Source organism: Nocardia niwae NBRC 108934 = DSM 45340 (assembly GCF_001613465.1).
Lineage (GTDB): Bacteria > Actinomycetota > Actinomycetes > Mycobacteriales > Mycobacteriaceae > Nocardia > Nocardia niwae.
The window spans coordinates 1-54,075 of sequence record NZ_BDCK01000034.1; the positions used below are offsets into that span (position 1 = coordinate 1).

Sequence of the window (54,075 nt, forward strand, 5' to 3'; positions counted from 1 at the left end):
CCTTTAGCGAGACAGTCCCCCGGGGTGCGACCTCGTGACGCCAGTCTCTGATGGAACCTGTTGTGCGGCAGTCGCGTCCGCGAACAGTGATGGAAATATCTGCGACGAAGGGGGACGACATGCGAACCATTTCGGCTGGGCGGCGAGTTGTGACTGCGATCGTGCTGAGTGCCGCGTGCATCGCAGGCGGATCAGTAGCTGGGGTCGGCATCGCACAGGCGCAGACACCGACAATTGCGGCCGAACCCGTCGACGCGGCGCACCCGCACTGGCAGTTCGAGTTCACCGCCAAGTGGACCGTGACATTGTCCTGCTACTTCGAGAATCTGGACCGGACCGACGCCACCGGCCCGGAGAAGTTCACCGGGACGGGAAAGACGAAGGACGCCGCCGAGAAGGACGCTTGGAACAAGGCGCAAGCGGCCGCGCCCAAGGGGCGGAAGGTCAAGCACTGCCGCGTCGAGAGCTCATCGAAGAAATAGCAGAAAGGTTGTACGTGGACGACGACGAACGCCAAGTGTGGGAGTTCGCGGTAGGACTCGGGTTGCCGGACGCGACCGGGCCCGGCGCCCTCGACGGCGAGGGAATCCACCCGGTTGCGCTGGCGCTCGAGGAGAGCACCCACCGGATCCGCGGGGTGAACCGTATCCCGTGCTTTACCAGCTTCGGACCGGTCACCGCGGTCGATGAGTTCGCTCAGCGCGCATGGGGCGACGCATACGACCCGGCGCGCGTCCCGGTTGAATGCCGTCTCGCCGTTTATGTGACCGATGACGAACTGGACGAACTGGTGCCAGCGATCGTCGAGGACCTCGGCATCGATGAGGACGGAACCTCGACGGTAGTCGGCCGGAAGGTCACCATCGGTCTGCGGGCCATCTCGCTGGAGTCGCCAGAGAACAGCTTCTACCAGCACCTCGTGAACCAATACCGGGATCAACCCACCACGGATTGACTCCGTTCCGGAGGCGCACAAGTGATGAGGACTACGAACCGGTCCAGATCTACAACTCGCGGATGATCAAGCCATTCGCGTAGCACAGCCGCGGCTGTGCCCGAGCCCCGTCGCTCCGCGTGGAGCGGCGGCCTTCGGACCATCCCCGGGCCCGATCTCGCTTCCCTCCGCGGCTCGACACACTTCTTGGACAAAAGGCGATGCGCTGGAAGCCGTGCCTTCCGTGCCGGTTGTCGGTGTCCCACTGCATTTGAGACAGGATTCCGCGACCGCCGACGCCAGGTCCGACCATCGCCGGTGAGAGAGGTCTCCGAACCTTGGAACCACCGGCGGTCAGTCGCGGGTCTTATACGTGATGAGGTTGCCGTCACTGCCGCGATCCATCATGCACAGGTCGTAGATGTTCGGATCGGCCCTAGCTGGTTGAGGGCAAGCGTGGTGTGACAAAGCTCGGGTTCGTCGCGGGGCACTCGGGCCGCGGTGGTCTTTCCGGCGCGGCCCAGGTCGTGCCAGAGCCGGAACATCTCCCAGTGCCGCAGCGGCGGGCGGATCTCGTGCTCGATCACCGTCGCGGGAACCACGCTGTGGAACTCGTGCACCGTGCCCGCGGGCGCCGTCACCGTGTCGCCGGGACCGGCGAGGATCTCGGCGCCGTCGATCCGGAATCGCCGCTGTCCCTCCCGGACGGTCCACCGCTCGGCGAGCACCGAATGTCAGTGCGGGCCCCCGCCTTACGCGCTCAGGCTGTCGGCGCGCGGTGAGCGGAGCGGCGCACGACACTCGTCGCACAGGCGGTTGTGCGGCCGACCTGTCCGCCCGGCTCTCCTGACTGCGGAGCCGGCGCTCCCCGGACGATTCGAGGATCGCCCGTGGGGCGCGCTCGCGGCGGCCGCGGCAGGACCCGTGATCGGCGACGATGCACCGCGCGGAGGCCGGGCGTGCGCGTCAGTCCGCGGGTATGAGCGATCGCCGCCAGGTTTGTCCGACCAGGTCGTGGCCCCAGCTGTGATGCGGGCTCTGGTCGACGAGCTCGAACCCTGCCCGTTGGTAGACGCGCCGTGCCCCAGTGAGCACGTCGTTGGTCCACAGCACGATCTCGTGGTACCCCGCCGAGGCGGCGAAGCGCAGGCATTCCGCGACGAGCGCCGTGCCGACGCCGAGGCCGCGGGCGGTGGGCTCGACCAGCAGCAGCCGCAGGCGCGCGGTGGCGTCGTTCTCCCGGACGCAGAAGACACTGCCCACCGGGCGGCCGTCGAATTCCGCGATCCAGGCGCGCTCGCGCTGCTCGTCGCGGGAAGCCAGGTAGTCGGCCACGATGCGCACGATCAGTTCCTCGTAGGTCGCGTCCCAGCCGTATTCGTTCGCGTAGAGCTCCGCGTGGCGCTGGATCACCCAGCCGTAGTCGCCGGAGCGTGGGGCGCGCAGCGTGCACGAGGGGGCGTCGGCGGGCCGGTCGAGAATCTGCTGGATGGTGCGCATGGCGGTGATCAGCCGGGCGCGGGCCGCCGGGTGCCGCGCGTCGAGCAACGCGCCCACCTCATGGCTGGAGCGCTGATCGAGCGTCGCGAACACCTTCCTGCCCCGATCGGTCAGCCGGACTTCCTGACGTCGGCCGTCGCTGCCGGAGCGGTTGCGCCGCACCAAATCGGCCTGTTCGAAGCGGGCCAGGATGCGGCTGAGGTAGCCCGCGTCGAGGTCGAGGGCATGCGCAGCGCGACCACTTCGGTCGTGTCGGATGCGGCCAGTTCGAACAGTATCCGGGCTTCGGTGAGCGAGTACCGGCTGTCGTGCAGTCCTTCCCGCAGGACGCCGATCACCCGGGTGTAGTGGCGGTTGAACTCGCGGACGGCGGCGATGTCGGCGGGCGCGGCAGCGGTCACGTCGGCTCCAATCTTTGACTTGGTCAAAGAATATTCCGCGGTGCTGCCGCCGAGTGGGGAAACGGCGGAACTTCGCCCACCCTTGCGAACGCGCCCAGCTCGGGTGCTAACTTGAACGGTGTTCAAGCCGCCCCGGACGGCCGGGGCCGTGACCCGAGGATTCCTGTGGCACTGACCCCCGACCAGATCACCGCACTCGACGCCGAGCACGTCTGGCATCCCTACGGCGGCTTCCCCGCGACGACCGAACCGCTGGTGGTGGCCGCCGCTGAGGGGGTGAGGCTGACCCTGGCCGACGGGCGTGAACTGGTCGACGGCATGAGTTCCTGGTGGGCCGCGATCCACGGCTACCGGCATCCGGTGCTGGACGCCGCGCTGCTCGCCCAGTCGCGGCGGATGAGTCACGTGATGTTCGGCGGGCTCACCCACGAGCCCGCGGCCCGGCTGGCCGAGCTGCTGGTCGAAGCAACGCCGGCGGGGCTGGACAAGGTGTTCCTGTGCGACTCCGGCTCGGTGTCGGTCGAAGTCGCGGTGAAGATGTGCCTGCAATACTGGCGGTCGCTGGGCAAGCCGGAGAAGCGCCGCCTGCTGACCTGGCGCGGTGGATATCACGGCGACACCTTCACTCCGATGAGCGTGTGCGACCCGGAAGGCGGCATGCACTCGCTGTGGACCGATGTCCTGGTCGATCAGGTGTTCGCGCCGGTGCCGCCGCGCGATTACCGGCCGGAGTACGTGGCGGAACTGGAGCGCCTGGTCGCCGCGCACGCGGGCGAACTCGCGGCCGTCATCGTGGAGCCGGTGGTCCAGGGTGCGGGCGGGATGCGCTGGCACCACCCCCGTTACCTCACCGACCTGCGCAGGCTGTGCGACGAACACGGCGTGCTGCTGGTCTTCGACGAGATCGCGACCGGGTTCGGCCGCACGGGAACACTTTTCGCGGCCGATCAGGCGGGGGTGAGCCCCGATGTGATGTGTGTCGGCAAAGCGCTGACCGGCGGCTATCTCACCCTCGCCGCCGCGCTGTGCACCGCGCGGATCGCCGAGACGATCAGCGCGGCGCACGGCGGGCTGATGCACGGACCCACCTTCATGGGCAACCCGCTGGCCTGCGCGGTGGCCGTCGCGTCGATCGAGCTGCTGCGCTCGCGCGACTGGCGCGGCGAGGTGGCCCGGATCGAGGCGGAGTTGACGGCGGGCCTGGCTCCGGTGCGCGACCTGCCGGGCGTGGCGGAGGCGCGGGTGCTCGGCGCGATCGGAGTGATCGAGCTGGAGCGCCCGGTCGACATGCGCGCCGCGACCGACGCTGCGGTGGCGGCCGGGGTGTGGCTGCGCCCGTTCCGCAACCTGGTGTACGCCATGCCGCCGTTCATCAGCACATCCGACGACATCGCCACGATCACCGCCGGGATGCGCGCCGCGGTGGCCGCGCAGCCCGATCGGTGACCGGTCAGGCGATCCACGGCGGGACGATGGTGCCGTCGCCGTCCGGCGTGCCTGCCCGTGCGCCCGCCGGTGCGGTGACGATTGCGGTGAAGCCGTCCGCGGTGCGCACCTGCCGCAGCACGTTCGGCGGGAGGATCACCGTATCGCCCTCGCCCGCACCGAGTTCCGTGCCGTCGATCGTGACATCGATCCGTCCGGCCAGGACGGTCCAGATCTGCTCGGCGTCGATGAAGTGCAGCGGACCGGCGGTGTTCGCGGGTACCTCGACCCGCCACAGCGCGAGTTGCGAGCCGCCCTGGGTGGGGGAGGCGAGCGTGGTCATGACGCCGCTCGCGGTCTCGGTGCGGCGGGTGTCGGAGTGTCGAATGACGGTCATGGGGTTACCACCTAAAATAGACAACATGGTTGTCCATATAGTCAACGAGGTTGTCCATCATGTCAAGTGACGCGGGTGGTTACGAGTTGCCCCTGCGCATGCTGCTCGGCTTCCGTGCCGTGATCGACGAGGTGCATGCCGACCTGGCCGAGCACGGGCACGCCGAGTTGCGGCCGATGCACGGGTTCATCTTCCAGGCGGTCGGCCGCGCGGGCGGGCCCTACGGGTGCACCGCCGCGGACCTCGGGCGCGCGCTCGGCGTTTCGAAACAGGCCGCGGGCAAGCACATCGAGGCGTTGGAGCGGCTGGGCTACCTACGGCGCGGGCACGATCCGACCGACGCGCGGCGCAAGGTCTACACCCTGACCGCACGCGCCCGGGACGTGCTGACCCGATCGGCGCGCACCTTCGACCGGATCCACGACCGCTGGGCCGAGCGGCTCGGTTCGCAGCGGCTGGCCGAGCTGGAACGCGATCTGCGCGAATTGACGCCCGGCGAGGTGTTCCGGCTCGACACCCCGAACTGGTTCACCGGTCCGTGAACCCGTCGTGCGTGCCGCGAGGGTCCTCGGCGATCCCGGGACGATCGCTGTCCGACAACATCTCCCAGACCCGGAAGATGCAGTGGTAGTCGTCCGACCAGCCGCGCACCATCAGCAGATAGGTGTCGCCGTCGCGCAGGACGATGCGGCGGCCGCGCAGTTTGGGATGCTCGGGGGTGTAGGTGGGGAGTACGCCGGCGAGCTTGGCCAGCGCCTGTGCGCGCGTGCCGACCACTTCCGTGAGAATCCGGGGTGACCAGCGCTTGTGCTCGCCCGAGCCCGTAGTTTCCTCGACGACTATCGCCCACCGCGACATCCGGCCGTGTTCCTCCCCAGGGAAACTGCGTCACCGCGGGCCGGTGACCACCACCAACGACTGTTCCACGGTACCAGCGGGCGTCCTGAACGGTGTTCAAGTATGCTGCTCAGCTGTGACTACCGATCCGCTGAGCTGGCTGGACGAACGCGCGGCCGCGCGCGTGGCCGCGGGACTGCGCCGGGAACTGCGCCCGCGCGCTCCGCAGGCGTCGTCGATCGACCTCGCCTCCAACGACTACCTCGGCCTGGTCCACCATCCCGAGGTGATCGCGGGCGCGATCGAGGCGGTGCGCCGCTGGGGCGCGGGGGCGACCGGATCGCGCCTGGTCACCGGCACCACCACCGAGCACGAACTGCTGGAAACCGAGCTGGCCGAATTCGTCGGCGCCGAAGCGGGACTGGTGTTCGCCTCCGGGTACGCGGCCAACCTGGGCGCGGTCACCGCGCTCGCCGGGCGCGGCTCGCTCGTGGTCTCCGACGAGGGCAGCCACGCGTCGCTGGTGGACGCCTGCCGGTTATCCCGCGCCAGGGTGGAGATCGCGCCGCACGGCGACGTCGCGGCGGTGGACCGGCTGCTGTCGGAGCGGACCGAGGACCGTGCGCTGGTGCTCACCGATTCGGTGTTCAGCGCCGACGGCGACCTCGCGCCGCTGGCCGAACTGCACCGGGTGACCCGGGCCAACGCGGCGGTGCTGGTGGTGGACGAGGCGCACGGCCTGGGCGTGCGCGGCGCGGGCGGGCGCGGGTTGGTGCACGAGTCGGGCCTGGCCGGGGCGCCGGACCTGGTGATCACCGCTACTCTGTCGAAATCCTTTGCCGCGCAAGGTGGTGTGGTGCTGGCCGGTGCGCGGGTGCGTGCCCACCTCGTCGACGCCGCGCGCACGTTCATCTTCGACACCGGTCTCGCGCCCGCCGCCGTCGGTGCCGCGCGAGCCGCCCTGCGCGTGCTGCGCGCCGAACCGGAGCTGGCCGGGCGGGTGCTCGATCGCGCCGCGGACATCGCCCGGATCGCCGGTGTGCCCACGCCGCCCTCGGCGGTGGTGCCGGTGGTGCTCGGCCCGGCGCAGGTGGCCTTCGACGCCGCCCAGGCGTGCCGGGCGCGCGGGCTGGACGTGGGCTGCTTCCGTCCGCCCACGGTTCCGGAGGGCACGTCGCGACTGCGGCTGACCGCGCGAGCGAATCTCACCGCGGCCGAACTCGACGCCATCGCGACAGTGCTCGGTGAGGTGCTGGCCGAGGCGCGCGAGGCGGTGCCCGCATGACCGTCCTGCTGATCACCGGAACCTCCACCGACGTCGGCAAGACCGTGGTCACCGCGGCGGTCGCCGCCATGGTGCGGGCCAACGGTCGTACGGTCGCGGTGTGCAAGCCGGGCCAGACCGGTGTCGCGGAAGGCGAACCCGGTGACCTCGCCGAGATCCAGCGGCTGTCCGGCGTCACCCGGACGGTCGAACTCGCCCGCTACCCGGACCCGCTGGCGCCCGACACCGCCGCCCGCCGCGCCGGGCTGCCGGAGTTGACGCTCGCCGACACCGCCGCCGCCGTCGATTCCCTGTCCGACGCCGACCTCGTCCTGGTCGAGGGCGCGGGCGGATTGCTGGTGCGCCTGGGCGATTTCACCCTGCTCGACCTCGCGCAGAAACTCGGCGCACCGGTCCTGCTGGTCACCGCCGCCGGGCTGGGCACGCTCAACCACACCGAACTGACCACCCGCGCATTGCACTCGGCGGGCGTGCGATGCGCGGGCCTGGTGATCGGCTCCTGGCCCGCCGAGCCGGACCTCGCAGCGGAATGCAACCGCACCGATCTGCCCCGCGTCACCGGCGTCGACCTGGTGGGCTCGGTGCCGGAGGGCGCGGGCGGCTGGCAGCGCGCCCGATTCACCGCCGCCGCCCCGGGCTGGTTCGATCCCGCTTGGTCGCCGTTGCGCTGACGAGTCACGCACGCGGGCGAACGTGGGACGAACTCGCCGGGTTGTTCGGTAGCCGGGATGCCGAGTTCATCGGAATTCCTGACGCCGCTACTGTGCTCGGGGCGCCGCCGCGACGACAGTGGGGTCCGGGTTCTGCGCCGGGCCGGATGACCGGGCCCCGCCGGGCCGTTCCGGTGGAAAGCGCTGTCGGAATCTGTCGGTGCCGCTGCCTAGAGTGAGACGCATGACCGCGACATGGATCCGGTGGCACGTGCGCGCGCCCCGCGCGACCGTCTACCGCCTGCTGCTGGACGCGGAATCCGTGCGGCAGTGGGTGGGTCCCGACGGAAAGACCGGCCGCGTGCACGAATTCGATCCCACCGAAGGCGGCGTGTTCCGTATCACGCTCATCGATGACGAGTCCGACGACACCGGCAAGACCACCGCGAACGGCGATACCTACCACGGTCGTTTCACTCGGCTGATCCCGGACGAGCAGGTGGTGGGGATCATCGAGTTCGAGACCGACGATCCCACAGCGATCGGCAAGCAAACCATCACCTACGTCCTCGGCGATGCCGGGGGCGGTACCGATATCGTGGCGATGCACGAGGGTCTTCCGGATGCCATCACTCCCGAGGACAACGAACTGGGCTGGCGAATATCGCTCGGCAAACTCGCGGCGAGGGCCGAGGCAGCACGCTGAGCGGTAGCGGGTTCGTGGCGACCGTCCGCACCCGTGCCTACAGTGGGATGGATGTCGCCGATGGACGCCCGGCACCCGTCCACCGTCTCCGACTGGGACGACGCGCGACGCCGAACTCGGCTGCGGGACACGAGCCTGGGGCACGGGTGGAAGACGTTGCGCCGCACCAGGGTGACGCTGCTTCGGGTGGCCGCACTGCTGCTGACCGGACTCGTGGTGTTCGCGCAGTACTGGAAGTACGACGTCGCGCCGGAACAGGCGCGACTGGCGCGCACCGAGCCGGCCATCCTGCCCGTCGCCCCGCCGGTGGACCCGCAGAACTGGGACACCGTCGTGGTGGACCTGGTCGGGCTCGGCGGGCTCGATGCCAGCGACACCGCCGCCGCACTGCCCGCGCTGCGCAGGATGGGCATGGTGTGGGCGATCCGCTACGACAACGAAGGCATCGACACCAAGGTGATCGCCGACCTCGTCGTGCGCGCCGCCGAACTGTCCGGCCTGCGTAACATCGTGCTCGTCGGCCACAGCATGGGCGGCGTTATCGCGCTGGAGGTCGCCGAGCACATCCACCGCGACAGCGACCGCAGGCTGGTCGGGGTGGTCCTGGACTGCACGCCGGTGGACCTGAACGCCGTGCGGCCGGAGAGCCGCGGACGCGGTGAGGACATGCTGCGCTGGATGGGCTGGCTGCCCGGCGCCCGGGAGAGCCGCGCACTGCGGCTGGCCGTGGAGACCTATGCCCGCCGCGACCGTTTCCTCGATCGTCGCGACGGGCCGGCCGGGCTGAAGTTCGGCAAGCTCGGCGAGGTGCTGGCGGAAGTGCTGCGGGAGAAGATCGTCTCGCGCGACGCCGCGAGCAACGGATTGATCGAATCGCAGTTCACCGCCATCGTGGCCGGTGGCGCGGCCGACGATCTGCGCACTCTGGCCCAGCCCGTGGCGGACAAGCCGCGGCCCGCCATCGTCTTCATCCGGCCGCGCGACGCGAGCGCCGACCGGGTGGTCGACGTCGAGTACTCCCACCGGGTCCTGATCGAGCGGTCCGGCGGCGTGGACGGCACGCTGCTGGTGGTGCTCGCCCGGAACATCGGGCATGCCAACCCGATGCAGCGCCCGCGGGAGTACAACACGGTGATCGAGCAGCAGATCCTGCCGTTCGTGCAGCGCTACCAGCAGCAGATCCGATCGACCACGGTGGCCGCGCCGCCCCGCTGAGGGTTCGAACCAGGCTGAGACAAACCGTTTTCGCGCCGGTTTCGTCTTGTTCTAATTCGCCTTATGTTCCGACCAAGTACGTTCCGGTCCGGCCTCCGCGGCCGCACGACCGCCGCATTGCTCGCCGTGGCGACCGTTGCGACTCTCGGACTCACCGGCTGCGCCAAGGACGACGAGCCGGTCGGTCCCACCGCCGACGGACCACTGCCGACCGAGGTTCCCCCAGGCACCACCCTCGTGGTCGCCGACCAGTCCGAGCGCCTGCAATCCGTACTGCGCCTGTCCGGCGAGCTCGACAAGCTTCCGTTCAAGGTGGAGTTCGCCAACTTCATCGGCGGTCCCGCCATCCTGGAGGCGTTCCGCGCGGGGGCGGCCGACGTCGCGCAGGTCGGTGACGTCCCGCCGATCCACGCCTTGGTGGCCGGGCAGGACGTGCCGATCATCGCGTCTTACCAGACCAGCGCCACCGCCTTGAAACTGGCTGTGGCGCCGGGGAAGCCGGTGTCGAAGCTGGCGGATCTGAAGGGCAAGAAGATCGCCTACGCCGAGGGCACCGCCCAGCAGGCCGCCGTGCTGCGCGCCATCGACAACGCCGGTCTCACCACCTCCGACGTGCAGTTGATCCGGCTGCAATTGGCCGAGTTCCCCGATGCCGTGCGCACCGGGCAGGTCGACGTCGCGCCGCTGATCGAACCGAACGTCACTCGCTTCCTGCGCACGCCCGGCGCCTCGCTGGTGCCGGACTCCGAGACCGCGGGCATCTACGGCGGCCTCGCCTACCTCTACGCCCGTCGCGCCGTCGTGCGGGACCCGGCGAAGGCAGCCGCCGCCCGCGCGTTGGTCGGCGCGTTCGTCCGCGCCTACCAGTGGGCCAACACCCATCCCGAGGACTGGGCGCGCCGGTACTACGTGGAGAACCAGAAGGTGAGCGCCGACGACGCCAAGCGCATCGTGGAGTCGCTGGCCACCTACGTCTTCCCGCATCTGGACCAGCGGCTCGTCGACCGGCAGCAGGCCACCATCGACGCCATCGCCAAGGCGGGCGAACTGCCCAAGAAGGTGCAGGCGGCCAACGGTTTCGACCTGCGCTTCGACGCCGCGATCACGCAGGCGGTCACCGAGAGCGGCGCCGCGTTCGAACCGAAGGCACGCTGATGGCCACTCTCGACGCCGGCGTGCTGCGCCGCATCGGCCGCGGCCGCCCCGTAGCGGAACCGGTACTGGCGAAGCGCAAACCGGCCCGGCGGCGCCTGGGCCCCGGCCGCCCCATCCCGTTCGGCATCGCGGTGGGGCCCGCGTTGCTGATCGCCGCGTGGGTGGCGGGTTCCGCGACGGGCGCGTTGGATCCGGAGACCTTGCCCGCCCCGTGGACGGTCGCCGAGACCGCCGGTGACCTGCTCGCCGACGGCCGTCTGCAGAGCAATCTGCTGACCTCCGTGCAGCGGGCGGCGATCGGGCTCGGACTCGGCGTCGTGATCGGCCTGGTGCTGGCGTTGCTGGCCGGGCTGAGCCGGATCGGGGAAGCGTTGGTGGACGGGCCGATCCAGATCAAACGCGCCATTCCCACGCTCGCGCTGATTCCGCTGTTCATCGTGTGGTTCGGCATCGGCGAGGAGATGAAGCTCGTGGTGATCACCACCAGCGTGGCGATCCCGATCTATCTGAATACGCATGCGCACCTTCGCAGCGTCGACGCCAGATATGTGGAACTCGCCCAGACGGTGGGGCTGTCGCGCGGGGGGTTCATCCGCCGGATCGCGCTGCCGGGCTCGCTGCCCGGCTTCTTCACCGGCCTGCGGCTGGCCGTCACCATCTCGTGGCTGGCGCTGGTGGTGGTGGAACAGGTCAACGCCACCAGCGGCATCGGCTACCTCATGACCCAGGCCCGCACCTACGGCCAGATCGACATCATCGTGGTCGGCCTGGTGATCTATGGCCTGCTCGGGCTGTTCGGCGACATCCTGGTGCGCGCGGCGGAAAGGAAGGCGCTGTCATGGCGGCAGACACTCGGGGACTGAACGTCGTCCGCGCCCGGCGGCTGCGCCGCGGCTTCGGCGACCGGGTCGTGCTGCGCGACCTCGACATCGACATCGCCGAGGGTGAGTTCGTCGCGCTGCTCGGCCGCAGTGGATCCGGCAAGAGCACACTGCTGCGGGCGCTGGCCGAATTGGACTACGACGTACCGGGTTCCGGCGAGCTGAGCGTGCCGACCGAGCGCTCCGTGGTGTTCCAGGACTCCCGCCTGCTGCCCTGGGCGCGGGTGCTCGACAACGTCACCCTCGGCCTCGGCGGCTCGGACGCGGCCGGTCGCGGTCGCGCGGCGCTGGCCGAGGTCGGGCTCGCGGGACGCGAGAATGCCTGGCCCAAGGAGCTTTCCGGCGGCGAACAACAGCGCGTCGCCCTGGCTCGTTCGCTGGTCCGCGAACCCGAACTGCTGCTGGCGGACGAGCCGTTCGGCGCGCTGGACGCGCTCACCCGAATCAAGATGCACGCACTGCTGCAGGATCTGTGCGCCGAGCATCGGCCCGCTGTCCTGCTGGTCACCCACGATGTGGACGAGGCGGTGCTGCTCGCCGACCGCGTCCTGGTGCTCGACGACGGGCGCATCGCGGTGGATCAGCGCATCGACCTGGAACGTCCCCGCCGCCACGGCGATCCCGCGTTCCTGCGGCACCGCTCCCTGCTGCTGGCCAGCCTGGGTGTCGATGTCGCGGACCCGCCCACCGACGAGAAGAAAGCCTCATGACCGCACCGCGTCAACTCAGCCTCAACGCCTTCATCTACCCCTCCGGCCATCACGAGGCCGCCTGGCGGCATCCGTGGAGCAGCCCCGAGCGGATCTACGACGTCGCCTACTACCAGGAGATCGGACGCACCGCCGAAGCGGCGAAACTGGACGCGGTGTTCTTCGCCGACGGTCCCGCCCTGCGCACCGACGTCAAGCACAACGCGGCCTCCGGGCTGGAACCGATCACCCTGCTCACCGCGATCGCCACGGCCACGACACATCTCGGCCTCATCGCCACCGCGTCGACCACGTACTACGAGCCCTACAACCTGGCCAGGCTGTTCTCCACGCTGGACCACATCTCCGGCGGACGCGCGGGCTGGAACATCGTGACCACCGGCACCGATCTCGCCGCGGCCAACTTCGGCCTGGACCAGCATCCCGTGCACGCCGAACGGTACGCGCGGGCACGGGAATTCGTCGACGCCGTAGTCGCGCTGTGGGACAGCTGGGAGGACGACGCCATCGTCCTGGACCGGGCCGCGGGCGTGTACGCCGACCCGGAGAAGATCCACCGGATCGACTTCGCCGGCGAACATCTGCGGGTGCGCGGCCCGTTCACCGCGCCGCGCACCCCGCAGGGCCACCCGGTGCTGGTGCAAGCGGGCGCGTCGAACGACGGCCGGGCGTTCGCGGGAAAGTACGCCGAGGCGATCTTCACCGCGCACCAGCGGCTCAGCGACGCGCAGGCGTTCTATTCCGACATCAAGGCGCGCGCCCGCGGCTTCGGCCGCGACCCCGAGCACGTCAAGATCCTGCCCGGCATCAGCCCGTTCATCGCCGACACCGAGGCGGCGGCCAAGAAATTGGAACGCGAGTTCAACGAACTCACCGTGCCCGAATACGGCTTGGCCCAGCTGGAGGGCATCGTCGGGATCAGCCTGCGGCACCTGCCGCTGGACGAGCCGATCCCGGTCGAATTGTTCGACGCGGCAGGCGATGTCACCGACAACGGGCAGAGCCGGTTGCAGGTCGTGGCGGGCATCGTGCAGCGCGAGCGGCCGACCGTGCGCGGACTGCTGCACCGTCTCGCCGGTGCGCGCGGGCACCGGGTGTTCGCCGGAACCCCCGAGCAGGTCGCCGACACGATCGAGGAATGGTTCCGCAACGGCGCCGCCGACGGATTCAACGTGATGCCGCCCTACTACCCGGGCGGACTGGAGATCTTCGCGAAGGCGGTCGTGCCGATCCTGCAGGAGCGCGGCCTGTTCCGCACCGAGTACACCGGCGCCACCCTGCGCGACCACTTCGGCCTGCCCCGCCCCGACAGCCGCTTCGCCCGGCAGCCCGCGCTGGCCCGGTGAGCGGCGCCGACGGAACCGACTGTCCCACCGGGCCCCCGGCCAACGGCGCTGTCCGCCGCAGGGCTGCCTTCGTGCCCGCGATGAGCCGGATCCCGAAGTGATCGGCGTACGTCGTGCGGCGGATGTGTCCCGACCGGACACCGATTTCGGGTGGTGTGCGATCAAGTGGGGCTCGGCGGGCGGCCTCGATCGGCGGCGCGATGAGTGAGCGACACGCGGTGGCCGGCGAGGTCGCCGACCGGGTGCGGTTGCGCTCGCTGATCTGGACGGTGTTCGTGCCGATGGTGGTGTACGGCATCGGGTCCGGCGCGGCGGCGCCGATGTACGCGCTGCGCGCGCTGGACCTGGGCGCGTCGGCCGGACTGGCCGGGATCATCGTCGCGCTGTCCGGGTTGGGGATGGTGCTCACCGACCTGCCCGCGGGGCGGGTCGTCGCGACCATCGGCGAACGCGGCGCGCTGGCGGTCGGCTCGGTGCTCGGTGCGGCCGGGGTGCTCGCGGCGATCGTCGCGCCGAACGTCGGGATCCTCGCGCTGGGGATGCTGCTCAACGGCGCGGCGGGCGCGGTGTGGGGGCTGGCTCGCCAGTCCTATCTCGTGGCGGTGGTGCCCGCGCACGACCTCGGTCGCGCGATGTCGACGCTGGCGGGTTCGATGCGCTTGGGTTTCTTCTGCGGACCGTTCCTCGGTGCGGCCGTGGTGCACTCGCTCGGCCCGAACGGCGCGCTGTGGTTGCAGTTGATCACCACGGTGATCTCCGGCGCGGCCATGGCGGCGATCCGCTCACCCGGGGGATCGAGCGGGGAAGGCGCGCGCCGCGCACTGAGCGCGGTCGTGGTCGAACACCGGCGAGTCCTCGGCACGCTCGGACTGGCCGCGTTGCTGGTCGGCGCGGCACGGGCGGCGCGGCTGGCCCTGCTGCCGCTGTGGGCGGCGCACATCGGGCTGAGCGCGTCGACCACCAGTCTGGTGTTCGGCGTGGCGGGCGCGGTGGACGTGCTCATGTCCTACCCGGCCGGGGTGTGGCTGGATCGCTACGGCAGGCGGGCGACCGGCGTGCCGTCGATGATCCTGTTCGCCGCCGGTTTCGGCGTGCTGCCGTGCACCTCGTCGGTGCTCGGTCTGGGCTGTGCCGCCGTCCTGCTCGGGCTGGCCAACGGGACGAGCAACGGGCTGATCATGACGGTCGGCGCGGACGTCGCGCCGGACGGGCAACGCGCGGAATTCCTCGGCGCGTGGCGGCTCACCCACGACATCGGCATGTTCGCCGGGCCGGTGGCGGTCGGCGCGATCAGCGCCCTCACCGTACTCGGCGGCGCGGCCATCGCCCTCGCGCTGACCGCCGCGGCGGGCGCGTACACCATGCACCGCTGGTTTCCCGGCGTGGTGGTGCCGTCCGCGCGGCGACAGCGGTCCGCCGAGACCGGATAGACGCCTGGCCGCAGCGGGATACCGGATCGCCACTGTTGGCACGTGTCGCTGGGGAGTGATCACCGGCGGCCGTCGGTAGGGTGCTGCGGCATGTCCCTCTCGTTGCTTCGGCGATCCGGTCTCGTCGCCGCCTCGATCAGCCTGTGCTTCGCGGTCACGCTCGGGATGGCGCCGGCGACGGCGCAAAGCCCGGCGGCCGGGCGACTGAGCGCGATCGAACTGCTCGATCCCGCGTGGACGTTCGGCAAGGCCGCGGTGTCGCTCGGGATCGTCTACACCACGACCGATCAGCACGGCGCGCCCGCGCAGGCGTCCGGTGCGCTGTATCTGCCCCCGGGCCTGCCGCCGCAGGGCGGATGGCCACTGGTGGTGTGGGCGCACGGAACCGCGGGTATCGGGGACGGCTGCGCGCCGTCGCGCCGCCCGCAGTCGGAGCGGAATTCCACCTATTTCGATCGGATTCTGGAGAACGGGTACGCGGTGCTGGCTCCCGATTATCAGGGGCTCGGCACCGGTGGGCAGTTCAGCTACTACAACGCGAACGTCGAGGGGATGTCGATCTTGGACGCGGTCGCGGCGCTGCGTACGACTCCGGTGCCGCTGTCGCGCGAATGGGTTGTGGTCGGCCAGTCGGAAGGGGCGCACGCGGCGATGAGCGCGGCCGGTTTGTACACCGAGAAAGGCAGTTCCGCCGAGGGGTTGAGCGGAGTGGTAGCCACCGGTTTGCGCACCGATCCGAGCAAGAGCTTGCCCCAGATGATCCGGCCGGACTCGACCGGTTCCAAGAACCAGATCGCGTATACGGCCTACTATTTGGCCTCCCTGGAGGAGCTGAAGCCAGGAAGCGTGCTCCCTTACCTCTCCGACTTCGGCAAGGAGTATGTGGAAAAGGCCGCGACCGAGTGCCTTTCGAATCTCGTCGCGCGGGCCGAGGGCCGCCGACCGGCGGCACTTTTCGCCGACCCCGACCGGCCGACGCCCACCTTCGCCGCGGATATCGCGGCTCTGGCGGGATATCCCGAAGACCGCTTCACCAGTGATCTCATGATCGGCTACGGCACCGCGGACATCGATGTGCCTCCCACCGGCACCGAGGACTACGGGAAGACCCTGCAGGGGTTGAACACCGAAATACGAGTGACGGTTCGGCAATACCCCGGCAAGGACCACAGCGGTGCGTTCCTGGCGTCGCTTCCGGACGCGTTGGCGTTCCTGAACACGCATTTGCGCTGACGCTCGGCGCGTCCGATCTGCCGCTGCCCCGAGTCCGGAACCGTCACCCGCTCGATGTCAGCGGACGCTGGTTCCGAGCAGGTGCCGCACACCCGCGACGAACAGTTGCAGACCGAAGTCGAAACGGGCTGTGGCGTCGATGGTTTCCTCCAGCGGCGACGCGCCCTCGGGCAGGGCGCCCACCGAGTCCATCTGCATCCGCGACTGTTCGTCCACGGTCTCGCCGAGGACGTAGTAGAGCAGTGTGAACGCCGCGAGTTCGGCCTCCTGGCGGGGCATGCCCGCCCGGATCGCGGCGCTCACCAGACGTTCCCGCCCCTTGCTCGTGGTGAGCCGGGAAGCGTATGTCGCCGAGACCAATTCGGCGCCGTCGCGGTAGGCCAGCAGGCAGTTGCGCAGCCGGTGGGCCAATTCGGTGATCTGTCCCGACCATTCCTCGGCCTCGATCGGGTCCTCCATCGGCGCGAGGATCTTGTCCGCGACCGCGCCGAGCAGCGCCTGCTTGTTGGGGAAGTGCCAATACAGCGCGCCCGGCTGGACCTGGAGGGAACCGGCCAATCTGCGCATGGTCAGGTCGGCCAGGCCGTATCGGTCCAGAATCGCGATGGCTCCGTCGACCACGTCCGCCCGGTGCAGTTGCACTCGATGCCCTTCCCGTCGTGCTTTGACTCACTCCTACCGCTACCCTAGCCTGAACACCGTTCAAGTTGCACGGCCACCTCGGCCGGACGAAGGGATTCGTGGCAGTGACCCAGGCACCTGTAGACACCACTGCGCCAGGACCGAAGCAGGTCGGGACGTCGCGCATTCTGTCGATCGCCCGCGAGCAGGTGCTCGAGCGCGGGGAAGGGCTGAACCAGGAGCAGACCCTCGAGGTGCTGCGCTCGAGCGACGACCAGTTGGAGGAACTGCTCGCTCTCGCCCACGAGGTGCGCATGAAGTGGTGCGGCCCCGAGGTCGAGGTAGAGGGCATCATCAGCCTCAAGACCGGCGGCTGCCCGGAGGACTGCCATTTCTGCTCGCAGTCGGGCCTGTTCCAGTCGCCGGTGCGCGCCGCGTGGCTGGACATCCCCAGCCTGGTGGAGGCCGCCAAGCAGACCGCCAAGACCGGCGCCACCGAGTTCTGCATCGTGGCCGCCGTCCGCGGTCCCGACGAGCGCCTGATGGCTCAGGTGGCCGCGGGCGTAGAGGCGATCCGCAACGAGGTCGACATCCAGGTCGCCTGTTCGCTGGGCATGCTCACCCAGGAGCAGGTCGACCAGCTGGCCGCCATGGGCGTGCACCGCTACAACCACAACCTGGAGACCTCGCGCTCCCACTTCCCGAATGTGGTCACCACGCACACCTGGGAGGAGCGCTGGGACACCCTGCGCATGGTCCGCGAAGCGGGCATGGAGGTCTGCTGCGGCGGCATCCTCGGCATGGGCGAGACGCTGGAGCAGCGCGCGGAGTTCGCCGCGAACCTGGCCGAACTCGAGCCCGACGAGGTGCCGCTGAACTTCCTCAACCCGCGGCCGGGCACCCCGTTCGGCGACCTGGAGGTGCTGCCCGCGTCCGACGCGCTGCGCGCCGTCGCCGCGTTCCGGCTCGCGCTGCCCCGCACCATGCTGCGCTTCGCGGGCGGCCGCGAGATCACTCTGGGTGATCTGGGCGCCAAGCAGGGCATCCTGGGCGGCATCAACGCCGTCATCGTCGGCAACTACCTGACCACCCTCGGCCGCCCCGCCGAACAGGATCTGGACTTGCTCGGCGAGCTGAAGATGCCGATCAAGGCGCTCAACGAAACACTCTGACCGGCTCGGTTGCGACGATGAGGCAGGCGAGCATGAGTACTGTCAAGACCATGGACGAGCGCTACAACCCGTTCACCGGCAAGCGAATAGTGCCGGGACTCGACGACGCGATTCCGGCCGCCGCCGCGCTGGGCCTGGAGCCGCCGCGTTTCTGCGAACAGTGCGGTCGCCGCATGATCGTGCAGGTGAGCCCGGACGGCTGGTGGGCCGAGTGCTCCCGGCACGGCGTCATCGAATCGGCCGAATCGGAACGCCGCTAGTGGCGTCGTCGTTGCGCAGCGAGGTGCGCGCGGCGGCGGTGGCCGCCGTCGCCGTGGTGGCGGTCAGTGCGCTCGCCGGCGTCGGATGGGGTTTCGCGGCGCCGACCGAGCGGCTGCTCGTGGTGGAACCGGGCCGGGGGGTCGCGCTGACCGGGGAAAGCACCCATCAATTCGACGCGCTGGCGTTGTTCGTGCTGGCGGGAGCGGTGCTCGGGCTGCTCTGCGCGCTCGCCGCGTGGCGGTGGCGTTCGGCACGCGGGCCGCTGCTGCAGCTCGGCCTGTTGATCGGCTGCGGCGCGGGCGCGGTGGTGATGGCGAACGTGGGGGAGCAGATCGCCGCCTGGTCGCATCCGCACCCGAGCGATCCGCCGGTCGGCCAGATCGTCACGTTGCCGATCGAACTGGGCAGTGCGCTCGCGCTGATCGTGCAGCCGCTTTTCGCGTCGTTGGTGATGCTGTTCCTCGCCGCGCTCAGCACGTCGGAGGACCTCGGCAGCGGCCGACGCACCACCGGGGACGAGGCGGAACCCTTCGGCTCCTTCCCGCCCCATGCTGAGGCTGCGAGTGGGGAAAACCTGCCCTATCGTGGCTACGAGCCTGCCGCGGAAGGGTATTCGGTCCCCGAATACCGACCGCGGTACTGACGCGTCATCCGGCCGGGCAGCCGCGACGGCAGAAGGCTTTTCGTACCACGCGGGTGTGGGACGGAGCGTGCGCGGAAGGAACAGGACGTGACCGCCCGGTTCGTCGTCGTCGCGGTCCCTTCGGTGTTCTTCCTGGGCGTCCCCGTGACTGTGGTGACGGTCTTCCTGCTGCTGTTCTGGTTGGTGGAACTGGCCTTCTGGGCCGCATCCCGGGTGACGCAACGGATCGAAGCCCCGCCCCCGGACCCGCAGATGAAGACCGCCTGACCGGTCACGCCGAAATCCGGGCCGGTCAGACGCAAAAGCCCCGCACCTGTACGGTGCGGGGCTCCTACCTGACTACGTCGATCAGATCGTGCGGACGTCCTGAGCCTGCGGGCCCTTCTGTCCTTGGCCGATCTCGAACTCCACGCGCTGCCCCTCTTCAAGGGACTTGAATCCCGAGCCGGACACGGCGGAGTAATGAACGAAGACGTCGGCGCCGCCGCCGTCTTGCGCGATGAAGCCGAAGCCCTTTTCGCTGTTAAACCACTTCACACTGCCTTGAGCCATTGCTTTACTTCATTCTTTTCTGTAGATGAGCCGAGCGAATCACTTCGATAACCCGGTCTCAACAGTCGAGACTGCCACGAACCGGTGCATCGCGACACCGCGCGGCCCGGTTTGTGAGCTAACCGACACGAACGGTCATCGCCGATCCCGCGGTGTAATACGCCGGATCCGGCCGTGAGGGCGGCCGACTCGCTCGGTCCAGCGGCATCGGGGCGGTCGGCGGGCCCCGGCCGTGATCTGGACTGCGGCGCACCTACGGCACCGGAATCGCGAGCGAGGCCTACGGCTGTATCCGGCCCGACGTGGAGGGAGCCGCCGGGTGATGGTTCGTCCCGCGGCGAAAACAAGTGGAGGCGGGATCGATGGTGGGGATAGCGTAGGCGGCCGGTGGCACCCGCGAGCGCGTCGAAAGGAGGCGGAGCCATGAATCGAGCAGATCGACCGGTGGCACAGACGCCTCCGGTCGTGCAGGAGCGCGCGGATCTCGCGGCTTGGCGACGGCGAGATGCCTTGCGCCGCAGCAACGCCGCGCGCCCGGTACGGAGCAAGCGGCAGTATCGACGGCAGGACAAGCACCGGAAAGCGGCCACCGGCTATTGACCCGAAGCCCCTTGGCGCGAGTGCTCGCAGCACGCCGCAAGGCCGTTCACGAGAGCCGTGCGAGTGCGGATCGTGCTCCGCGGAGGGCGCCGTCGGTCAGGAGGCCCCGGGTGGGCGCAGGGCGGCGAATTCGTCCGTTACGCGCAGGCCGGAGTCGGTGAAGCGGTAGACCGCGGCGGGGCGGCCGCCCGCGCGGCCGGGGGCGGCGGTGGCGCCGGTGGGCGTGATCACCTTGCGGCGGGACAGGACGCGCTGGAGGTTCGTCGGGTCCACGTCGTAACCGAGTGCCGCGCAGTAGATCTCGCGCAAGGTGGACATGGTGAACCGGTCCGGCGCGAGGGCGAAGGCGATGTTGGTATAGGACAGTTTCGCGGCCAGGCGGGTGCGGGCGTGGTCGACCACCGTGCGGTGGTCGAAAGACATGTCCGGCAGCGCCGAGACCGGGTGCCACGCGGTGTCCGAGGGCAGGCGGGGGTCGGCGGTCAGCGGGACGAGGCCGAGGTAGGCCGAGGCGATGCGACGGGGGCTCGGCACCCGGTCGGGAGCGCTGAACACCGAGAGCTGTTCCAGATGGCTCAGCTCGCGCACGTCGACCTTCTCGGCGAGCTGGCGGCGCGCGGAGGCGTCGAGGTCCTCGTCGTCGCGCAGCCGGCCGCCGGGTAGCGACCAGGTGCCCTTCTGCGGATCGAGCGCCCGTTCCCACAGCAGCACCGCGAGTTCGGTCCGCTGATCGGGCGGACAGCGTCGCAGCATGCTCTCCGCGCGGTCCGCAGCGTCGTGACCTGCGGCGATGTTCCGAGGGAAGCGACGAACCTGGAACACCGCGGTGAGCGATTCGTGGATGGTGCTACTATGGGCCACGTTTTCGATTGTAAGTCGAAAACCTGGTTTGGTGCGAATCGGCGCGCAGCCGAGCGCACGAGGAAGGGAGCCATCCATGGCGACGACGGGTGCGAAACTGGCGCCCCCGCTGATGGGGCAGGTGTTCGACGGGCCCTCCGGGTTCGAGGGTGTCGAGGCTGGGCCGGAGTGGGCGCAGGAGGTCGCGCGACTGGCCAGGGAGCGCAACGCGACGATCCTGGCGCACAACTACCAGCTGCCGGAGATCCAGGACGTGGCCGACCACGTCGGCGACTCGCTGGCGCTGTCGCGGATCGCGGCCGAGGCGCCCGAGGACACGATCGTGTTCTGCGGCGTGCATTTCATGGCCGAGACCGCGAAGATTCTCAGCCCGGCCAAGACCGTGCTCATCCCGGATCAGCGCGCGGGATGTTCGCTCGCGGATTCGATCACGGCCGAGGAACTGCGCGCCTGGAAGGCCGAGCACCCGAACGCGGTGGTCGTGTCCTACGTGAACACCACGGCCGAGGTCAAGGCCCTCACCGACATCTGCTGCACCTCGTCCAACGCGGTGGACGTGGTCGCCTCGATCGACCCGGACCGCGAGGTGCTGTTCCTGCCCGACCAGTTCCTCGGCGCGCACGTCAAGCGGGTCACCGGCCGCGCGAACATGCACATCTGGGCGGGTGAGTGCCACGTGCACGCGGGCATCAACGGCGACGAACTGACCGAGCAGGCGCGCACCCATCCGGACGCGGAGCTGTTCGTGCACCCCGAATGCGGCTGCGCCACCTCGGCGCTGTACCTGGCGGGCGAGGGAGCCTTCCCTGCCGAGCGGGTGCACATCCTGTCCACCGGAGGCATGATCGACGCGGCCAAGGCGGCGAAGTCGAATCAGGTGCTGGTGGCCACCGAGGTGGGCATGCTGCATCAGCTGCGCAAGGCCGCCCCCGGCATCGATTTCCAGGCCGTGAACGACCGGGCGTCGTGCAAGTACATGAAGATGATCACCCCGGCGGCGCTGCTGCGCTGCCTGGTCGAAGGCCGTGACGAGGTGCACGTCGATCCGGAAACCGCCGCGCTGGGGCGTAACTCGGTGCAGCGGATGATCGCGATCGGCAATCCCGGCGGCGGTGAATGAGTCCGACCGCTGCCCTCGTGGCGGTGGGTCGCTCTGCGGCGGAACGCGCTGATCGCGGCGCCCGCGCCGGAGAGCGTGCACGGATCGGAAGACAGAGAGGCGCGGGCCGATGACAACCCGGCTTTCGATCGACTGGGAGGCCGAGGCCGATCTGGTCGTGATCGGCGGCGGCGTCGCGGGACTGACCGCGGCGCGCACCGCGTCACTGCGTGGCTTGCGGGTGCTCACGCTCAGCAAGGGCGGCCCGGCGGACACGTCCACCCAGTACGCCCAGGGCGGCATCGCCGTCGTGGCGCCGCACGGTGACTCGGTCGAATCGCACGTGCACGACACGGTGGAGGCCGGGGCCGGGCTGTGCGACGTGGACGCCGTGCGCTCCATCGTCGCGGGCGGGCAGGCCGCCGTGGCGGCGCTGACCGATCTGGGCGCGGTGTTCGACCTCGGCCGCGACGGCCAGATCTCGCGGACCCGTGAGGGCGGGCACAGCACCCGCCGCATCATCCACGCCGGGGGCGACGCCACGGGCGCGGAGGTGCAGCGAGCGCTGAACGAGGCCGGGCTGCCGGTGCTGTTCGGCGCGGCGGTCGCCGACATCGTCACCGGACCGGGCGGCGTACGGGGCGTCATAGCGGTGTCGGACAAGGGTTTCGGGGTCGTGCACGCGCCCGCCGTGCTGCTGGCCACCGGCGGGCTCGGGCATTTGTACGCGCTGAGCACCAATCCGCCGGGCGCCACCGCGGACGGCGTCGCGCTCGGGCTGTGGGCCGGGGCGACCGTCGCCGATCTCGAGTTCGTGCAGTTCCACCCGACCGTGCTGTACACCCCGGGTGGACTGGGGCGCAGACCGCTGATCAGCGAAGCGGTGCGCGGTGAAGGGGCGAGGCTGGTCGACACCGAAGGCGATCCGGTGACCGCGGGCGTGCATCCGCGCGGCGACCTCGCGCCCCGTGATGTCGTCTCGCGCGCCATCGCCGCGCGCATGCGGGCGCTCGGCGCCGAGCACGTCTACCTGGACGCGCGTTCGATCGACGGCTTCCCGCAACGGTTTCCGACGATCACCGCCTCCTGTCTGGCGGCGGGCATCGATCCGCGCACCGACCTCATCCCGGTCGCACCTGCCGCGCACTACCAGTGCGGGGGTGTGGTCACCGACACGCACGGCCGCACCGGAGTTCCCGGCCTGTACGCGGCCGGCGAGGTCGCGCGCACCGGTCTGCACGGGGCCAACCGGTTGGCGTCCAACAGCTTGCTGGAGGGATTGGTGGTCGGCGAGCGCGCCGGGGCCGCCGCCGCCGAACGGCTCGGCGAGCGCGCCGGGGTAGGCGAGATCCCCTCGCGCTTCGCCGAATACGCCGACCGCGCTGTGGTGCAGGGCCTGATGACCACGCACGCCTCGGTGGTCCGCGACCGCGCGGGTCTCGCCGAAGCGCTCAAGCGGCTCGACGACGTGGTCACCCGCCGCGACACGCGCACCGCCGCAGCACACCCGATCGCCGGGATCGAGGACGCCGCGCTCACCCTCACGGCCCGCACGCTGTTGCTGTCCGCACTCGCCCGTACCGAGAGCCGCGGCTGTCACACCCGGTCGGATCACGCCGATGCCGTGCCAGGACTCCGGCGCAGCCTGCCGATCCGGCTGAACGGCGACGGCGTCCCCGAGTACGCACCCATTCCCTGATCACAGCCGCCGAGCGGAATTCAGGTAGGACCGCTGTCCGCTCGGCGAGGAAGGAACACTCCGATGGCTCTGGACGCCGCCCTGGATCGCGACGAGGTGCTGCGCGTCATTCGCGCCGCGCTGGACGAGGATCTCCGCTACGGACCGGACGTCACGACTGCGGCCACCGTGCCCGCGGACGCGGTGATCAAGGCGTCGGTCGTGTCGCGGGAACCGGGGACCGTGGCCGGGCTCGACGCCGGGTTGCTGGTGCTCGACGAGGTGATCGGCGCGGGCGGCTACGAGGTCACCGGTCGGGTCGCCGACGGCACCCGCGTGTCGCCGGGACAGTCCGTGCTCACCCTGATCGCCCCGACGCGCGGACTGCTCACCGCGGAGCGCACGATGCTCAATCTCGTGTGCCATCTGTCCGGCATCGCCACGGCGACCGCCGCCTGGGTGGATGCCGTCGCGGGCACCCACTGCCGGATCCGGGACAGCCGCAAGACGCTGCCCGGGCTGCGCGGGCTGCAGAAGTACGCCGTGCGCGTGGGCGGCGGGGTCAACCACCGCATGGGTCTCGGTGACGCCGCGTTGATCAAGGACAACCACGTGGTCGCCGCCGGGTCGGTGGTCGAGGCGCTGCGCGCGGTCCGCGCCGCAGCCCCGGACATCGCCTGCGAGGTGGAGGTGGACAGCCTCGAGCAACTCGACGCCGTCCTGGCCGAGAACGTGGAACTGGTCCTGCTGGACAACTTCCCGCTGTGGCAGACCCAGGCGGCGGTGCAGCGCCGCAACGCCGCGTCTCCGCAAACGAAACTGGAATCCTCCGGAGGCTTGAGCCTGGACGTCGCAGCCGACTACGCCCGCACCGGTGTCGACTACCTGGCCGTGGGCGCCCTCACCCACTCGGTCCGGGTGCTCGACCTCGGGCTGGACATGTAGGCATTCTGGCGTTCGGAATGCGCCGACGCCGCGTGCGATTGAGGTGCTGATCTACCAGAGTGCGTCAGAACTGCTTCTGCCGTCGCGCGATCCGAGTTCTGCGGCGGCAGACTCGATATCCTTCACCAACTGCTGCCAACTCGGCAACTGCGTGATCGGGCCGGAACAATCGATGCTGCGGAGTAGCTGACGTCGGTGTTCACTGAATCTTTTCGCGACTTGTTCTCGGCGACGTCCAGTGCAATCTGCTGCAGTTATGATGCACTGCTGGAGCAACTGCTTGGGATCGGGTACAGATTCGATCTTCCGGATAGACGGCAGATTCAGATTTGTTCTACCACGCGGGTTACCGGCGACGCGCCGGATAGCGCCCTCGTCGAGCAGCAGCCACGCCTCGGTCATGCGCACGGGGATCACTGGCATGGCCCGCACGGAATCGCTCACCGAGCGGACAGCACTCTCGATCTCATTGCGGCGTTCGTCCGGGCCGGCGTTGTCGGCATCCCGATGAACGACGACGAGGTCTACAGGACCACCTAGCAAGCGTAATCCTGCGCCCACTCGAGAAGCTACGTCTTTGGGGACTTTGCCGAGCAGTGCATAATCCGGCTTGCTCAGTCGTACCTCCACGTCGCGATCGATGAAAAGTGTCTCGACAATTTCCGCGAGTGGAAGATCTGACGTACCTTCACATACGAACAGCCCGGAGAATATCCTTGCGGTCATCCGGCCATGTCCATCGGCAAGCGGAGTTGCGCTCCCACCGGCGCGGCAAGATACGCAACGACGTCTGCTTCGGCGAACGAAGCTTTGCCGACAGTCGAGCGCCAGGATTCTCGAAACGGCAGCAGCGACAACGCCGTAGTGACGGTGCCGTCTGGCCCGCGGCGGGGGCGGGTCTCAGCGAGTAACAAATCGGCAGGATCGCACAGTTGGACAACGCCGGGCGCATGGGTATTGATTATGACCTGGCGGAAGGGGTTTCCGGGGCCCGGTGGCGAATGTGGATCGACTGCGAGATCTCGCACGAGCTGAACCATCGCCGGTAGATTGGCCGGATGAATTCCATTCTCCGGCTCCTCCATACAAATCAGCCCGGTGAAAGTCGGGTCTTCGAGAAGAACGCAGAGGGCAAGAAAACGCAGGGTTCCCTCCGATAGTGCGCGAGCAGGAAGTCGCATACCATTGCGCTCCCGCAAGAACAGCGTAAAGACCTCGCGCACCTGGTCGGGTTCGACCTTGACGCTCTCCACGCTGACGCCGGAGAGGTCCGAGAGCCGATCTGCGACCTGAGCATAGACGGCTTCCGGGTCTGGGCTCATGGAGCCGTTGGTCGCCTCATTGGCAATCCGATAGAGCGTGGCCGCGAGATGACGACCGTTCGTTTCCATCACTCGAGGATCTGCGAACCCATCGGGAGCCCGCAGTGCGGAAGGTTCGAGGGCGAGTCGATGCCAACTCTGCATCTCCCGGCGGGCCGCCAATATGGTCGGGTAGTCATTCGTCGTTACTGTGCTGAGCACAGTTCTGCCAGCTCGTGCCGCTCCCCTCGGTTGTGGCTTGCCGAAACTTCCCCCATCGCCGTGCACGTTGATCACTGTTCCGTTTTCGCGTTCCTCGGTCGAGAGGAATGCGCCCCCTCGCCGCTGCCCCTGCACGACAGTGCTTCGGAAGCCTTTTGCAGTATGTGGAAATCGCAGATGTTTCGGGGCGTCGCCTCGATTGATATGCCGGAGTTCCTCGCGGTGCAGAATCAGCCTGCCCACACTGCTTTCTCCCTCGGGAGCCGAATATCCTAGTTCCAGCTCGTATCGAAGGAAAGTTGTAGTTGCCTTCGCGGGCGCACCGAGGTCATCCTCGACCTCGGCAGGGACGATCATCTCTGCGGCAAACCAAATACGCCTTTCATGGTCGCGGTAGCCGTCCCAGAACAGATCCCGCGGATCGCCACCGCGCATCCCGGATGCTCCCCGAACCCGCTGCGAAGCCTCGACAAGAGGGTCGGTGGCCAAATAGGAGAGGAACTCGATGGCGTCGAAGACATTGGACTTTCCCATCCCGTTAGCGCCTGCGATACACGTGAACGGGCCGAAGTCCACCTGAACATCGAGGAGGTTCTTGAAGCCTCGAATCTCCAGTTTGGTGAGCATGCCGTCAGATTACCCTGAGTTCGATCGACCACGTGCCTGCCGCGCTCTCATTCATGCGTCCGAGTGGAGCGATACCTTTCTCTGATGGCTCCCGCTCAGCCTGCTGAGTCAACCCGGAGTGGGCCCCTCAGCTGTCGCGCACCATCGTGCGCTGATGCACCCGCTCGCTCTGGTAGCGCAGGCCGGGGCCAGAGGCTCTGGGCCGTGAGTAGCGAAGCCGATGCGTTCGAAAAGCCGTACTGCACGGTCGTTTCGACCAGTCTCTGCAGGTGGCAGTCCGGCGCGCCGGTTTCGGCGAGCCGCTCGAACCAGCGGAGCATCAGCCGGTCAACGGCGCCGGTCCTCCTGCCTTCGGGGCGACGTTGATGTGCAGGGGACTGGACCGGCGCTTGTCGTGAGAGTTTCCCGCGGTCGGAGCCCGCGGATCGCCGCGCCGGCGACATCGGCGAGGCTGCGCGCGAAGAATCCGGCGCAGGTGCGCCCGAACACCAGGCAATAGCGGCGGATCGCCTGCTCGATCCGCTTGCTCTCGCCGGGAGGGCCGCAGTTTCCACGCAGCCGGTCAGATGCCCGACCAATTACGGCGCCAGGTAGACGGCTGCCTTCAACTCCGTACGCCCCCACAGCGACTCGGTCGGCGAACCGGCGCCCGCCCGAACGAACAGAGCGCCAGTGCGGCCGGTCGCCGTCGGTGACGCCGCGAACCTCCGTGCCGCGAGTTAGCCGGTGCTCGGCTCAGGCGGTGAGTTCGCGTTCCAGCGGTGTCCGGAAACGGGGAATGGCGCGCACCTCGCCGAACCATTCGGCGACGCGCTGCGCTTGCGCGGCGATGAGCGCTTCGGCGTCCGCGCCCACGTCCTCGAGCAGACGGTAGACGATCTCGCCGTCCTTGCGCTGCGCCCAGCCGCCGACGATCCGCCCGTCGCACCACACGGTGGGTCCCACGTTGCCGTTGCGGTCGAACAAGCTCGGCGCGTGCGGGCCGAGATACCACCCCCGCGCCTGCCAGCCCATCGGAGTGGGGTCGAGGGCGGGTAGCAGCGCCGCCCATGGTTCCGGCGCGGCGACCGGCTCGACGTCGTCGGCCAGCAGTACGCCGGTCACGCCGTCCAGATCGACCTCGACCAGATCCAGGGCGCCCAGTGCCGCGCGCACCTCGCCGAGCGTCCACCCGGTCCACCACTTGACGTCGGACACCGGCGCCGGACCGAAGGCGCGCAACCAGCGGCGGACCAGTTCCACCCTGGCCTCGTCGGCGGGCATGGGGGCGACGCCGCCGGGCAGCCACGACTCGATCGGCGCCCAGGTGTACTGACTGCTGGTCCAGCCGCCGTTCGGCCTGCCGCGCACGATGCGGCCCTCGCAGCCGAGGGTCACCAGCACCCAGGTGGTGATGTTCGTCGGCTTCGAATACGCCTTGTCCGGCGCGGTGTTCACCTGGGTGCGCAGCCGCGGGACGTCCTTGCTCAGCTGGGCGCCGGTCGCCGCGCCGCGGTCGAGCAACGCCTTGTGCGTCTCGGTCTCGACTTCGGCCCACCACCGGCGCACGTCGCCGTCGCCGATGCCCGCCTGTTCCAGGTACTTGCCGTAGGTGCGCCGCTGTTTGTGCGCCAGCGCATCCGCGCACGCGGCCTGCAGAATCGGCACCGATTCCACCGGCACGACGAACATGGTGCGGCGCATGGCGAGCATCCGCAGCAGCGAACGGTCCGCGTAGAGCGCCTGTTCGACATCCGCGGGCGTCAGCCCCTCGGCGCGGGCCGCGACGGAGAGGAAGACGGTCGCCGGATCGGTCGCATGCAAGGCCACCAGTGAGCGGGCGATATCCGCGACCCGCCCGATTCGCTCCGGAGCGGACAGCCGGTGCCGCACCGCCAGCCGCGCACGCCGCTCGGCGGCATCAATCGAACGCATAGGCGAATCGTAGCGTTCGCGCCGAGGTTCAGAGGCCGAAGCGCTCCGGGGCCAGGCGCAGCGTCCGGCAGGCGTCGCGCAGCGCGTCGGTCGCGGCCGGACCGCAGGCGTCCGCGCCGCTGCCGATCAGGATGCCGGTGCGGATCACCGCTTCCGCCTCGGGCCCGGCTCCCGCTTTGGCGATCTGCCGCAGTACATGCGCGCAGCCGCGAATCGGGTCGTTCGCGAGCCGATTGCAGTTGTCCTCGAACAAGGCGCGCAAGTCGTCGACGGGGAAATTGCGCAGGACCGGGTCCGTCGTGACCAGTTCGGCGACGGTGGCGTGGTCCGCCGCCGGGGTGGAGCCGTCGGCCACGGCCACCAGCGCGCACAAGGCGACGGCGGCGTCCCGGAAGTTCGCCCCGCGCAAAGCGTTTCGCTGGGCGAGCAGCTGCGCTCGCCAGGTCGCGGCGGTCTCGGCGGTGTGGACAAGGGTCGCGTCGGGGATGCGGCGGGGTGCGAAGGTCATGGCTGACTCCATGAGAGGACGTCCGAACGCGCGGACCCGTGCCATCCGGACTCGGAATGAATACCCGACCGTAACAGGGCCCGACCGCCGGGGCCTGCCCCCAAAAATCGGAATCAGCCCTCGGGTTCCCAGGCGCGGACCAGGTCGAGCAGGCCGGGGAAGCGCGCTTCGAGATCGTCGACGCGGACCTGGCTGCGGCGTTCCAATCCGTAGCGCCGCTGCCGGGTGACGCCCGCCTCGCGCAGCACTCGGAAATGGTGGGTCAGTGTGGATTTGGGGCGGTCGATGCCGAACCAGGAGCATGGCCGGTCGGTCTCCGGAGAGTCCAGCAGCAGGCGGCGGACCATGGTCAGGCGCAGTGGGTCGCTCAGCGCGGCGAGGACGTGGTCGAGCCGCAGTTCGGCGCGGTCCGGCTCGGGCAGCGCGGTGCTCGCCTCCGCGATATCGGTAGGCCCGGGCATCGAGTCTCCTTCCGCTCGGCCGCTTTGTACGAGTTCTATCGTACTAGATGCTAAGTTCGATCACTGTCGTACTAGTACGAGAAAAGTCGAACAAGGAGTGGTAATGACATCGACGGTGACCGAGCCGCTCGCACAGGTGGGCCGGATGAGCGGCTGTTCGGTGTGGCGCGCGGCGTGGCCGGTGTTCGCGGTGTTCGTGTTGTCGAACGCGCCGACCCCGCTGTATGTGGTGTGGCAAGAAGAGATCGGGTTCTCCTCCGGAACGCTGACCGCGGTATTCGCCTGCTACATCGTCGGTTTGCTGGCGGCGCTGCTGGTCGCCGGCGTGATGTCGGACCGGGTGGGGCGCAAGCCGGTGCTGCTGCCCGCGGTGGCGGCCGCGACGGCGGCCTGCGTGCTGTTCGCGGTCGCGCAGTCGGTCCTGCTCTTGGCGCTGGCACGACTGCTCACCGGCCTCGCGGTGGGCGCGGCGGTGTCGGCGGGAATGGCGGCGGTCACGGATGTGGGTGGCCCCGATCGCAAACGCGTCGCCGCGCTGGCCGCCTCGACCGCGATGGCGCTCGGAGCCGGTAGCGGGCCATTGCTGGCCGGTGTCCTGTCCGAAACGCTGCCCGCCCCCACGGTGGCGGTGTTCCTCGTCGAAATCGCCGTGCTCGCCACGGCGTTCGCGGTCCTGGCCGGGCTGCCCTTGCCCGCGGGCTCCGGAGGGCGCGGCCCGTGGATCCGGATCCCGTCGGTCGCGCGGGACGGCCGGACCGCCGTGCTGCTCGGGATCGCGGTGTTCGGCCCGGGAATCACCGCGACGTCGTTCGTCCTGTCGCTGGGGCCGTCGGTGCTGGCGCGTCTGCTGGGCGCCGCCGACCGGGTATTCGCCGGGGCGGTGGCGTTCACCATGTTCCTGGCCGCGACCGGAATCCAGTTCGCGGCACGACGGTTCGGCGTACGCGCCATTCTGCTCGGCGGTGCGGTCGCGACCGTAGCGAGCATGGCGGCGCTGGTGGGGTCGTTGCTCGCGGCCTCGCTTCCGCTGTTCGTCGCTGCGGCTGTGCTCGCCGGGGCCGGTCAGGGACTCGGCCAGTTCGGAGGCCTGACGGCGATCAGCGCGAGCGTGCCGGGCGAGCGGCTGGCCGAGGCGAATGCCGCGCAGAACGTGGGCGGGTATCTCCCGGCCGCGGTGCTGCCGCTGACCGCCGGTCTTCTCGGCGACGCCCACGGGTTGAGCGCCGGGGTGACCGCGTTCGGCGTGGTCGTGGGACTCGCCGCGGCCGCGGGCGGAGCGTTCGTCGTGACGCGTCTGCGCCGGGGTGTCCCGAGACCCTGACGGCGTGACATCATCCGGGGATGCGACGGGCATATCCGGTACTCGTACTGTGCTGCGCGCTGACCGGCGTGCTCGTGACAATCCTTGCGCCGCCGCGCGTTTCGGCGCAGCCGGCCTGTGTACCCGAGGTCGCGGTGCGCCCGGTCTCGCTGCCGGTGGACGGTGAGGAGGCGACCGGGCGGGTGTACGAGCCCTTCCGGTGCGCCGCGGGCGACGTGACCCCGCGGGCGCTCGTGGTCGCGGTACACGGGCACGGCGGGTCGTCGGCCGACTTCGCCGCCTACCTCGAATCGATCGCGCGGCGCACCGCGACGCCGATCCTGGCGATGGACCTGCGCTCCGCGCAGAGCACGTGGCGCACCGGAGATTGGAATCTATGGGCGGGCTGGCGCGACGTCGTCGCCGCGACCGCTTGGTACCGGCAGACCCACGACTCGATCACCCGCACGGTGCTGTGGGGCTGGAGCCAGGGCGGCATCACCAGCGGCCTGGCGGCGGCGCACGGGCCGCGCGGAATGTTCGACTACTGGGTCGACAACTACGGACCCGCCGACGACTTCACCATGTGGCTGGGCGCGGCGGTCGTGGACCCGGCGCTGCCCTCCCAGATCGAGCGCGACGCGGGTGGTTGCCCGCCCGTCGCCTGTCCGCACGCCTACGCCGATCGCTCGCCCGCCCTGCTGGCCGCCCGGATGGACGTGCGGCGCGCGTTCCTCGTCCACGGCGCCGCCGACGACGTGGTGCCCTACGCCACCAGCGTGGAGATGCGCGCGGGGCTCGCCGCCGCGGGCAAGCCCACGTCCATGTACACCGTGGTCACCGGGCGCGACCTGGAGGGTCGGGTGGCCCCGGGCGACCACAGCGTCGGCCCGGCCTTCTTCGAGGGCGGCTGCGTCGTCGAGCGGCTGCTGCTCGGCGCGGAACCGGTCGACGGCCCGGACCGCGACTACCTCGTGGACGTCGCGCACGGCGTCGTCACCGCCCCGCCCGCTCCGGCCGGCGCGAAATGCGCGGCATGAGGCGGCGGGAACACGATCGTGCCCGGCGCGGTTGAGGGAGAAGACCGACGACGAAGTGAGGACGCGATGAGCAAGCCGGAAGACCCGGCCTACCACTGGAACGGACCGGAACTCGACCTGGACGCCTATCTGGCCCGGATCGGTTTCGACGGCGGGCGCGCCCCGACTGTCCGGACCTTGCACGAACTCGTGCGGGCGCACACCACCGCGATCCCGTTCGAGAACCTGGAGATCATCCTCGGCCGGTCGATCCCGCTCGACCTGGCGAGCCTGCAGGACAAGATCGTGCGCCGCCGTCGCGGCGGCTACTGCTACGAGAACGTCGGACTGTTCGCGGCCGCGCTGGAACGGCTCGGATTCGGCGTCACCGGGCTCAGCGGCCGGGTGAGCATGGGCGCGGGCGCCGGATTGCGGCCCGCCACCCACGCGCTGCTGCGGGTGACGACCGCCGAGGACGACCGAATCTGGCTGTGCGACGTCGGCTTCGGCGCCGGACCGCTCGCTCCGTTCGAATTGTCCCGCGAGACCGGCGAATTCGCGGCGGGAGAGTGGAAGTTCCGGCTGGAGCGCACGCGCGGGGAGCTGGATTCCGACCTCTGGGTGCTGCACCAATACGGCCGCGAGGGGTGGGTCGACCGGCACAGCTTCACCCTGAACCCGCAGTACCGCATCGACTACGCCGTCGGCAATCACTTCGTGTCGACCTCGCCCCGTTCCCCGTTCACCACGCGGCCGTACGTGCAGCGCTTCCACCCGGAGGTGCACCACGTACTGGACGGCACCACCTTCGTCACCGAGTACCCCGACGGCACCAGCGACACCCGGGAGCTGGAATCCGCCGATCTGCCCAAGATCCTCGCCGAGGTGTTCGACATCGACCTGCCCGAAGCCGACGCCGCCGTTCTGGCCCGGTGGTCGCGCGACTGATCTCGCGATCCGCCCCGGGCCGATAGGGTCGTCGGCGTGCGTACCAACCGGAAATCCCTCGTCCTGTTCGCCGCACCGGTGCTCGTGCTCGCCGCCTGCTCGTCGGGCCCGGACCAGCCCGACACCGTGGCCGCGCAATTCGCCGAGGCGCTGAACAGCGACGACATCGCCGCGGCGGCCGCGCTCACCGACAACCCGGCTTCGGCCTCCGACACCCTCGGCGCGCTCTACCAGGGGCTCGGCAAGGACGTCCGCTTCGAGGTCCGCTCGGTCGACGACAACGGTTTCGCGCTGGCCGCCACCTGGAAGCTGGGCGACGACGGCAAGTCCGAGTGGACCTACATCACCAACGGCACCGCCCACGACGACGGGAACGGCTGGCGGGTGAAGTGGGATCCCGCCACGGTCGCCCCCGGGCTGGCCGCGGGACCGTTGAGCTACAGCAGGGTCTATCCGGCGCCGTCCCGCATCCTCGACGCCGCGGGCGGCGAACTGATGACCGAGCAGATCGTCACGCTGGTGACCGTCGCTCCCAGCGCCGACCTCACCGCGGTCGCGGATCTGCTCGGCCCGCTCGCGCCCGGGCTCACCACGCAGTCGCTACAGGCGGAACTGGTCGCGGCGCAAGGAAAGCCGGTCACCGCGATCTCGCTGCGGGAGACGGACCTCGCCCCGATCCGGGATCGCCTGAGCGCGCTGCCCGGCGTCACCCTCGCGCCGCAGACCCGGCTGCTGACCACCGACAAGGCACTGGCCGCGCCGACCCTGTCCGGACTGGCCGAACTGTGGCAGCAGTCCGCCGACGCGCACGCCGGGTGGGCGGTGCGCGCCCAGACGCCGCAGGGCACCGAGCGCGTCGCCGGGACCGACCCGACGCCCACCGCCGACATCGCGACCACGCTCGATCTCGGCGTGCAGCGCGCGGCCGAGGCGGCGCTCGCCCCGCTCGCCCAGCCCGCCGCGATCGTCGCCCTGCGGCCCTCGACCGGTGCGGTCGTCGCGATCGCGCAGAACGCCGCCGCCGACGCACAGGGCCCGATCGCGCTGACCGGGCTCTACCCGCCGGGTTCGACGTTCAAGACGGTCACCGTCTCGGCCGCGTTGCAGGCGGGGACCGTGACACCCGATACCGTGCTGCCCTGCCCCGGCACCGCGAACATCGAGGGCCGTCGCATCCCCAACGACAACAATTTCGATCTCGGCTCGGTGCCGCTGCACACCGCGTTCGCCCGGTCCTGCAACACCACGATGGGCGCTCTCGCCGTGCAATTGCCCGCCGACGCGCTGACGAAAGCGGCCGCACAAGTGGGGCTCGGCATCGATTACGTCACACCCGGCCTGACCACGGTCACCGGAAAAGTTCCTGCGGCGGGCACCTCCGCGCTGCGGGTGGAGTCGGCGATCGGTCAAGGGCAGGTGACAGCGTCGCCGTTCGGCATGGCCCTCCTCGCCGCGTCCATCGCCCGCGGCGCGGTGCCCGCGCCGACGCTCGTCGCCGGTAAGCCCGGCACTCCGGACCGGTCCCCGGACGCGCTGCCGCCGCAGGTCGACGACCAGCTGAAAGCCATGATGCGCGAGACCATCACCGACGGCACCGCGACGCAATTGCGCGACCTTCCCGGGCTGCTCGGCAAAACCGGTACCGCGGAATACATCGATGACGCCCACGCGCACGGCTGGTTCGTCGGCATCGACGGCGACCTGGCGTTTTCGGTGTTCATCAGCGACGCGGGGAGTTCGGCCCCCGCGGTGGACGCCGCGGGCCGGATGCTGCGCGCCCGCGAATAATCCGTTTCGGGCGATTTGGGGCCGCGGTATGGCCCGGCTGACGCGTGCGAGTATTCCGGCGCCCGCTACACTCATCCCCGGACCGCGTGAGTAATCAATATGCGGGATGTCACGATTTCGAGAAGGTTCGGAGTAGGCGCCATCGATACCGGTCAGTTGATCGCGGAGCATTACCGCCTGGTCGAGCGGATTGGTAGCGGCGGCACGGGCGTGGTCTGGCGTGCCGTCGACGAACGCCTCCAGCGCTCCGTGGCCGTCAAGCAGATCCACATCCAACCGAGCCTGCCCGAGGCCGAACGCGATGTGGTGCGCCAGCGCGCGATCCGGGAGGCCCGCAACGCCGCCCGCTTCCAGCATCCGAACGCGATCGTCGTGTTCGACATCACCGAGCACGAGGGCGATCCCTGCCTGGTGATGGAGTACCTGAAGTCCAAGAGCCTCGCCGCCGTGATCGCCGCCCAGGGCACCTTGCCGCTGACCCAGGTCGCGCGCATCGGCGAACAGGTCGCCTCGGCGCTGATCGCCGCCCACCAGGCGGGCATCGTGCATCGCGACGTGAAACCGGGCAACATCCTGCTCGACGATCACGGAACGGTGAAGATCACCGACTTCGGCATCTCCCGCGCGACCGGCGACGTCACCCTGACCGAGACCGGACTGATCTGCGGCACCGCCGCCTACCTCGCGCCCGAGGTCGCCCGCGGCTCCGATCCCAGCCCCGCCTCCGACGTGTTCGCGCTGGGCGCCACGCTGTTCCACGCGCTCGAGGGCGAACCGCCCTACGGCGCGGGCTCCAACCCGCTCGCGGTGCTCTACGCCGCCGCCAACGGTCAGCTGAGCGAACCGCGCAACGCCGGGCCCGCCACCGATTTCCTGCTCGACCTGCTCAGCCCCGAGCCGCGCGAGCGCCCGAGCATGCGGGCGGCGCGCGATCACCTCGCCGCGTTCGCCGACGCGGGTCCGGCCCCGGTTGCCGCCGGGTTCGTGCCCGCCAGCGAGGCGTTCGCCCGGCCCAGAGCGGGCCAGCCCGAATCCGCGACCCGCGAACTGCGGCCCTCGGCGATGGCCTCGGCGCCGTACACGCCGACCGAGCGTCAGCCGCGTCCCCGCCCCGCGCCCGCGCCGCCCGTCCACCCGGACACCGAGGCGCACCCACGCACGATGGCGCAGCCGCGTCCGGTGCCGAGGCAGGGGTCGTCGAGCAAGCGCCGCGCGGTGCTGATAGGCGCGCTCATCGGCGCGGTCGCCGTCGTTTCCGTATGGCTGATCAGCGCGCTCAATGGATCTGGTACGGACTCGCCCCACTCGCAGGCCAGCCCGCCCTCGGTGAGTTCCACGACGACGGCCGGGACCACCTCGGCCATCGCGCCGGAACTGGGCCGCAGTCCCAGTTCCGGGGAACGGGTGGATATCGGCGCGGCGGGACGTTTGATAGAGCAGTTCTACGGAGATCCGTCGGGGTCTTGGACCCTGCTCACACCGGCTGCGCAGAAGGCATACGGGACCGAACAGAGCTTCCGTCAGTACTGGGGTGAGCGGACCATCGACAACTTCGCCACAATCGAGGCGGCGAAGCGGACGAACAATGATGACGGTTCAGTCGACATGCGTCTGGCCAGCCTCACCATCGAGGGCCAGACCAAGAGCCTGACGTTGCGGGTGATCAGTTCGGGTGGGCGTCTGCTCATCGACAGCGACACCAAGTAATCCACTTCGCCCGCGGTCGGTCCGCTTCGACTGGTTCGAGGTTGTCGTCGTTGTGTTGCGGGGGTCTCCGGCCAAGGCCGTCCAGGTCTGGATTGTGCCTGCTTTTCTGCTACCCGCACCGCCTTGCCGCGGGGGAGTCGAGCTGTGCCCGCCATCGCCTCGCAGTCGGCCGCAGCTCAGCGCTATCGCATTGACAACGTAGCGTCGGCTCAATACCGTCCGTGACGGTAGGGCAACTTGAATGCCCTCTGGGGGAAAGGAATTCGATGAAAGCCACGTCTCATCATGCATGGCGTAGTGCGGCCGTCGTAGGTGCGGCAGTCGGGTCGTTGATGGCGCTCTCGGCCGTCGCTGGTGGCTTCGCGCAGGCCGATAGGCTCGAGTGCACTCTGAATCTGGTCAACAACGGCGAAGGTATAACCATGACCGAGCTTCAGGCGTGCGATCTCGGTGTAGCGGGCAAGTTCGACCAGTGTGTAGACAAGCTGCATTCACCTCCTGCGTCTCGACCTCTCGCCGTTGCGCAGGCGGCGTGCGTGGCGGCGAACCGGCCAGGGGCCAACTAGCGACTACGCGGTCCCGGAGTCCTTGATCAAGGTGCGGTCGAACTACTACTAGTTCGACCGCACCTTCTTCGCCGGCCCCGCTGGAAAAGTGGCGCAGCCTCATTTCGGCCCGTAGAAGTCGCTGTGTTGCGTTTGGCGCAGCCCGGCGACACCCGACCACGCGGATAACGGCTGGCGGTGGCCCATTAGGCTGGTAGCGGCAACTTTCCTGTTGCGGAATCAGCTGGAGACAAGGACCGACACCACATGACAACCCGCATCGAGCTCGCCCGCGTCGATCTGCGCGGTCGTACTCCCTCCGTCGCCGAGCTGCGCGCCGCGCTGCCGCGCGGGGGAGTCGACGTGGACTCGGTGCTGCATCAGGTGCGGCCGGTGGTCGAGGCGATCCGCGATCAGGGCGTGTCGGCGGCGCTGGAGTTCAGCGAGCGCTTCGACGGCGTGATCCCGGCGACGGTGCGGGTGCCCGCGGCCGAGCTGGAGGCTGCCCTGGAGCGGCTGGACCCGGCGGTTCGCGCCGCGCTGGAGGAATCCATCGCCCGGGCGCGCAAGGTGCACGCCGATCAGCGGCGCGCCGACAAGACCACCGAGGTGGTACCCGGTGGCACCGTCACCGAGCGCTGGGTGCCCGTGGAGCGGGTCGGCCTGTACGTGCCGGGCGGCAACGCCGTCTACCCGTCCAGCGTCGTGATGAACGTGGTGCCCGCGCAGACCGCGGGCGTCGGCTCGCTGGTGGTGGCCTCGCCGCCGCAGGCGCGGTTCGGCGGGCTGCCGCACCCCACCATCCTGGCCGCCGCGCAGCTGCTCGGCGTCGAGGAGGTGTGGGCGGTCGGCGGCGCCCAGGGCGTCGCGCTGCTGTCCTACGGCGGCGTGGACACCGACGGCACGCAGCTGGAGCCGGTCGACCTGATCACCGGGCCGGGCAACATCTACGTCACCGCGGCCAAGCGGCTGTGCCGCGGCCTGGTCGGCATCGACGCCGAGGCGGGCCCTACCGAGATCGCGATCCTCGCCGACGCGACCGCCGATCCGGTGCACGTCGCCGCCGACCTGATCAGCCAGGCCGAGCACGATGTGCTGGCCGCGAGCGTGCTGGTCACCGACAGCGAGCAGCTGGCCGACGCGGTGGACGCGGCGCTGACGGCGCAGTTGACCGTGGTCAAGCACGCCCACCGGGTGAGCGAGGCGCTGCGCGGCAAGCAGTCTGGCACCGTCCTGGTCGACGACATCGAGCAAGGGCTGCGCGTGGTCAACGCCTACGCCGCCGAGCACCTGGAGATCCAGACCGCCGAGGCGGCCGCGGTCGCGGCCCGGGTGCGCAGCGCGGGCGCGGTGTTCGTCGGCGCGTACGCGCCGGTCAGCCTGGGCGACTACTGCGCGGGCTCCAACCACGTGCTGCCTACCGCGGGCTGCGCGCGGCACTCCTCCGGCCTGAGCGTGCAGACCTTCCTGCGCGGCATCCACGTCGTGGAGTACACCGAAGCTGCGCTGAAGGACGTCGCAGGCCACGTGGTGGCGCTGGCGAACGCCGAGGACCTGCCCGCGCACGGCCAGGCCGTGCAGGCGCGTTTCGAGGCCCTGTCGTGACCCGCGCGGCGAGCGTGCCCGGCGCGGACCTGACCTTGGACGATCTGCCGCTGCGGGACGACCTGCGCGGCAAGAAGCCCTACGGCGCACCGCAATTGACGGTCCCCGTGCAGCTGAACACGAACGAGAACCCGCATCCGCCCAGCCGGGCCCTGATCGACGACGTCGCCGAGTCGATCCGCGCGGCCGCCGCGGACCTGCACCGTTACCCGGACCGCGACGCCGTCGCGCTGCGCACCGACCTGGCGCGGTATCTGACCGCGCAGACCGGTATCGAGGTCGGCGCCGGCAACGTCTGGGCGGCCAACGGCTCCAACGAGATCCTGCAGCAGCTGTTGCAGGCCTTCGGCGGACCGGGCCGCAGCGCCCTGGGTTTCGTGCCCTCCTACTCGATGCACCCGATCATCTCCGAAGGCATCGACACCGAGTGGATCGAAGCCGAGCGCAGTGCCGACTTCTCCCTCGACATCGATCACGCCTTGGCCGCCATCGCCGAGCGATCGCCGGACGTGGTGTTCGTGACCAGCCCGAACAATCCCACCGGGCACAGCATCCCGCCGGAGGACCTGGCGCGCATCCTCGCGGCCGCGCCCGGCATCGTGGTGGTCGACGAGGCATACGGCGAGTTCTCCGCGCAACCGAGCGCCATCGGGCTGATCGACCGGTTCCCGGCCAAGCTCGTGGTCACCAGGACGATGAGCAAGGCCTTCGCGTTCGCGGGCGGGCGGCTCGGCTATCTGGTCGCCGCGCCCGCGGTGATCGACGCGATGCTGCTGGTGCGCTTGCCCTACCACCTGTCGGTGGTCACCCAGGCCGCCGCGCGCGCGGCCCTGCGGCACGCCGACGAAACCCTCGGCAGCGTCGCCGAAATCGCCGCGCAGCGCGATCGGGTGGCGGCCGCACTGCGCGAACTCGGTTACGACGTGATCCCCAGCGACGCCAACTTCCTGCTGTTCGGCCGCTTCGCCGACGCCGCGGCCAGTTGGCGGCGCTACCTCGAGCACGGCGTGCTGATTCGTGACGTCGGCCTGCCCGGTTATCTGCGCACCACCATCGGCCTCGCCGCCGAGAACGACGAACTGCTGCGGGTCAGTGCGCTGCTGGCTGGCACCGACCTGGCACCGCGATGAACCAGCGCCGAGCAGCGTTCGGCGCCGATCCGATTGGACGTGAGCATGAGTAGGACCGCCCGGGTGGAGCGGGTCACCAAAGAATCCAGCATCGTCGTCGAGCTGGATCTGGACGGCACCGGCAAGACCGAGATCGCCACCGGCGTCCCGTTCTACGACCACATGCTGACCGCGCTGGGCGCGCACGCGAGCTTCGACCTGACGGTGCGCGCCGAGGGCGACATCGAGATCGAGGCACACCATACGGTCGAGGACACCGCGATCGTGTTCGGACAGGCGCTGGGCAAGGCGCTGGGCGACAAAGCGGGGATCCGGCGCTTCGGCGACGCCTACATCCCGATGGACGAGACGCTGGCGCACGCCGCGGTCGACGTGTCCGGCCGCCCCTACTGCGTGCACACCGGCGAGCCGGAGCACTTGGTGCACACCGTGATTCCCGGTTCCGGCCCCGGCGCGCCGTACTCCACCGTGCTCAACCGCCACGTGTTCGAGTCGATCGCGCTCAACGCGCGGATCGCCCTGCACGTGCGGGTGCTCTACGGACGCGACCAGCACCACGTCACCGAGGCCGAGTTCAAGGCGGTGGCGCGGGCGCTGCGGGCCGCGGTGGAACCCGACCCCCGGGTGAGCGGGGTCCCGTCGACGAAGGGGACGCTGTGAGCGCGAAATCGGTGGCTCTGCTCGACTACGGCTCCGGCAACCTGCACTCCGCCGAACGGGCGCTGGCCCGCGCGGGCGCGCAGGTCGAGGTGACCGCCGATCCGCAGGCCGTGCTGGCCGCCGACGGCCTGGTCGTGCCCGGTGTCGGCGCGTTCGCCGCGTGCATGGCGGGACTGCGCGGAGTGCGGGGCGAGCGCCTGATCGGTCAGCGGCTCGCCGGCGGGCGGCCGGTGCTCGGCATCTGCGTCGGCATGCAGATCCTGTTCGAGCGGGGCGTCGAGTTCGGCGAGGAGGCCGACGGGTGCGCCGAATGGCCCGGCACGGTGGAACGGCTGTCCGCTCCGGTGCTGCCGCACATGGGGTGGAATACCGTCGCCGCCCCGTCCGACAGTGTCCTGTTCGCGGGGCTGGACGCGCAGACCCGCTTCTACTTCGTGCACTCCTATGCCGCGCAGACCTGGGATCTGCCGCCCAGCGAGCATTTCGCCTCGCCCAAGCTGACCTGGTCGGAGCACGGAGTGCCGTTCCTGGCGGCGGTGGAGAACGGCGCGCTGTCGGCGACCCAGTTCCACCCGGAGAAGTCCGGTGACGCGGGCGCCCACCTGCTGCGCAACTGGGTGAACTCGCTGTAGGGGCCGGTCCCGCGCACCGGGCGCGGGACCGCCCGCCCGGTCAGTGCTTCCTGACCTTGCTGACCAGCCAGCGCCCGTCGACGTTGTCCACGGTCACGGTCATCGCCATGCGGCTGGTCTGTGGGAGACCGTCGGTCTCGTCGCTGGTCACCGTCCGCACCACGTCGACGTCCACCTCGGCCCGGGAATCGTCGCCGGAGACGATGCGGCAGTCGGCCGAGTTGGCTTCGGCGCGGATGTGCGCGGCCTCCGCGCTCGACTGGATGTTGGCGCGGAAATTCTCGAACTCGGCCCGGAACTCTCCGGTGCTGAGGTCGAGCATCCGGCGGGCGTGTTCGCCGAACCGCGCGTAGTCGTAAGTCGCGGCGGCGGAACCGAATTCGCAGCCGGCCAGGCGTGCCTCCTCCGGCGGGGCTGCGGTGGCGGCGGGTGCGGCGACGAATGCCGCGGAGCAGGCTGCTGCCGAAAGCGACAGGGCGGCAGCGAGTTTGGATCGGGACATGCACTTCCTCGGTGCTAAGGGAAGCGGCGACCGGGGGTGATCGCCGAGCGGAGACGATACCGCCCACGCCGCACGGACCGGTGCGATCTCGCGACGAGCCCGCCTCCGGCCCGCGTTCCGGCTACCGCCGCAGTGCTTCCGGGCAGGCCCTGACCCGTCTATGCGGGCTCGCTCCGGATCCGCAGGCGGCGGCCCGGACCTACGGTCGATGCGAGGAGGTCGCGATGAAGAGCGTCACCGTTCCCCTGACGGTGATCACCGTGGTACGCGGTGGTGGCGTGCTTCGCGTTCGGGACGACGGCGGTGGAGACGCTGCCGTCGTATCCCGATATCTTTCCCGACATCCCCGCATCGCTGGAGGTCACCGAGCGGTCATCAGCCGCGTCGCCGTCGGTGACGTCATGCGCCCGCTCGGCGCGGTGCTGACGCTGTGCGCCTTGATCGCGGGCGCGGTGTCGCTGCGCTACCGGATCGGGCGGCGATGACTCGGTTTCTCTCCGGCCGCCCTGCTCGGCGGGCAGTTCCTGTTGTCGATCCTCTACCTGTGGCCGCGGGCCTCGGTCCTGTTCGACGACCGGAACGCGCACACGCTCGCCGCCCTGGCCTGTTACCGCGCGCGTGTGCTGGCCACGCACTGATCACGGACGCGTGCCGGTGGACCAGATCGGGGTGGTCTGCACCCGGGAAAGGCGCCAGCCTTCCCCGGTGCGGACCGCGTCGAAGCGGTAGACCTCGCCGAGGGTGTATCGCGGTTGCGAAATCGTCCCGTCGGAGGAGGCGGGTGCGAAGGTGGCGATCAGGTTGGCCCGGACGTCGGCCGCATCGCCACGCAGGTCGATCTGCACGTTGCCGATGACGTGCTGGATGCGCTGGTCGTCGCCGTGGTTCCGGCTCGCCTGCGCGATCAGCGCTTCGCGGCCCGCCGCCGTGCCGCCGGGCGTCTTCGCGGTCGCGTCGGGGGTGTAGATCGTGCGCAGGTCGTCGAAGCGACCCTCGTCCAAGGCGCGGCCGAGCCGGTCGACCAGGGCGGTGATCTGCTGGCGGTCCAGCAGTTCGCGCACCTCCGCGGTGGGCGTCGCGGTGCCGGCGGCGCAGGCGGCGGTGAGTGCGGTCAGCGGGAGGGTCAGCAGGGAGAGGGCGAGGCGGAACGTGCGCATCTGAGTACCTTTCGCTGAAATGTTGGCGTTTCCAACATTGGTGCTGCCAACGTAACAGATTGTGGGTCGCGCCAACAAGTTTTGTTAGAGTGGCGGCATGGACATCCCGCACGAGGGCGCCGCCGAACGGCTCCGGTCCCTGCCGACCCGGCTGGTCAATCAGGTGGCGCTGGTGGCGAATCGGGCCACCGAGCGCGCATTGGAGACCACCGGTTCCCGTCGTCACCACTACGCGCTGCTGGCCACGCTCGCGGAATTCGGTCCGGCCAGCCAGGCCGAGCTGGGCAGGCGCACCCGCATCGACCGCAGCGACATCGTCGCCGCGGTGAACGACCTGGCCGAGCGCGGGTTCGTCGAGCGCAGTCCCGACCCCGCCGATCGCCGCCGCAACATCGTCACCCTCACCGCGGCAGGCGCCCGCCACCTGGACGACCTCGACGAGCGCCTGACGGCAGCCCAGGACGAACTGCTCCCCGGCTTCTCCGAGCGGGATCGGCATACCCTGGTCACGCTGCTGAGCCGCATCCTGGACGCCCACGCGGCCGGCTCGGCGCGGTGATCGAGGTCGCATCCGCGCAGGCCCAGCGCCCGGACGCGGCCGGGTAACCACTAGGCTGCTCTCGTGAGTCTTGTGCTGCTACCCGCCGTCGATGTCGCCAACGGAGAGGCCGTGCGCCTCGTGCAAGGAGAAGCCGGGAGCGAGACCAGCTACGGCTCGCCGCGCGAGGCGGCGCTGGCCTGGCAGGAAGCCGGCGCGGAATGGGTGCACCTGGTCGATCTGGACGCGGCCTTCGGGCGCGGCTCGAACCGGGAACTGCTCGCGGGCGTCGTCGGCGAACTCGACGTCAAAGTTGAGCTGTCCGGAGGTATCCGCGACGACGAGAGCCTCGAGGCGGCCCTGGCCACCGGCTGCGCCCGGGTCAACCTCGGCACCGCCGCGCTGGAGGACCCGGTCTGGTGCGCCAAGGCCATCGCCCGGCACGGCGAGCGCATCGCCGTCGGTCTGGACGTGCGCATCGTCGACGGCGAGCACCGGCTGCGCGGCCGGGGCTGGGTCAGCGACGGCGGCGACCTGTGGGAAGTGCTCGAGCGCCTGGAACGGGACGGCTGCTCGCGCTACGTGGTGACCGACGTGACCAAGGATGGCACGCTCACCGGCCCGAATCTGGATCTGCTGCGCGAGGTCTGCGCGGCCACCGACGCCCCGGTCATCGCCTCCGGCGGCGTCTCCACCATCGCGGACCTGGTCGCGATCGCGGAACTCGTGCCGGACGGCGTCGAGGGGTCGATCGTCGGCAAGGCGCTCTACGCGGGCCGGTTCACCCTGCCCGAGGCGCTGGCCGCGGTGAGATGACCCAGGAGCTGTCGCGACTGCTCGCGGAGGCGAGCGAGGTCCTGGACTCGGTGCGCTCGCGGTTCGCCGAGGGCATCGGCGCGCCGAGCGCGGTCGAGAAGGGCCGCAACGATTTCGCCACGGAACTCGACCTGGAGCTGGAGCGCACGGTTTCCGCCGAGTTGCTGCGGCGCACCGGCATCGAGGTGCACGGCGAGGAATTCGGCGGACCGCAGCTCACTTCCGGCACCGCCTGGGTGCTGGACCCGATCGACGGCACGTTCAACTACTCCTCCGGTCACCCGCTCTCGGGCATGCTGCTCGCGCTGGTCCGGGACGGGGAACCGGTGCTGGGACTGACCTGGCTGCCGCTGCTCGGCCGCCGCTACGCCGCCATGGCGGGCGGTCCAGTGCTGCTGGAGGGCAGGCCGCTGCCGCCGTTGCCCCGTGGCAGGCTCGCCGAGGCCATGATCGGTTTCGGCGCTTTCAACCTGGACTCGCACGGCCGCATCCCCGGACAGTTCCGCTTCGACCTGCTCGGACCGCTGAGCAGGCTGTCCTCCCGAGTGCGCATGCACGGCTCGACCGGCATCGATCTGGCGTTCACCGCCTCCGGCGTGCTCGGCGGCGCGATCGTGTTCGGGCATCATCCGTGGGACAACGCGGCGGGCGTCGCCCTGGTGCGCGCGGCGGGCGGCGTGGTCACCGACCTGGTGGGCCGGCCGTGGACCATCACCTCCGGCTCCGTGCTCGCGGCCGCGCCCGGCGTGCACGAGGAACTGCTCGACATGATCTGCACGGTCGCCGATCCGGCGGCCGCGGAGAAAGGGTGAGGCAATGACGTTGGCCGTACGGGTGATCCCGTGTCTGGACGTCGACGCGGGCCGCGTGGTCAAGGGCGTCAACTTCGAGAATCTGCGCGACGCGGGCGATCCCGTCCAACTGGCCGCGCTCTACGACGCGCAGGGCGCCGACGAGCTGACCTTTCTCGATGTGACCGCCTCCACCGGCGACCGCGGCACCATGATCGACGTGGTGACCCGCACCGCCGAGCAGATCTTCATCCCACTCACCGTCGGCGGCGGGGTGCGCACGGTCGAGGACGTGGACCGCCTGCTGCGCGCGGGCGCGGACAAGGTCTCGGTGAACACCGCCGCGATCGCGCGGCCGGAGGTGCTGCGCGAGATGTCCGAGCGCTTCGGCTCGCAGTGCATCGTGTTGTCGGTGGACGCGCGCACCGTGCCGGACGGGCAGCCGGACACGCCTTCCGGCTGGGAGGTCACCACGCACGGCGGCAAACGCGGCACCGGCATCGACGCCGTCGAATGGGCGGTGCGCGGCGCCGAACTGGGGGTCGGCGAGATCCTGCTCAATTCGATGGACGCCGACGGCACCAAGACCGGGTTCGACCTGCCGATGATTCGCGCCGTGCGGGCGGCGGTCACGGTGCCGGTGATCGCCAGCGGCGGCGCGGGCGCGGTCGAGCACTTCGCCCCGGCGGTGCACGCGGGCGCCGATGCGGTGCTCGCGGCCAGCGTGTTCCACTTCGGCGATCTCACCATCGGTCAGGTCAAGGAGTCGATGCGGGCGGAGAAGATCGTCATCCGATAGCCGCTGGCGGAAATTCGCCGAGTCGGAAGGCGGTTCCCGGCCGTGCGGTTGCATCGGGCATGACCATCGGAATCGCGCTGTCCCCGTTCGCTCTCGACGCCACCGGTAACGCGGTGGACGCGGCGGTGTCGCTGGGTGCGTCGGCGGCCGCGGCGGGAGTGTCGTCGCTGTGGTTCGGCCAGACGTTCAGCCACGACGCCATCGCGCTGGCCGGGATCGTCGGCCGCGCCGTGCCCGAACTCGCGGTCGGCACCTCCGCGGTGCCGATCACCGCGCGGCATCCGCTGCTGATCTCCGGTCAGGCGCAGACCGCGCAGGCGGCCACCGGCGGCCGGTTCGTACTCGGGCTCGGACTGGGTGCGAAATCCTTCGCCGAGCCGGCGTTCGGCGGATCCTTCGACCGGCCGATCACCCGGTTGCGGGAGTTCCTCACCGCGTTGCGCACCGTGGTGCACACCGGCACGGTGGACTTCCACGGCGAGACGCTCACCGCCGCCGCCCCGCTGCCCGCCGCGGTGGCAGGCGCGCACCCGCCCGTGCCGATCCTGGTTGCTGCCATGGGACCGCAGGCACTGCGCGTCACCGGTGAGCTGGCCGACGGCGCTTTGCCCTTCCTGGTCGGTCCGGAGGCGCTGGCCGAGCACATCGTCGCGCCGCTCACCGCCGCGGCCGAGCGGGCGGGACGCCCCGCGCCGCGGATCACCGTCCTGGTCCCTGGCGTGGTCACGGCCGACCTCGACGCCGCGCGAGCGGCCGCCGCGGCCCAGACGGCGTTCTACGACGACATCCCGTCCTATGCCCGGATGATCGAACTGTCCGGCGCGTCCCGGGCAGCGGAACTCGTGGTGATCGGTGACGAGGAGCTGATCGCGGCCCGCGTCGCGGAGTATTTCGCGGCGGGCGCGACGGAGGTGGTCTTCTCGCAGACCGATCTGACCACCCCCGAAGACCAGCGGCGCACCTGGGCGGTGCTCGGCGAACTCCAGCGCTCCCGGGTGGGCCGACCGTGCACGCAGCGCCCCGGAGCGGCCCTGTTATAACGGTGCCATGAGTCTCGATCCCGCAATCGCCGCCCGTCTCAAGCGCAACGACGCCGGGCTGGTCTCGGCCGTCGCGCAGGAACGCGCCACCGGCGACGTGCTGATGGTCGCGTGGATGGACGACGAGGCGCTGGCGCGCACGCTGGAAACCCGTAAGGCGACGTACTATTCACGCTCCCGGCAGGGGTACTGGGTCAAGGGGGAGACCTCCGGCCATACCCAGTACGTGCACGAAGTGCGGCTCGACTGTGACGGCGACACGATTCTGCTCGTCGTCGATCAAGAGGGCGCGGCCTGCCACACCGGCACGCACACCTGTTTCGACTCCGACGTGCTCCTGGCCGCGCGGTCCTGAACCGGCGCCCGGCTAGCCGTCGTTCGGGCGGTGCTCGTCCCTGCTGGCCGGAGTCGGTCCGCCGAGCTGGTCGAGCGCGTCGGCGAGCCGCTCGGCCAGCAGCTCGCCGAGATCGGCGACCTGGGCCTTCTGCGCGTCGTCCAGGCCGTCGAAGACCAAGTGCCGCACCGCCTCCAGATATCCGGGAGCAGCTTCGACGACCTTCAGGTAACCCTCGTCGGTGAGCACGGCGTGCACGCCCCGCCGCCCCGCCGTCGCGGAACGCTGCGCCCAGCCCATTCGCTCCAACTTGGAGACCACGTGCGACAGTCGCGATAGCGATGCATTTGCCTTGTGGGCAAGCTCACTCATCTGCAGTCGATGCCCCGGTTCCTCCGACAACAGGGTCAGTACCCAGTACTCGAAATGCGTCACGCCGGACTCGCGCTGCAGCTGGGTGTCCAGAACTCCCGGCAGCCGCGTCATCAACGCCACGATCGCCCGCCACGCGCGTTGTTCGACCGGGTCGAGCCACTTCGTCACTGTGTGCCTTCTTTCAAGCCAAGTGACGTGGTTTTGTTCGTTGTCCTAGTGATTGTCGAAAAACTTGTGCACAGTCACCCGCGACATCGAGTTTGCCACGACTTCGCTCGACCGTCATAAAGATGCTGAACGACGTGAGTTCACTCACACGTCCCGCGGCGGCGTGTCCTCGGCTTTCGCGGTAGCCGGGTGTGTGCGCCGCCACCTGCGCAGGAGTAGCAGCGCGACCGCGAGGAGGAACAGCAACGTCGCGATCACCGCGCCGGTGAGCGCGGCGCCCCGGAACGCGGGCGCGTCGACATCCAGGATCCGCTCGCCGGCGTGGGCGGCGCTGCTGTTGCCCAGCACGATGGTCAGCGTCATCAGGTTCGGGATCGCGCAGAGGATCGCGACGACCGCTGCCGCGCCTGCCAGGAACTTGCCCGCCTTGCGCCGCCACACCAGCACGGCGAACAGCAGCAGGAAAAGCGTGACGACGGTACAGAATCCGCCGAAGAACAAACCCCAGCCGATGCCCTTGGCGAAGCTTCCGTGCACCATCGACCCCACCCGCTGCGCCCACCAGCGCGGGATGAACGCGGACAGGATGAGGTAGAGGACGACGAGGACGACCACGAGTGCGGCGCCGCCGATGATCCGTCTGCGCCAGACGGCTGCCGCGGGTTTGCGCTCAACCGGCTGACCCTCGGTCGAAGTCATGGGTGCAGCCTAGGCCGCGGCGTCGCCGGGCAGCGGCTGCGCGGTCGCGGCGCGCCGGGCTACTTGGTGCGCAGGTAGTTCAGGGCTTCGTCGGCGTGCACGGCGGCGCGCAACTCGCCGGTGATGATCTTGCGGATGGTGCGATCGGTGTCGATGACGAAGGTTTGCCGCTTCACCGGCGCGAGTTTGCCCAGCAGCCCGCGCTTCACGCCGAATTTCGCGGCGACCGCGCCGTCGGCGTCGGACAGCAAGGGATAACCGAGGCGCTGCTTCTCGGCGAACCCGGCCTGGGTGTCCACATTGTCGGTGCTGATCCCGACGCAGGTGGCGCCCAGCGCGGCGAATTCGGCGGCGAGATCACGGAAGTGGCAGGCCTCGGCCGTGCACACAGGCGTATTGGCCGCGGGATAGAAGAAGAGGACCAGGGGGCCGTCCGCCAGCAGCGCCTCGAGCGAGCGAGGGGTGCCGGACTGATCGGGAAGCTCGAAATCGGGGGCGAGCTGTCCTTGCTGCATACCCGGGAACACTACCGGGCGCTTGGTCTGATCGGGTATCCCGTGCGCGGGCGGGGACCTGTCGCTCGTGCCCGTCGATGCGCCGCCTGCGATCCGATCGCCGCGTCGGTGGAGCGGGCACGAGCCTGGGTGCGGGGCGGCTATGCGCCGATGAGCGCTGCCACCTCGGGATTCTTGATCGCCATCACATCGAGGATGCCGTGGGCGCGCAGAAATGGCCTCAGCTCTTTGATGCGGTCGCTGTGAACGGCGTACTCGTCGGGGAAACGGTTCTTGTCCAGGGACTCCAGTGCTTTGACGTAGGTGACGAAGGAGGCGAGCGCATTGCCGGGAGCACCCTGCTGGTGGGCCGGATGACTCGTGCCCGCAGGGCGCGGAGTGTGACGGTGCGGGACGCTGTGGTTCGGGACGTGCCGAGGACCCTCGGGCGCTGCCGATTGCGAGGGGTACATCAGTTGTCTCCTCTCGAGATGGATACCGCATGCGACGTGGAACGCCGCGAGTGTAGTGAGCGGCGCCACACCTCCGGCGGCCGCGTGGGAACCGGACGGTCGACCTGATTTGTCGGGTTTGTCGCCTCCGGCGTCGCGACACCGGCACCGCTCACCGGCCGCCCGGCCCGGCCTGGGATGATGAGTGCATGTCAGGTGCGTCCACTCCCACCACCACGACCCGCGAGCAGTTCCATCAGCTGGCCGCGGAGCACCGGGTGGTCCCGGTGACCCGAAAGGTCCTGGCGGACTCCGAGACTCCGCTGTCGGCCTACCGCAAACTCGCGGCGGACCGGGCGGGCACGTTCCTGTTCGAGTCCGCGGAGAACGGCCGGTCCTGGTCGCGCTGGTCGTTCATCGGCGCGGGCAGCCCGTCGGCGCTGACCGTCGTGGACGGCGAGGCGGCCTGGCTGGGCAGCGTCCCGGCCGACGCCCCCTCCGGCGGCGATCCGCTGCTCGCCCTGCGCGAGACGCTGGAGCTGCTGCGCACCGAGCGCCTGCCCGGCCTGCCGCCGCTGACCGGCGGCATGGTCGGATACCTCGGCTACGACGCGGTGCGCCGGATGGAGCGGTTGCCCAACCTGGCGGTCGACGACCTGCGTCTGCCGGAGATGGTCCTGCTGCTGGCCACCGATCTGGCCGCGTTCGACCACCACGAGGGCGCGATCACGCTGATCGCCAACGCGGTCAACTGGAACGGCACCGCCGAGCGGGTCGACGAGGCCTACGACGACGCGGTGGCCCGGCTGGACCGGATGACCGCCGCGCTCGGCGCTCCCGCGGACTCCACCGTGTCGGTGTTCGACCGGCCCGAGCCGCAATACCGGCGCAGGCGCACCACCGAAGAGTTCGGCGCGGGCGTGCGCCGCCTGGTCAAGGAGATCGAGGCGGGCGAGGCGTTCCAGGTGGTGCTGTCCCAGCGATTCGAGATGGACTACGACGGGACGCCGATCGACCTGTACCGGATGCTGCGCGCGTCCAATCCGAGCCCGTACATGTATCTGCTGCACATCCCGGACGGCGCCGGCGGCACCGCGTTCTCCATCGTCGGCTCCAGCCCGGAAGCGCTGGTCACCGTGAAAGACGGTGTGGCGACGACCCATCCGATCGCGGGCACCCGCTGGCGCGGAAGCACCGAGGAGGAGGACCTGCTGCTGGAGAAGGGCCTGCTCGCCGACGAGAAAGAGAACGCCGAACACCTCATGCTCGTCGACCTCGGCCGCAACGACCTGGGCCGGGTGTGCGAGCCGGGCACCGTTCGGGTCACCGAGTACCGGCACATCGAGCGCTACAGCCATGTCATGCATCTGGTCTCCACGGTGTCGGGCCGCTTGGCGCCCGGCCGCATCGCGCTGGACGCGGTGCGGGCCTGCTTCCCGGCAGGAACCCTGTCCGGTGCGCCCAAGGTGCGCGCGATGGAGCTGATCGAGGAGCTCGAACCGACAAGGCGCGGCATCTACGGCGGCGTCGTCGGGTACCTGGACTTCGCCGGTGACGCCGATACCGCGATCGCCATCCGCACCGCGTTGCTGAAGGACGGCACGGCATACGTGCAGGCGGGCGCGGGCGTCGTCGCGGACTCGGATCCGGAGTACGAGGACGTGGAATCGCGCAACAAGGCGATGGCGGTGCTGAAGGCGGTGGCGGCGGCCGAAACGATGCGGGCCTACGGCGCGGAGCCGGGCGCGGCGAACGGCGGGCCGCTATGACGGCTGCCCATCCCGAGAACGAATCGGGCCGGGCGGAGGAACCGGTCCCGGAGACGAACGCGGCGGCGCAACAGGCATCCGCTCCAGCGGCGGAGGGCTCCGCGACGGACACCGAGGCGCCGGGCGGGGAAAGTGCGCCGCGCCGCACCTATCCGGTAGCGCCGGTCGCGTTGCTCGCCGTCGCAGCGGCCGCACTGTGGGCATCGTCCCGGATGACCTGGGTGACGGTCACCTCGTCGGACGGGCTCACCCAGCCCCGCACCGATCATCTGAACGGCGGCGTGTGGTTCGGCGCGCTGACTCCACTGGCGCTGGTGCTGCTCGCGTCGATCGCGGCTGTGCTGGCCACCAAGGGCTGGCTGCGCCGCGTGGTCGGCGTGCTGATCGCGCTGGTCGCCGCGGTGGCCGCGGTGCCGGCGTTCGCGTTGCTGACCCACTCCGGCAAGACGGCCGAACGCGCCGCGACGCTCGCCGAGCTCCCAGCGCGCGCCCAGGTCGAGACGGCGACCACCTCGGCGTTCCCGGCCGTGCTCGCGTTACTCGGCGCGATCGCCGCGTTCTGCGCGGGCGCGCTGCTGGCCCGCATGCCCGTCGAGGCGGCGCGGCTGTCCGGCAAGTACGACAACCCGGTCTTCCGGCGCGCCGCCGCCTCGGCGGAAGTCACGCAGCGGCGCGCGCGGCCCGCGGACGACGCGTCCGCCCCGCAGCTGTCCGAGCGCGTGCTGTGGGACGCGCTGGACGCAGGCACCGACCCGACCGACGGACCCGTGGCCGGGCAGGAGCCGCAGGCGGATCCGGACGACGGGGAGGCGGGCCGACGTGGCCGCTGAGCTGTCCGCGCGCGGCGAGTGTGGCGGGTGCCACCTTGCGCGGAGCCCTTCCGCATGGTTCAACCCGAGCCCCGGCGCATACGCGCCCGGTAGGTCCATTTATTCTTTGTCAGCATCGGTGAGACAGCGCCTGGGGGGATTCTCAGGTAGCAAGTCCGTCTCCCCAGAAAGGATTCGAGCCAGATGACGGTACTCGACTCGATTCTCGACGGGGTCCGCGCGGATGTGGCCGCTCGGGAAGCCCTTCTCGACTTCCAGGCGGTCAAGGCGGCCGCCGCGGCGGCGCCCGCGCCGCTGGACGCCCGCGCGGCGCTGCTCGAGGACGGCATCGGCGTGATCGCCGAGGTCAAGCGGGCAAGTCCGTCCAAGGGCGAACTCGCGGACATCCCGGACCCGGCGAGCCTGGCCAAGGCCTACGAAGACGGTGGCGCGCGGATCATCAGCGTGCTCACCGAGGGCCGCCGCTTCAACGGGTCGCTGGACGACCTGGACGCGGTCCGCGCCACGGTGAACATCCCGATCCTGCGCAAGGACTTCGTCGTCGGCCCCTACCAGATCCACGAGGCTCGCGCGCACGGCGCGGACGTCATCCTGCTGATCGTGGCGGCGCTGGAGCAGGACGTGCTGTCCTCGCTGATCGACCGCACCGAGTCGCTGGGCATGACCGCGCTGGTGGAAGTGCACACCGAGGAGGAGGCCGACCGCGCGCTGGAGGCAGGCGCGTCGGTGATCGGCGTGAACGCCCGCAACCTCAAGACGCTCGAGGTCGACCGCGACGTGTTCGCCCGGATCGCGCCCGGCCTGCCCACCGAGGTCATCCGGATCGCCGAGTCCGGCATCCGCGGCACCGCCGACCTGCTGGCCTACGCGGGTGCGGGCGCGGACGCCGTGCTCGTCGGCGAGGGACTGGTGACCAGCGGCGACCCGCGCGCGGCGGTCTCCGAGCTGGTGACCGCGGGCACCCACCCGTCCTGCCCGAAGCCGGCGCGGCGGGGCCGGTGACCGGCGTGGCGGTACCCCAGGCCAGCGACGGCGTCGCCCAGCGCAGCGGCCACGAGCCCGACGTGGGCGGGCACTTCGGCGTCTACGGCGGCAGGCACGTTCCCGAGGCGCTGATGGCGGTCATCGAGGAGGTGACCGCCGAGTACGAGAAGTCGCGGATCGACGAGTCCTTCCTCAACGAGCTGGACCGGCTGCAGCGCGACTACACCGGGCGCCCGTCGCCGGTGTTCGAGTGCACGCGGCTGGCCGAGCACGCGGGCGGCGCGCGCATCCTGCTCAAGCGCGAGGACCTGAACCACACCGGCTCGCACAAGATCAACAATGTGCTCGGCCAGGCGCTGCTCGCCAAGCGGATGGGCAAGACCCGGGTTATCGCGGAGACCGGCGCCGGCCAGCACGGCGTGGCCACGGCGACCGCGTGCGCTCTGCTCGGCCTGGACTGCGTCGTCTACATGGGCGCGGTCGACACTGCGCGCCAGGCGCTGAACGTCGCGCGTATGCGCCTGCTCGGCGCCGAGGTGGTCTCGGTGACCTCCGGTTCCCAGACCCTCAAGGACGCCATCAACGAGGCGCTGCGCGACTGGGTGACCAACGCCGACGACACCTACTACTGCTTCGGCACCGCCGCGGGCCCGCACCCGTTCCCGATGCTGGTGCGGGATTTCCAGCGCATCATCGGCATGGAAGCCCGCGCCCAGGTCCAGGCCGCCACGGGCCGGTTGCCCGACGCGGTGGTCGCGTGCGTCGGCGGCGGATCCAACGCCATCGGCATCTTCCACGCGTTCCTCGACGACGCCGACGTCCGGCTGATCGGCTACGAAGCGGCCGGTGACGGCGTCGACACCGGAAGGCACGCGGCCACCTTCACCGGCGGCACGCCAGGAGCGTTCCAGGGCGCCTACTCGTACCTGCTGCAGGACGAGGACGGCCAGACCATCGAGTCGCATTCGATCTCGGCGGGCCTGGACTATCCGGGCGTCGGCCCGGAGCACGCCTACCTCAAGGACGTCGGCCGCGCCGAGTACCGGCCGATCACCGACACCGAGGCGATGGACGCGCTGCTGCTGCTCAGCCGCACCGAGGGCATCATCCCCGCGATCGAGTCGGCGCACGCGGTGGCGGGCGCGCTGAAACTGGGCGAGGAACTCGGCCCGGGCGCGATCATCCTGGTGAACCTCTCGGGCCGGGGTGACAAGGACATGGACACGGCAGCACGGTGGTTCGGGCTGTTCGACGAGCCGAAGGAGCAGGGCCGGTGAGCCAGCAGTCCCGCTTGGCGAACACCTTCGCCGCCTGCCGCGCCGATGGCCGCGCGGCGCTGATCGGCTACCTGCCCGCGGGCTACCCCGATCTGGCCGGTTCGATCGAGGTCGTGCGCGCCATGGTCGAGGCCGGATGCGACATC

General features: G+C 70.1%; 63 protein-coding genes (1 of these 63 only partly in view). 43 read left to right on the forward strand and 20 right to left on the reverse strand.

Going from position 1 to position 54,075, the window contains the following annotated elements; all coding sequences use genetic code 11:
• Positions 1–149 precede the first annotated feature (149 nt).
• Both NNI01S_RS23755 and NNI01S_RS23760 read left to right on the forward strand, forming a co-directional pair.
• On the forward strand, positions 150–482 hold the full coding sequence (locus NNI01S_RS23755) for a hypothetical protein (RefSeq protein ID WP_063022355.1): 333 nt from the start codon (positions 150–152) through the stop codon (positions 480–482).
• A gap of 62 nt (positions 483–544) precedes the next feature.
• Positions 545–955: a hypothetical protein gene (locus NNI01S_RS23760; protein WP_157114939.1), complete on the forward strand. Its 411-nt coding sequence runs from the start codon at positions 545–547 to the stop codon at positions 953–955.
• 383 nt (positions 956–1,338) lie between these two features.
• Here the strand turns inward: NNI01S_RS23760 and NNI01S_RS23765 are convergent, their stop codons facing one another.
• From NNI01S_RS23765 to NNI01S_RS35755, 3 genes are all read right to left on the reverse strand, one after another.
• Positions 1,339–1,662 (reverse strand): cupin domain-containing protein, encoded by a 324-nt coding sequence (locus tag NNI01S_RS23765; protein WP_063022357.1) that lies wholly within the window; start codon positions 1,660–1,662, stop codon positions 1,339–1,341.
• 238 nt (positions 1,663–1,900) lie between these two features.
• The gene (locus NNI01S_RS35750; RefSeq protein WP_245676347.1) at positions 1,901–2,527 is read right to left on the reverse strand and encodes a GNAT family N-acetyltransferase; all 627 of its coding nucleotides are present in this window, start codon (positions 2,525–2,527) and stop codon (positions 1,901–1,903) included.
• 17 nt (positions 2,528–2,544) lie between these two features.
• Positions 2,545–2,835 (reverse strand): hypothetical protein, encoded by a 291-nt coding sequence (locus NNI01S_RS35755; RefSeq protein ID WP_218019251.1) that lies wholly within the window; start codon positions 2,833–2,835, stop codon positions 2,545–2,547.
• A 165-nt stretch (positions 2,836–3,000) separates the two neighbouring features.
• Between NNI01S_RS35755 and NNI01S_RS23775 the strand changes: the two genes are divergently transcribed.
• Positions 3,001–4,281 (forward strand): adenosylmethionine--8-amino-7-oxononanoate transaminase, encoded by a 1,281-nt coding sequence (locus NNI01S_RS23775; protein ID WP_063022358.1) that lies wholly within the window; start codon positions 3,001–3,003, stop codon positions 4,279–4,281.
• Between the two features lie 4 nt (positions 4,282–4,285).
• On the opposite strand, the gene NNI01S_RS23780 is transcribed toward NNI01S_RS23775, so the two are convergent.
• Entirely contained in the window at positions 4,286–4,657 is a 372-nt protein-coding gene (locus tag NNI01S_RS23780) for a cupin domain-containing protein (protein ID WP_063022359.1), read from the reverse strand.
• A gap of 59 nt (positions 4,658–4,716) precedes the next feature.
• Here NNI01S_RS23780 and NNI01S_RS23785 point away from each other — a divergent pair, with 59 nt between their 5' ends.
• Entirely contained in the window at positions 4,717–5,199 is a 483-nt protein-coding gene (locus tag NNI01S_RS23785; RefSeq protein WP_157114940.1) for a MarR family winged helix-turn-helix transcriptional regulator, read from the forward strand.
• Here NNI01S_RS23785 and NNI01S_RS23790 read toward each other — a convergent pair.
• Positions 5,186–5,515, reverse strand: coding sequence for a hypothetical protein (locus tag NNI01S_RS23790; RefSeq protein ID WP_157114941.1), 330 nt, complete (start codon positions 5,513–5,515; stop codon positions 5,186–5,188). The two genes, NNI01S_RS23785 and NNI01S_RS23790, sit on opposite strands and share 14 nt — an antisense overlap.
• A gap of 115 nt (positions 5,516–5,630) precedes the next feature.
• On the opposite strand from NNI01S_RS23790, the gene NNI01S_RS23795 reads away from it, so the two are divergent.
• The 10 genes from NNI01S_RS23795 (at position 5,631) to NNI01S_RS23840 (ending at position 16,105) form a co-directional block, all read left to right on the forward strand.
• Positions 5,631–6,779, forward strand: coding sequence for an 8-amino-7-oxononanoate synthase (locus NNI01S_RS23795; protein ID WP_063022361.1), 1,149 nt, complete (start codon positions 5,631–5,633; stop codon positions 6,777–6,779).
• Positions 6,776–7,450, forward strand: a complete 675-nt coding sequence (gene bioD / locus NNI01S_RS23800; RefSeq protein ID WP_063022362.1) for a dethiobiotin synthase — start codon at positions 6,776–6,778, stop codon at positions 7,448–7,450. Before NNI01S_RS23795 ends, bioD begins: the two co-directional genes overlap by 4 nt.
• 223 nt (positions 7,451–7,673) lie before the next feature.
• The gene (locus NNI01S_RS23805) at positions 7,674–8,135 is read left to right on the forward strand and encodes an SRPBCC domain-containing protein (protein ID WP_063022363.1); all 462 of its coding nucleotides are present in this window, start codon (positions 7,674–7,676) and stop codon (positions 8,133–8,135) included.
• Positions 8,136–8,186: 51 nt separating this feature from the next.
• The gene (locus NNI01S_RS23810; protein ID WP_063022364.1) at positions 8,187–9,350 is read left to right on the forward strand and encodes an alpha/beta fold hydrolase; all 1,164 of its coding nucleotides are present in this window, start codon (positions 8,187–8,189) and stop codon (positions 9,348–9,350) included.
• A gap of 63 nt (positions 9,351–9,413) precedes the next feature.
• Positions 9,414–10,505: an ABC transporter substrate-binding protein gene (locus NNI01S_RS23815; protein ID WP_084489245.1), complete on the forward strand. Its 1,092-nt coding sequence runs from the start codon at positions 9,414–9,416 to the stop codon at positions 10,503–10,505.
• Positions 10,505–11,368, forward strand: a complete 864-nt coding sequence (locus NNI01S_RS23820; protein ID WP_084489246.1) for an ABC transporter permease — start codon at positions 10,505–10,507, stop codon at positions 11,366–11,368. Before NNI01S_RS23815 ends, NNI01S_RS23820 begins: the two co-directional genes overlap by 1 nt.
• Entirely contained in the window at positions 11,344–12,096 is a 753-nt protein-coding gene (locus tag NNI01S_RS23825) for an ABC transporter ATP-binding protein (RefSeq protein WP_084489247.1), read from the forward strand. The genes NNI01S_RS23820 and NNI01S_RS23825 overlap by 25 nt, the downstream gene beginning before the upstream one ends.
• The gene (locus NNI01S_RS23830) at positions 12,093–13,442 is read left to right on the forward strand and encodes an LLM class flavin-dependent oxidoreductase (RefSeq protein WP_063022365.1); all 1,350 of its coding nucleotides are present in this window, start codon (positions 12,093–12,095) and stop codon (positions 13,440–13,442) included. The genes NNI01S_RS23825 and NNI01S_RS23830 overlap by 4 nt, the downstream gene beginning before the upstream one ends.
• Positions 13,443–13,642: 200 nt before the next feature.
• Positions 13,643–14,872, forward strand: coding sequence for an MFS transporter (locus NNI01S_RS23835; RefSeq protein ID WP_063022366.1), 1,230 nt, complete (start codon positions 13,643–13,645; stop codon positions 14,870–14,872).
• 90 nt (positions 14,873–14,962) lie between these two features.
• The gene (locus tag NNI01S_RS23840) at positions 14,963–16,105 is read left to right on the forward strand and encodes an alpha/beta hydrolase family protein (protein WP_063022367.1); all 1,143 of its coding nucleotides are present in this window, start codon (positions 14,963–14,965) and stop codon (positions 16,103–16,105) included.
• Between the two features lie 57 nt (positions 16,106–16,162).
• Here NNI01S_RS23840 and NNI01S_RS23845 read toward each other — a convergent pair whose 3' ends face one another.
• On the reverse strand, positions 16,163–16,747 hold the full coding sequence (locus NNI01S_RS23845; protein WP_063022368.1) for a TetR/AcrR family transcriptional regulator C-terminal domain-containing protein: 585 nt from the start codon (positions 16,745–16,747) through the stop codon (positions 16,163–16,165).
• A gap of 104 nt (positions 16,748–16,851) precedes the next feature.
• On the opposite strand from NNI01S_RS23845, the gene bioB reads away from it, so the two are divergent.
• From bioB to NNI01S_RS23865, 4 genes are all read left to right on the forward strand, one after another.
• Positions 16,852–17,898, forward strand: coding sequence for a biotin synthase BioB (gene bioB, locus NNI01S_RS23850; RefSeq protein ID WP_063022369.1), 1,047 nt, complete (start codon positions 16,852–16,854; stop codon positions 17,896–17,898).
• 32 nt (positions 17,899–17,930) lie between these two features.
• Positions 17,931–18,158 (forward strand): biotin synthase auxiliary protein BsaP, encoded by a 228-nt coding sequence (gene bsaP / locus NNI01S_RS23855; protein WP_063022370.1) that lies wholly within the window; start codon positions 17,931–17,933, stop codon positions 18,156–18,158.
• On the forward strand, positions 18,158–18,802 hold the full coding sequence (locus tag NNI01S_RS23860; RefSeq protein ID WP_063022371.1) for a DUF2567 domain-containing protein: 645 nt from the start codon (positions 18,158–18,160) through the stop codon (positions 18,800–18,802). Before bsaP ends, NNI01S_RS23860 begins: the two co-directional genes overlap by 1 nt.
• A gap of 87 nt (positions 18,803–18,889) precedes the next feature.
• Entirely contained in the window at positions 18,890–19,069 is a 180-nt protein-coding gene (locus NNI01S_RS23865; protein WP_063022372.1) for a hypothetical protein, read from the forward strand.
• An 81-nt stretch (positions 19,070–19,150) separates the two neighbouring features.
• Here the strand turns inward: NNI01S_RS23865 and NNI01S_RS23870 are convergent, their stop codons facing one another.
• Positions 19,151–19,354, reverse strand: a complete 204-nt coding sequence (locus tag NNI01S_RS23870) for a cold-shock protein (RefSeq protein WP_063022373.1) — start codon at positions 19,352–19,354, stop codon at positions 19,151–19,153.
• Between the two features lie 423 nt (positions 19,355–19,777).
• On the opposite strand from NNI01S_RS23870, the gene NNI01S_RS35460 reads away from it, so the two are divergent.
• A complete protein-coding gene (locus NNI01S_RS35460; RefSeq protein WP_169813010.1) occupies positions 19,778–19,954 on the forward strand; it encodes a hypothetical protein in 177 nt (58 codons plus the stop codon).
• Between the two features lie 96 nt (positions 19,955–20,050).
• Here the strand turns inward: NNI01S_RS35460 and NNI01S_RS23875 are convergent, their stop codons facing one another.
• The gene (locus NNI01S_RS23875; RefSeq protein WP_174554486.1) at positions 20,051–20,707 is read right to left on the reverse strand and encodes an NUDIX hydrolase; all 657 of its coding nucleotides are present in this window, start codon (positions 20,705–20,707) and stop codon (positions 20,051–20,053) included.
• Between the two features lie 184 nt (positions 20,708–20,891).
• Between NNI01S_RS23875 and nadA the strand changes: the two genes are divergently transcribed.
• The 3 genes from nadA to nadC all read left to right on the forward strand — a co-directional run bounded on the left by nadA (position 20,892) and on the right by nadC (position 24,537).
• Positions 20,892–21,935 carry a quinolinate synthase NadA gene (gene nadA / locus NNI01S_RS23880; RefSeq protein ID WP_063022375.1) on the forward strand — a complete coding sequence of 348 codons (1,044 nt, stop codon included), beginning with the start codon at positions 20,892–20,894 and terminating at the stop codon, positions 21,933–21,935.
• Between the two features lie 109 nt (positions 21,936–22,044).
• Positions 22,045–23,613, forward strand: coding sequence for an L-aspartate oxidase (locus NNI01S_RS23885; protein WP_063022376.1), 1,569 nt, complete (start codon positions 22,045–22,047; stop codon positions 23,611–23,613).
• Positions 23,614–23,676: 63 nt separating this feature from the next.
• Entirely contained in the window at positions 23,677–24,537 is an 861-nt protein-coding gene (nadC, locus tag NNI01S_RS23890; protein WP_063022377.1) for a carboxylating nicotinate-nucleotide diphosphorylase, read from the forward strand.
• A 51-nt stretch (positions 24,538–24,588) separates the two neighbouring features.
• Here the strand turns inward: nadC and NNI01S_RS33795 are convergent, their stop codons facing one another.
• From NNI01S_RS33795 to NNI01S_RS23915, 5 genes are all read right to left on the reverse strand, one after another.
• The gene (locus NNI01S_RS33795; RefSeq protein ID WP_157114942.1) at positions 24,589–25,263 is read right to left on the reverse strand and encodes a DUF4276 family protein; all 675 of its coding nucleotides are present in this window, start codon (positions 25,261–25,263) and stop codon (positions 24,589–24,591) included.
• Positions 25,260–26,687 (reverse strand): AAA family ATPase, encoded by a 1,428-nt coding sequence (locus NNI01S_RS23900; protein ID WP_063022379.1) that lies wholly within the window; start codon positions 26,685–26,687, stop codon positions 25,260–25,262. The genes NNI01S_RS33795 and NNI01S_RS23900 overlap by 4 nt, the downstream gene beginning before the upstream one ends.
• 735 nt (positions 26,688–27,422) lie before the next feature.
• Positions 27,423–28,601: a winged helix DNA-binding domain-containing protein gene (locus NNI01S_RS23905; RefSeq protein ID WP_063022380.1), complete on the reverse strand. Its 1,179-nt coding sequence runs from the start codon at positions 28,599–28,601 to the stop codon at positions 27,423–27,425.
• 28 nt (positions 28,602–28,629) lie between these two features.
• A complete protein-coding gene (locus tag NNI01S_RS23910; protein WP_063022381.1) occupies positions 28,630–29,109 on the reverse strand; it encodes a TerB family tellurite resistance protein in 480 nt (159 codons plus the stop codon).
• Between the two features lie 113 nt (positions 29,110–29,222).
• Positions 29,223–29,570, reverse strand: a complete 348-nt coding sequence (locus NNI01S_RS23915) for an ArsR/SmtB family transcription factor (RefSeq protein ID WP_063022382.1) — start codon at positions 29,568–29,570, stop codon at positions 29,223–29,225.
• Between the two features lie 103 nt (positions 29,571–29,673).
• On the opposite strand from NNI01S_RS23915, the gene NNI01S_RS23920 reads away from it, so the two are divergent.
• The 5 genes from NNI01S_RS23920 (at position 29,674) to NNI01S_RS23940 (ending at position 36,332) form a co-directional block, all read left to right on the forward strand.
• The gene (locus tag NNI01S_RS23920; protein ID WP_218019252.1) at positions 29,674–30,891 is read left to right on the forward strand and encodes an MFS transporter; all 1,218 of its coding nucleotides are present in this window, start codon (positions 29,674–29,676) and stop codon (positions 30,889–30,891) included.
• Between the two features lie 20 nt (positions 30,892–30,911).
• Positions 30,912–31,910, forward strand: coding sequence for an alpha/beta hydrolase family protein (locus NNI01S_RS23925; protein WP_063022383.1), 999 nt, complete (start codon positions 30,912–30,914; stop codon positions 31,908–31,910).
• 66 nt (positions 31,911–31,976) lie between these two features.
• Positions 31,977–32,837, forward strand: coding sequence for an arylamine N-acetyltransferase family protein (locus tag NNI01S_RS23930; RefSeq protein ID WP_063022384.1), 861 nt, complete (start codon positions 31,977–31,979; stop codon positions 32,835–32,837).
• A gap of 36 nt (positions 32,838–32,873) precedes the next feature.
• The gene (locus NNI01S_RS23935) at positions 32,874–34,625 is read left to right on the forward strand and encodes a penicillin-binding transpeptidase domain-containing protein (protein ID WP_063022385.1); all 1,752 of its coding nucleotides are present in this window, start codon (positions 32,874–32,876) and stop codon (positions 34,623–34,625) included.
• 156 nt (positions 34,626–34,781) lie between these two features.
• Complete coding sequence (locus tag NNI01S_RS23940) at positions 34,782–36,332, forward strand: serine/threonine-protein kinase (RefSeq protein ID WP_063022386.1); 1,551 nt, start codon at positions 34,782–34,784, stop codon at positions 36,330–36,332.
• A 209-nt stretch (positions 36,333–36,541) separates the two neighbouring features.
• Here NNI01S_RS23940 and NNI01S_RS34720 read toward each other — a convergent pair whose 3' ends face one another.
• Entirely contained in the window at positions 36,542–36,823 is a 282-nt protein-coding gene (locus tag NNI01S_RS34720) for a hypothetical protein (RefSeq protein ID WP_157114943.1), read from the reverse strand.
• Between the two features lie 321 nt (positions 36,824–37,144).
• Between NNI01S_RS34720 and hisD the strand changes: the two genes are divergently transcribed.
• Genes hisD through hisH form a run of 4 tightly spaced genes read left to right on the forward strand, consistent with a single transcriptional unit; the run spans position 37,145 to position 40,904 of the window.
• Positions 37,145–38,482, forward strand: a complete 1,338-nt coding sequence (hisD, locus tag NNI01S_RS23945; protein ID WP_063022387.1) for a histidinol dehydrogenase — start codon at positions 37,145–37,147, stop codon at positions 38,480–38,482.
• The gene (locus tag NNI01S_RS23950; protein WP_063022388.1) at positions 38,479–39,612 is read left to right on the forward strand and encodes a histidinol-phosphate transaminase; all 1,134 of its coding nucleotides are present in this window, start codon (positions 38,479–38,481) and stop codon (positions 39,610–39,612) included. Before hisD ends, NNI01S_RS23950 begins: the two co-directional genes overlap by 4 nt.
• A gap of 45 nt (positions 39,613–39,657) precedes the next feature.
• Positions 39,658–40,272 carry an imidazoleglycerol-phosphate dehydratase HisB gene (hisB, locus tag NNI01S_RS23955; RefSeq protein ID WP_063022389.1) on the forward strand — a complete coding sequence of 205 codons (615 nt, stop codon included), beginning with the start codon at positions 39,658–39,660 and terminating at the stop codon, positions 40,270–40,272.
• A complete protein-coding gene (hisH, locus tag NNI01S_RS23960) occupies positions 40,269–40,904 on the forward strand; it encodes an imidazole glycerol phosphate synthase subunit HisH (protein WP_063022390.1) in 636 nt (211 codons plus the stop codon). Before hisB ends, hisH begins: the two co-directional genes overlap by 4 nt.
• Positions 40,905–40,944: 40 nt before the next feature.
• On the opposite strand, the gene NNI01S_RS23965 is transcribed toward hisH, so the two are convergent.
• Entirely contained in the window at positions 40,945–41,406 is a 462-nt protein-coding gene (locus NNI01S_RS23965; RefSeq protein WP_063022391.1) for an Rv1363c family protein, read from the reverse strand.
• A gap of 224 nt (positions 41,407–41,630) precedes the next feature.
• Here NNI01S_RS23965 and NNI01S_RS23970 point away from each other — a divergent pair, with 224 nt between their 5' ends.
• Positions 41,631–41,891, forward strand: a complete 261-nt coding sequence (locus NNI01S_RS23970) for a hypothetical protein (protein WP_063022392.1) — start codon at positions 41,631–41,633, stop codon at positions 41,889–41,891.
• Positions 41,892–42,044: 153 nt separating this feature from the next.
• On the opposite strand, the gene NNI01S_RS23975 is transcribed toward NNI01S_RS23970, so the two are convergent.
• Positions 42,045–42,563, reverse strand: a complete 519-nt coding sequence (locus tag NNI01S_RS23975; protein WP_063022393.1) for a nuclear transport factor 2 family protein — start codon at positions 42,561–42,563, stop codon at positions 42,045–42,047.
• A 97-nt stretch (positions 42,564–42,660) separates the two neighbouring features.
• On the opposite strand from NNI01S_RS23975, the gene NNI01S_RS23980 reads away from it, so the two are divergent.
• The 6 genes from NNI01S_RS23980 to hisI all read left to right on the forward strand — a co-directional run bounded on the left by NNI01S_RS23980 (position 42,661) and on the right by hisI (position 46,902).
• Positions 42,661–43,122 (forward strand): MarR family winged helix-turn-helix transcriptional regulator, encoded by a 462-nt coding sequence (locus NNI01S_RS23980; RefSeq protein ID WP_063022394.1) that lies wholly within the window; start codon positions 42,661–42,663, stop codon positions 43,120–43,122.
• A gap of 63 nt (positions 43,123–43,185) precedes the next feature.
• Positions 43,186–43,917, forward strand: a complete 732-nt coding sequence (gene priA, locus NNI01S_RS23985; protein WP_063022395.1) for a bifunctional 1-(5-phosphoribosyl)-5-((5-phosphoribosylamino)methylideneamino)imidazole-4-carboxamide isomerase/phosphoribosylanthranilate isomerase PriA — start codon at positions 43,186–43,188, stop codon at positions 43,915–43,917.
• Positions 43,914–44,729 carry an inositol monophosphatase family protein gene (locus NNI01S_RS23990; RefSeq protein WP_063022396.1) on the forward strand — a complete coding sequence of 272 codons (816 nt, stop codon included), beginning with the start codon at positions 43,914–43,916 and terminating at the stop codon, positions 44,727–44,729. Before priA ends, NNI01S_RS23990 begins: the two co-directional genes overlap by 4 nt.
• 4 nt (positions 44,730–44,733) lie before the next feature.
• Entirely contained in the window at positions 44,734–45,507 is a 774-nt protein-coding gene (gene hisF / locus NNI01S_RS23995; protein WP_063022397.1) for an imidazole glycerol phosphate synthase subunit HisF, read from the forward strand.
• 59 nt (positions 45,508–45,566) lie between these two features.
• Positions 45,567–46,547, forward strand: a complete 981-nt coding sequence (locus tag NNI01S_RS24000) for a TIGR03564 family F420-dependent LLM class oxidoreductase (protein ID WP_063022398.1) — start codon at positions 45,567–45,569, stop codon at positions 46,545–46,547.
• Positions 46,548–46,554: 7 nt separating this feature from the next.
• The gene (hisI, locus tag NNI01S_RS24005; RefSeq protein WP_063022399.1) at positions 46,555–46,902 is read left to right on the forward strand and encodes a phosphoribosyl-AMP cyclohydrolase; all 348 of its coding nucleotides are present in this window, start codon (positions 46,555–46,557) and stop codon (positions 46,900–46,902) included.
• A 12-nt stretch (positions 46,903–46,914) separates the two neighbouring features.
• Here hisI and NNI01S_RS24010 read toward each other — a convergent pair whose 3' ends face one another.
• The 4 genes from NNI01S_RS24010 to NNI01S_RS24025 all read right to left on the reverse strand — a co-directional run bounded on the left by NNI01S_RS24010 (position 46,915) and on the right by NNI01S_RS24025 (position 49,090).
• Positions 46,915–47,367 carry a MarR family winged helix-turn-helix transcriptional regulator gene (locus tag NNI01S_RS24010; RefSeq protein ID WP_084489278.1) on the reverse strand — a complete coding sequence of 151 codons (453 nt, stop codon included), beginning with the start codon at positions 47,365–47,367 and terminating at the stop codon, positions 46,915–46,917.
• Between the two features lie 201 nt (positions 47,368–47,568).
• Positions 47,569–48,123, reverse strand: a complete 555-nt coding sequence (locus NNI01S_RS24015) for a hypothetical protein (protein ID WP_063022401.1) — start codon at positions 48,121–48,123, stop codon at positions 47,569–47,571.
• A gap of 59 nt (positions 48,124–48,182) precedes the next feature.
• Positions 48,183–48,638, reverse strand: coding sequence for a peroxiredoxin (locus NNI01S_RS24020; protein ID WP_063022402.1), 456 nt, complete (start codon positions 48,636–48,638; stop codon positions 48,183–48,185).
• A 140-nt stretch (positions 48,639–48,778) separates the two neighbouring features.
• Entirely contained in the window at positions 48,779–49,090 is a 312-nt protein-coding gene (locus NNI01S_RS24025; protein WP_063022403.1) for a hypothetical protein, read from the reverse strand.
• A 188-nt stretch (positions 49,091–49,278) separates the two neighbouring features.
• Here NNI01S_RS24025 and NNI01S_RS24030 point away from each other — a divergent pair, with 188 nt between their 5' ends.
• The 5 genes from NNI01S_RS24030 to trpA form a co-directional block, all read left to right on the forward strand.
• A complete protein-coding gene (locus NNI01S_RS24030) occupies positions 49,279–50,838 on the forward strand; it encodes an anthranilate synthase component I (RefSeq protein WP_063022404.1) in 1,560 nt (519 codons plus the stop codon).
• Positions 50,835–51,668, forward strand: a complete 834-nt coding sequence (locus NNI01S_RS24035) for a TIGR02234 family membrane protein (RefSeq protein WP_084489253.1) — start codon at positions 50,835–50,837, stop codon at positions 51,666–51,668. The genes NNI01S_RS24030 and NNI01S_RS24035 overlap by 4 nt, the downstream gene beginning before the upstream one ends.
• Before the next feature lie 183 nt (positions 51,669–51,851).
• Entirely contained in the window at positions 51,852–52,670 is an 819-nt protein-coding gene (gene trpC / locus NNI01S_RS24040) for an indole-3-glycerol phosphate synthase TrpC (RefSeq protein ID WP_040777193.1), read from the forward strand.
• Complete coding sequence (gene trpB / locus NNI01S_RS24045) at positions 52,667–53,929, forward strand: tryptophan synthase subunit beta (protein ID WP_063022405.1); 1,263 nt, start codon at positions 52,667–52,669, stop codon at positions 53,927–53,929. The genes trpC and trpB overlap by 4 nt, the downstream gene beginning before the upstream one ends.
• Positions 53,926–54,075, forward strand: partial view of a tryptophan synthase subunit alpha gene (gene trpA / locus NNI01S_RS24050; RefSeq protein WP_063022406.1) — the 5' end (the start) only. Its footprint extends 651 nt past the window's final position; the window shows 150 of its 801 coding nt (coding positions 1–150); the start codon lies at positions 53,926–53,928; its stop codon lies off the right edge, out of view. Before trpB ends, trpA begins: the two co-directional genes overlap by 4 nt.

Bases quoted from the DNA above. Each gene is read 5' to 3' on its own strand.
- NNI01S_RS23975 (WP_063022393.1), bottom strand. From the start codon at position 42,563: ATGCGCACGTTCCGCCTCGCCCTCTCCCTGCTGACCCTCCCGCTGACC.
- NNI01S_RS23805 (WP_063022363.1), top strand. From the start codon at position 7,674: ATGACCGCGACATGGATCCGGTGGCACGTGCGCGCGCCCCGCGCGACC.
- NNI01S_RS24035 (WP_084489253.1), top strand. From the start codon at position 50,835: ATGACGGCTGCCCATCCCGAGAACGAATCGGGCCGGGCGGAGGAACCG.
- NNI01S_RS23900 (WP_063022379.1), bottom strand. From the start codon at position 26,687: ATGCTCACCAAACTGGAGATTCGAGGCTTCAAGAACCTCCTCGATGTT.
- trpC (WP_040777193.1), top strand. From the start codon at position 51,852: ATGACGGTACTCGACTCGATTCTCGACGGGGTCCGCGCGGATGTGGCC.
- NNI01S_RS23785 (WP_157114940.1), top strand. From the start codon at position 4,717: ATGTCAAGTGACGCGGGTGGTTACGAGTTGCCCCTGCGCATGCTGCTC.
- NNI01S_RS23990 (WP_063022396.1), top strand. From the start codon at position 43,914: ATGACCCAGGAGCTGTCGCGACTGCTCGCGGAGGCGAGCGAGGTCCTG.
- NNI01S_RS23885 (WP_063022376.1), top strand. From the start codon at position 22,045: ATGACAACCCGGCTTTCGATCGACTGGGAGGCCGAGGCCGATCTGGTC.
- NNI01S_RS24020 (WP_063022402.1), bottom strand. From the start codon at position 48,638: ATGCAGCAAGGACAGCTCGCCCCCGATTTCGAGCTTCCCGATCAGTCC.
- NNI01S_RS24010 (WP_084489278.1), bottom strand. From the start codon at position 47,367: ATGACGCGGCTGCCGGGAGTTCTGGACACCCAGCTGCAGCGCGAGTCC.
- bioD (WP_063022362.1), top strand. From the start codon at position 6,776: ATGACCGTCCTGCTGATCACCGGAACCTCCACCGACGTCGGCAAGACC.
- NNI01S_RS23820 (WP_084489246.1), top strand. From the start codon at position 10,505: ATGGCCACTCTCGACGCCGGCGTGCTGCGCCGCATCGGCCGCGGCCGC.
- NNI01S_RS23875 (WP_174554486.1), bottom strand. From the start codon at position 20,707: ATGCTGCGACGCTGTCCGCCCGATCAGCGGACCGAACTCGCGGTGCTG.
- NNI01S_RS23980 (WP_063022394.1), top strand. From the start codon at position 42,661: ATGGACATCCCGCACGAGGGCGCCGCCGAACGGCTCCGGTCCCTGCCG.
- NNI01S_RS23965 (WP_063022391.1), bottom strand. From the start codon at position 41,406: ATGTCCCGATCCAAACTCGCTGCCGCCCTGTCGCTTTCGGCAGCAGCC.
- NNI01S_RS34720 (WP_157114943.1), bottom strand. From the start codon at position 36,823: ATGCAGCTTGTCTACACACTGGTCGAACTTGCCCGCTACACCGAGATC.
- NNI01S_RS23840 (WP_063022367.1), top strand. From the start codon at position 14,963: ATGTCCCTCTCGTTGCTTCGGCGATCCGGTCTCGTCGCCGCCTCGATC.
- NNI01S_RS23815 (WP_084489245.1), top strand. From the start codon at position 9,414: ATGTTCCGACCAAGTACGTTCCGGTCCGGCCTCCGCGGCCGCACGACC.
- nadC (WP_063022377.1), top strand. From the start codon at position 23,677: ATGGCTCTGGACGCCGCCCTGGATCGCGACGAGGTGCTGCGCGTCATT.
- NNI01S_RS23870 (WP_063022373.1), bottom strand. From the start codon at position 19,354: ATGGCTCAAGGCAGTGTGAAGTGGTTTAACAGCGAAAAGGGCTTCGGC.
- hisF (WP_063022397.1), top strand. From the start codon at position 44,734: ATGACGTTGGCCGTACGGGTGATCCCGTGTCTGGACGTCGACGCGGGC.
- NNI01S_RS23790 (WP_157114941.1), bottom strand. From the start codon at position 5,515: ATGTCGCGGTGGGCGATAGTCGTCGAGGAAACTACGGGCTCGGGCGAG.
- NNI01S_RS23970 (WP_063022392.1), top strand. From the start codon at position 41,631: ATGAAGAGCGTCACCGTTCCCCTGACGGTGATCACCGTGGTACGCGGT.
- bsaP (WP_063022370.1), top strand. From the start codon at position 17,931: ATGAGTACTGTCAAGACCATGGACGAGCGCTACAACCCGTTCACCGGC.
- NNI01S_RS35460 (WP_169813010.1), top strand. From the start codon at position 19,778: ATGAATCGAGCAGATCGACCGGTGGCACAGACGCCTCCGGTCGTGCAG.
- NNI01S_RS23925 (WP_063022383.1), top strand. From the start codon at position 30,912: ATGCGACGGGCATATCCGGTACTCGTACTGTGCTGCGCGCTGACCGGC.
- NNI01S_RS23910 (WP_063022381.1), bottom strand. From the start codon at position 29,109: ATGACCTTCGCACCCCGCCGCATCCCCGACGCGACCCTTGTCCACACC.
- nadA (WP_063022375.1), top strand. From the start codon at position 20,892: ATGGCGACGACGGGTGCGAAACTGGCGCCCCCGCTGATGGGGCAGGTG.
- NNI01S_RS23905 (WP_063022380.1), bottom strand. From the start codon at position 28,601: ATGCGTTCGATTGATGCCGCCGAGCGGCGTGCGCGGCTGGCGGTGCGG.
- hisB (WP_063022389.1), top strand. From the start codon at position 39,658: ATGAGTAGGACCGCCCGGGTGGAGCGGGTCACCAAAGAATCCAGCATC.
- hisI (WP_063022399.1), top strand. From the start codon at position 46,555: ATGAGTCTCGATCCCGCAATCGCCGCCCGTCTCAAGCGCAACGACGCC.
- NNI01S_RS24030 (WP_063022404.1), top strand. From the start codon at position 49,279: ATGTCAGGTGCGTCCACTCCCACCACCACGACCCGCGAGCAGTTCCAT.
- NNI01S_RS24015 (WP_063022401.1), bottom strand. From the start codon at position 48,123: ATGACTTCGACCGAGGGTCAGCCGGTTGAGCGCAAACCCGCGGCAGCC.
- NNI01S_RS23830 (WP_063022365.1), top strand. From the start codon at position 12,093: ATGACCGCACCGCGTCAACTCAGCCTCAACGCCTTCATCTACCCCTCC.
- NNI01S_RS24025 (WP_063022403.1), bottom strand. From the start codon at position 49,090: ATGTACCCCTCGCAATCGGCAGCGCCCGAGGGTCCTCGGCACGTCCCG.
- NNI01S_RS23780 (WP_063022359.1), bottom strand. From the start codon at position 4,657: ATGACCGTCATTCGACACTCCGACACCCGCCGCACCGAGACCGCGAGC.
- NNI01S_RS23835 (WP_063022366.1), top strand. From the start codon at position 13,643: ATGAGTGAGCGACACGCGGTGGCCGGCGAGGTCGCCGACCGGGTGCGG.
- NNI01S_RS33795 (WP_157114942.1), bottom strand. From the start codon at position 25,263: ATGACCGCAAGGATATTCTCCGGGCTGTTCGTATGTGAAGGTACGTCA.
- NNI01S_RS23930 (WP_063022384.1), top strand. From the start codon at position 31,977: ATGAGCAAGCCGGAAGACCCGGCCTACCACTGGAACGGACCGGAACTC.
- NNI01S_RS24000 (WP_063022398.1), top strand. From the start codon at position 45,567: ATGACCATCGGAATCGCGCTGTCCCCGTTCGCTCTCGACGCCACCGGT.
- NNI01S_RS23915 (WP_063022382.1), bottom strand. From the start codon at position 29,570: ATGCCCGGGCCTACCGATATCGCGGAGGCGAGCACCGCGCTGCCCGAG.
- NNI01S_RS23920 (WP_218019252.1), top strand. From the start codon at position 29,674: ATGACATCGACGGTGACCGAGCCGCTCGCACAGGTGGGCCGGATGAGC.
- NNI01S_RS23825 (WP_084489247.1), top strand. From the start codon at position 11,344: ATGGCGGCAGACACTCGGGGACTGAACGTCGTCCGCGCCCGGCGGCTG.
- NNI01S_RS23810 (WP_063022364.1), top strand. From the start codon at position 8,187: ATGTCGCCGATGGACGCCCGGCACCCGTCCACCGTCTCCGACTGGGAC.
- hisD (WP_063022387.1), top strand. From the start codon at position 37,145: ATGACAACCCGCATCGAGCTCGCCCGCGTCGATCTGCGCGGTCGTACT.